Origin of the sequence: Prauserella endophytica (assembly GCF_005146945.1) — a bacterium.
Classification (GTDB): domain Bacteria; phylum Actinomycetota; class Actinomycetes; order Mycobacteriales; family Pseudonocardiaceae; genus Prauserella_A; species Prauserella_A endophytica.
This window is the reverse complement of sequence record NZ_SWMS01000030.1, coordinates 1-54,254: the sequence shown is the minus strand read 5'-3', so window position 1 is coordinate 54,254 and position 54,254 is coordinate 1. Positions and strand designations below refer to the sequence as shown.

At 68.3% G+C, this 54,254-nt stretch carries 60 protein-coding genes (1 of these 60 running past the window's edge); 21 read left to right on the top strand and 39 right to left on the bottom strand.

Going from position 1 to position 54,254, the window contains the following annotated elements:
• Window positions 1–2,154 carry the start of a helicase-related protein gene (locus tag FCN18_RS33455; RefSeq protein WP_137097023.1) on the bottom strand. It extends 3,039 nt beyond the left edge of the window, so 2,154 of the gene's 5,193 nt are visible here — the first part of the coding sequence; it begins with the start codon at window positions 2,152–2,154; its stop codon lies off the left edge, out of view.
• Window positions 2,124–2,516, bottom strand: a complete 393-nt coding sequence (locus FCN18_RS33450; protein WP_137097022.1) for a hypothetical protein — start codon at window positions 2,514–2,516, stop codon at window positions 2,124–2,126. Before FCN18_RS33450 ends, FCN18_RS33455 begins: the two co-directional genes overlap by 31 nt.
• Window positions 2,517–2,905: 389 nt before the next feature.
• On the opposite strand from FCN18_RS33450, the gene FCN18_RS33445 reads away from it, so the two are divergent.
• From FCN18_RS33445 to FCN18_RS33430, 4 genes are all read left to right on the top strand, one after another.
• Window positions 2,906–3,172, top strand: a complete 267-nt coding sequence (locus FCN18_RS33445) for a hypothetical protein (protein ID WP_137097021.1) — start codon at window positions 2,906–2,908, stop codon at window positions 3,170–3,172.
• A gap of 95 nt (window positions 3,173–3,267) precedes the next feature.
• A complete protein-coding gene (locus FCN18_RS33440; protein ID WP_137097020.1) occupies window positions 3,268–4,761 on the top strand; it encodes a DNA cytosine methyltransferase in 1,494 nt (497 codons plus the stop codon).
• Window positions 4,762–4,969: 208 nt separating this feature from the next.
• Window positions 4,970–5,212 carry a hypothetical protein gene (locus FCN18_RS33435; protein ID WP_137097019.1) on the top strand — a complete coding sequence of 81 codons (243 nt, stop codon included), beginning with the start codon at window positions 4,970–4,972 and terminating at the stop codon, window positions 5,210–5,212.
• 91 nt (window positions 5,213–5,303) lie between these two features.
• The gene (locus FCN18_RS33430) at window positions 5,304–5,918 is read left to right on the top strand and encodes a hypothetical protein (RefSeq protein ID WP_137097018.1); all 615 of its coding nucleotides are present in this window, start codon (window positions 5,304–5,306) and stop codon (window positions 5,916–5,918) included.
• 18 nt (window positions 5,919–5,936) lie between these two features.
• Here the strand turns inward: FCN18_RS33430 and FCN18_RS33425 are convergent, their stop codons facing one another.
• The 4 genes from FCN18_RS33425 to FCN18_RS33415 all read right to left on the bottom strand — a co-directional run bounded on the left by FCN18_RS33425 (window position 5,937) and on the right by FCN18_RS33415 (window position 9,229).
• Window positions 5,937–8,090 (bottom strand): toprim domain-containing protein, encoded by a 2,154-nt coding sequence (locus FCN18_RS33425; RefSeq protein ID WP_137097017.1) that lies wholly within the window; start codon window positions 8,088–8,090, stop codon window positions 5,937–5,939.
• 10 nt (window positions 8,091–8,100) lie between these two features.
• Window positions 8,101–8,271 carry a hypothetical protein gene (locus FCN18_RS39305; protein WP_158303223.1) on the bottom strand — a complete coding sequence of 57 codons (171 nt, stop codon included), beginning with the start codon at window positions 8,269–8,271 and terminating at the stop codon, window positions 8,101–8,103.
• 3 nt (window positions 8,272–8,274) lie between these two features.
• A complete protein-coding gene (locus FCN18_RS33420; RefSeq protein WP_137097016.1) occupies window positions 8,275–8,670 on the bottom strand; it encodes an ANIS5 family metal-binding protein in 396 nt (131 codons plus the stop codon).
• 106 nt (window positions 8,671–8,776) lie between these two features.
• Window positions 8,777–9,229, bottom strand: coding sequence for a hypothetical protein (locus tag FCN18_RS33415; protein ID WP_137097015.1), 453 nt, complete (start codon window positions 9,227–9,229; stop codon window positions 8,777–8,779).
• A gap of 406 nt (window positions 9,230–9,635) precedes the next feature.
• On the opposite strand from FCN18_RS33415, the gene FCN18_RS33410 reads away from it, so the two are divergent.
• From FCN18_RS33410 to FCN18_RS33390, 5 genes are all read left to right on the top strand, one after another.
• Window positions 9,636–10,043 (top strand): plasmid mobilization protein, encoded by a 408-nt coding sequence (locus FCN18_RS33410; protein ID WP_407675807.1) that lies wholly within the window; start codon window positions 9,636–9,638, stop codon window positions 10,041–10,043.
• Window positions 10,040–11,569 carry a relaxase/mobilization nuclease domain-containing protein gene (locus FCN18_RS33405; protein WP_137097013.1) on the top strand — a complete coding sequence of 510 codons (1,530 nt, stop codon included), beginning with the start codon at window positions 10,040–10,042 and terminating at the stop codon, window positions 11,567–11,569. Before FCN18_RS33410 ends, FCN18_RS33405 begins: the two co-directional genes overlap by 4 nt.
• Window positions 11,570–11,643: 74 nt before the next feature.
• Window positions 11,644–12,429 (top strand): hypothetical protein, encoded by a 786-nt coding sequence (locus FCN18_RS33400; RefSeq protein ID WP_137097012.1) that lies wholly within the window; start codon window positions 11,644–11,646, stop codon window positions 12,427–12,429.
• 48 nt (window positions 12,430–12,477) lie between these two features.
• On the top strand, window positions 12,478–12,762 hold the full coding sequence (locus FCN18_RS33395; RefSeq protein ID WP_137097011.1) for a hypothetical protein: 285 nt from the start codon (window positions 12,478–12,480) through the stop codon (window positions 12,760–12,762).
• Between the two features lie 224 nt (window positions 12,763–12,986).
• Window positions 12,987–13,520: a DUF3800 domain-containing protein gene (locus FCN18_RS33390; RefSeq protein ID WP_137097010.1), complete on the top strand. Its 534-nt coding sequence runs from the start codon at window positions 12,987–12,989 to the stop codon at window positions 13,518–13,520.
• Window positions 13,521–13,763: 243 nt separating this feature from the next.
• Here the strand turns inward: FCN18_RS33390 and FCN18_RS33385 are convergent, their stop codons facing one another.
• From FCN18_RS33385 to FCN18_RS33375, 3 genes are read right to left on the bottom strand one after another with little or no spacing between them, the layout of a single operon-like run.
• Window positions 13,764–14,486: a hypothetical protein gene (locus FCN18_RS33385; RefSeq protein ID WP_137097009.1), complete on the bottom strand. Its 723-nt coding sequence runs from the start codon at window positions 14,484–14,486 to the stop codon at window positions 13,764–13,766.
• A gap of 27 nt (window positions 14,487–14,513) precedes the next feature.
• On the bottom strand, window positions 14,514–14,822 hold the full coding sequence (locus tag FCN18_RS33380) for a hypothetical protein (protein WP_137097008.1): 309 nt from the start codon (window positions 14,820–14,822) through the stop codon (window positions 14,514–14,516).
• Complete coding sequence (locus tag FCN18_RS33375) at window positions 14,819–15,142, bottom strand: hypothetical protein (protein WP_137097007.1); 324 nt, start codon at window positions 15,140–15,142, stop codon at window positions 14,819–14,821. The genes FCN18_RS33380 and FCN18_RS33375 overlap by 4 nt, the downstream gene beginning before the upstream one ends.
• Before the next feature lie 439 nt (window positions 15,143–15,581).
• Here FCN18_RS33375 and FCN18_RS33370 point away from each other — a divergent pair, with 439 nt between their 5' ends.
• The 3 genes from FCN18_RS33370 to FCN18_RS33360 all read left to right on the top strand — a co-directional run bounded on the left by FCN18_RS33370 (window position 15,582) and on the right by FCN18_RS33360 (window position 17,890).
• Window positions 15,582–16,511, top strand: a complete 930-nt coding sequence (locus tag FCN18_RS33370) for a helix-turn-helix domain-containing protein (protein ID WP_228714254.1) — start codon at window positions 15,582–15,584, stop codon at window positions 16,509–16,511.
• Window positions 16,508–16,744 (top strand): DUF397 domain-containing protein, encoded by a 237-nt coding sequence (locus FCN18_RS33365; RefSeq protein WP_137097006.1) that lies wholly within the window; start codon window positions 16,508–16,510, stop codon window positions 16,742–16,744. The genes FCN18_RS33370 and FCN18_RS33365 overlap by 4 nt, the downstream gene beginning before the upstream one ends.
• Before the next feature lie 537 nt (window positions 16,745–17,281).
• On the top strand, window positions 17,282–17,890 hold the full coding sequence (locus tag FCN18_RS33360) for a hypothetical protein (RefSeq protein WP_137097005.1): 609 nt from the start codon (window positions 17,282–17,284) through the stop codon (window positions 17,888–17,890).
• Window positions 17,891–18,345: 455 nt separating this feature from the next.
• Here FCN18_RS33360 and FCN18_RS33355 read toward each other — a convergent pair whose 3' ends face one another.
• The 3 genes from FCN18_RS33355 to FCN18_RS33345 form a co-directional block, all read right to left on the bottom strand.
• Entirely contained in the window at window positions 18,346–18,756 is a 411-nt protein-coding gene (locus tag FCN18_RS33355) for a hypothetical protein (protein WP_137097004.1), read from the bottom strand.
• A 168-nt stretch (window positions 18,757–18,924) separates the two neighbouring features.
• On the bottom strand, window positions 18,925–19,383 hold the full coding sequence (locus tag FCN18_RS40935; RefSeq protein WP_137097003.1) for a DUF2786 domain-containing protein: 459 nt from the start codon (window positions 19,381–19,383) through the stop codon (window positions 18,925–18,927).
• Window positions 19,380–20,171: a hypothetical protein gene (locus FCN18_RS33345; protein WP_137097002.1), complete on the bottom strand. Its 792-nt coding sequence runs from the start codon at window positions 20,169–20,171 to the stop codon at window positions 19,380–19,382. Before FCN18_RS33345 ends, FCN18_RS40935 begins: the two co-directional genes overlap by 4 nt.
• Before the next feature lie 212 nt (window positions 20,172–20,383).
• Between FCN18_RS33345 and FCN18_RS33340 the strand changes: the two genes are divergently transcribed.
• The 4 genes from FCN18_RS33340 (at window position 20,384) to FCN18_RS33325 (ending at window position 22,839) form a co-directional block, all read left to right on the top strand.
• Window positions 20,384–20,872 (top strand): GntR family transcriptional regulator, encoded by a 489-nt coding sequence (locus FCN18_RS33340; protein WP_158303222.1) that lies wholly within the window; start codon window positions 20,384–20,386, stop codon window positions 20,870–20,872.
• Between the two features lie 30 nt (window positions 20,873–20,902).
• Window positions 20,903–21,124, top strand: a complete 222-nt coding sequence (locus tag FCN18_RS33335; RefSeq protein ID WP_137097000.1) for a hypothetical protein — start codon at window positions 20,903–20,905, stop codon at window positions 21,122–21,124.
• An 11-nt stretch (window positions 21,125–21,135) separates the two neighbouring features.
• Entirely contained in the window at window positions 21,136–21,489 is a 354-nt protein-coding gene (locus tag FCN18_RS33330) for a hypothetical protein (RefSeq protein ID WP_137096999.1), read from the top strand.
• Between the two features lie 153 nt (window positions 21,490–21,642).
• The gene (locus FCN18_RS33325; protein ID WP_137096998.1) at window positions 21,643–22,839 is read left to right on the top strand and encodes a tyrosine-type recombinase/integrase; all 1,197 of its coding nucleotides are present in this window, start codon (window positions 21,643–21,645) and stop codon (window positions 22,837–22,839) included.
• A gap of 78 nt (window positions 22,840–22,917) precedes the next feature.
• Here the strand turns inward: FCN18_RS33325 and FCN18_RS33320 are convergent, their stop codons facing one another.
• The 11 genes from FCN18_RS33320 to FCN18_RS33270 form a co-directional block, all read right to left on the bottom strand.
• Entirely contained in the window at window positions 22,918–24,285 is a 1,368-nt protein-coding gene (locus tag FCN18_RS33320) for a helix-turn-helix transcriptional regulator (protein ID WP_137096997.1), read from the bottom strand.
• Window positions 24,286–24,518: 233 nt separating this feature from the next.
• Window positions 24,519–25,952: a pentapeptide repeat-containing protein gene (locus FCN18_RS33315; protein WP_137096996.1), complete on the bottom strand. Its 1,434-nt coding sequence runs from the start codon at window positions 25,950–25,952 to the stop codon at window positions 24,519–24,521.
• A 538-nt stretch (window positions 25,953–26,490) separates the two neighbouring features.
• Window positions 26,491–27,345: a hypothetical protein gene (locus FCN18_RS33310; RefSeq protein WP_137096995.1), complete on the bottom strand. Its 855-nt coding sequence runs from the start codon at window positions 27,343–27,345 to the stop codon at window positions 26,491–26,493.
• A gap of 15 nt (window positions 27,346–27,360) precedes the next feature.
• Window positions 27,361–27,744 (bottom strand): DUF4913 domain-containing protein, encoded by a 384-nt coding sequence (locus tag FCN18_RS33305; protein WP_137096994.1) that lies wholly within the window; start codon window positions 27,742–27,744, stop codon window positions 27,361–27,363.
• Window positions 27,741–29,492, bottom strand: coding sequence for a type IV secretory system conjugative DNA transfer family protein (locus FCN18_RS33300; protein ID WP_137096993.1), 1,752 nt, complete (start codon window positions 29,490–29,492; stop codon window positions 27,741–27,743). The genes FCN18_RS33305 and FCN18_RS33300 overlap by 4 nt, the downstream gene beginning before the upstream one ends.
• On the bottom strand, window positions 29,489–31,057 hold the full coding sequence (locus FCN18_RS33295; RefSeq protein WP_228714253.1) for a hypothetical protein: 1,569 nt from the start codon (window positions 31,055–31,057) through the stop codon (window positions 29,489–29,491). The genes FCN18_RS33300 and FCN18_RS33295 overlap by 4 nt, the downstream gene beginning before the upstream one ends.
• Window positions 31,058–31,077: 20 nt before the next feature.
• On the bottom strand, window positions 31,078–32,556 hold the full coding sequence (locus tag FCN18_RS33290; RefSeq protein WP_137096992.1) for an SCO6880 family protein: 1,479 nt from the start codon (window positions 32,554–32,556) through the stop codon (window positions 31,078–31,080).
• Window positions 32,553–33,983, bottom strand: a complete 1,431-nt coding sequence (locus FCN18_RS33285) for a hypothetical protein (RefSeq protein WP_137096991.1) — start codon at window positions 33,981–33,983, stop codon at window positions 32,553–32,555. The genes FCN18_RS33290 and FCN18_RS33285 overlap by 4 nt, the downstream gene beginning before the upstream one ends.
• The gene (locus tag FCN18_RS33280) at window positions 33,984–34,673 is read right to left on the bottom strand and encodes a hypothetical protein (protein ID WP_137096990.1); all 690 of its coding nucleotides are present in this window, start codon (window positions 34,671–34,673) and stop codon (window positions 33,984–33,986) included.
• A 22-nt stretch (window positions 34,674–34,695) separates the two neighbouring features.
• Complete coding sequence (locus tag FCN18_RS33275) at window positions 34,696–34,995, bottom strand: hypothetical protein (protein ID WP_137096989.1); 300 nt, start codon at window positions 34,993–34,995, stop codon at window positions 34,696–34,698.
• Window positions 34,995–35,549, bottom strand: a complete 555-nt coding sequence (locus FCN18_RS33270) for a hypothetical protein (protein WP_137096988.1) — start codon at window positions 35,547–35,549, stop codon at window positions 34,995–34,997. The genes FCN18_RS33275 and FCN18_RS33270 overlap by 1 nt, the downstream gene beginning before the upstream one ends.
• 137 nt (window positions 35,550–35,686) lie before the next feature.
• On the opposite strand from FCN18_RS33270, the gene FCN18_RS33265 reads away from it, so the two are divergent.
• Complete coding sequence (locus FCN18_RS33265; RefSeq protein ID WP_137096987.1) at window positions 35,687–36,280, top strand: hypothetical protein; 594 nt, start codon at window positions 35,687–35,689, stop codon at window positions 36,278–36,280.
• Between the two features lie 23 nt (window positions 36,281–36,303).
• Here the strand turns inward: FCN18_RS33265 and FCN18_RS33260 are convergent, their stop codons facing one another.
• Window positions 36,304–37,260 (bottom strand): NlpC/P60 family protein, encoded by a 957-nt coding sequence (locus FCN18_RS33260; protein ID WP_137096986.1) that lies wholly within the window; start codon window positions 37,258–37,260, stop codon window positions 36,304–36,306.
• Between the two features lie 155 nt (window positions 37,261–37,415).
• The gene (locus tag FCN18_RS33255) at window positions 37,416–37,661 is read right to left on the bottom strand and encodes a hypothetical protein (RefSeq protein ID WP_137096985.1); all 246 of its coding nucleotides are present in this window, start codon (window positions 37,659–37,661) and stop codon (window positions 37,416–37,418) included.
• Window positions 37,662–37,803: 142 nt separating this feature from the next.
• On the opposite strand from FCN18_RS33255, the gene FCN18_RS33250 reads away from it, so the two are divergent.
• Complete coding sequence (locus FCN18_RS33250) at window positions 37,804–39,159, top strand: hypothetical protein (protein ID WP_137096984.1); 1,356 nt, start codon at window positions 37,804–37,806, stop codon at window positions 39,157–39,159.
• 325 nt (window positions 39,160–39,484) lie between these two features.
• On the opposite strand, the gene FCN18_RS33245 is transcribed toward FCN18_RS33250, so the two are convergent.
• The 4 genes from FCN18_RS33245 to FCN18_RS33235 all read right to left on the bottom strand — a co-directional run bounded on the left by FCN18_RS33245 (window position 39,485) and on the right by FCN18_RS33235 (window position 42,647).
• The gene (locus tag FCN18_RS33245) at window positions 39,485–40,396 is read right to left on the bottom strand and encodes a nucleoside hydrolase (protein WP_158303221.1); all 912 of its coding nucleotides are present in this window, start codon (window positions 40,394–40,396) and stop codon (window positions 39,485–39,487) included.
• Complete coding sequence (locus tag FCN18_RS39300; protein WP_158303220.1) at window positions 40,389–41,579, bottom strand: MAB_1171c family putative transporter; 1,191 nt, start codon at window positions 41,577–41,579, stop codon at window positions 40,389–40,391. Before FCN18_RS39300 ends, FCN18_RS33245 begins: the two co-directional genes overlap by 8 nt.
• Window positions 41,576–42,076 (bottom strand): hypothetical protein, encoded by a 501-nt coding sequence (locus FCN18_RS33240; protein WP_137096982.1) that lies wholly within the window; start codon window positions 42,074–42,076, stop codon window positions 41,576–41,578. Before FCN18_RS33240 ends, FCN18_RS39300 begins: the two co-directional genes overlap by 4 nt.
• A 97-nt stretch (window positions 42,077–42,173) precedes the next feature.
• A complete protein-coding gene (locus tag FCN18_RS33235; RefSeq protein WP_137096981.1) occupies window positions 42,174–42,647 on the bottom strand; it encodes a helix-turn-helix domain-containing protein in 474 nt (157 codons plus the stop codon).
• A gap of 159 nt (window positions 42,648–42,806) precedes the next feature.
• Between FCN18_RS33235 and FCN18_RS33230 the strand changes: the two genes are divergently transcribed.
• On the top strand, window positions 42,807–43,442 hold the full coding sequence (locus FCN18_RS33230) for a GNAT family N-acetyltransferase (RefSeq protein WP_137096980.1): 636 nt from the start codon (window positions 42,807–42,809) through the stop codon (window positions 43,440–43,442).
• A gap of 76 nt (window positions 43,443–43,518) precedes the next feature.
• Here FCN18_RS33230 and FCN18_RS33225 read toward each other — a convergent pair whose 3' ends face one another.
• The 8 genes from FCN18_RS33225 to FCN18_RS33190 form a co-directional block, all read right to left on the bottom strand.
• Window positions 43,519–43,998: a hypothetical protein gene (locus FCN18_RS33225; protein WP_137096979.1), complete on the bottom strand. Its 480-nt coding sequence runs from the start codon at window positions 43,996–43,998 to the stop codon at window positions 43,519–43,521.
• A 57-nt stretch (window positions 43,999–44,055) separates the two neighbouring features.
• Window positions 44,056–44,424, bottom strand: coding sequence for a hypothetical protein (locus FCN18_RS33220; RefSeq protein WP_137096978.1), 369 nt, complete (start codon window positions 44,422–44,424; stop codon window positions 44,056–44,058).
• Between the two features lie 115 nt (window positions 44,425–44,539).
• Window positions 44,540–45,007: a hypothetical protein gene (locus FCN18_RS33215; RefSeq protein WP_137096977.1), complete on the bottom strand. Its 468-nt coding sequence runs from the start codon at window positions 45,005–45,007 to the stop codon at window positions 44,540–44,542.
• The gene (locus FCN18_RS33210) at window positions 45,004–45,393 is read right to left on the bottom strand and encodes a hypothetical protein (RefSeq protein ID WP_137096976.1); all 390 of its coding nucleotides are present in this window, start codon (window positions 45,391–45,393) and stop codon (window positions 45,004–45,006) included. Before FCN18_RS33210 ends, FCN18_RS33215 begins: the two co-directional genes overlap by 4 nt.
• On the bottom strand, window positions 45,390–46,004 hold the full coding sequence (locus FCN18_RS33205; RefSeq protein ID WP_137097049.1) for an HNH endonuclease family protein: 615 nt from the start codon (window positions 46,002–46,004) through the stop codon (window positions 45,390–45,392). Before FCN18_RS33205 ends, FCN18_RS33210 begins: the two co-directional genes overlap by 4 nt.
• 257 nt (window positions 46,005–46,261) lie before the next feature.
• Window positions 46,262–46,669, bottom strand: a complete 408-nt coding sequence (locus FCN18_RS33200; protein ID WP_137096975.1) for a hypothetical protein — start codon at window positions 46,667–46,669, stop codon at window positions 46,262–46,264.
• A 221-nt stretch (window positions 46,670–46,890) separates the two neighbouring features.
• A complete protein-coding gene (locus FCN18_RS33195; RefSeq protein ID WP_137096974.1) occupies window positions 46,891–47,154 on the bottom strand; it encodes a hypothetical protein in 264 nt (87 codons plus the stop codon).
• A 218-nt stretch (window positions 47,155–47,372) separates the two neighbouring features.
• Window positions 47,373–47,585 carry a hypothetical protein gene (locus FCN18_RS33190; RefSeq protein WP_137096973.1) on the bottom strand — a complete coding sequence of 71 codons (213 nt, stop codon included), beginning with the start codon at window positions 47,583–47,585 and terminating at the stop codon, window positions 47,373–47,375.
• 695 nt (window positions 47,586–48,280) lie between these two features.
• On the opposite strand from FCN18_RS33190, the gene FCN18_RS33185 reads away from it, so the two are divergent.
• Both FCN18_RS33185 and FCN18_RS33180 read left to right on the top strand, forming a co-directional pair.
• Window positions 48,281–49,384, top strand: a complete 1,104-nt coding sequence (locus FCN18_RS33185; RefSeq protein ID WP_137096972.1) for a ParA family protein — start codon at window positions 48,281–48,283, stop codon at window positions 49,382–49,384.
• A 173-nt stretch (window positions 49,385–49,557) separates the two neighbouring features.
• Window positions 49,558–50,274: a hypothetical protein gene (locus tag FCN18_RS33180; protein ID WP_137096971.1), complete on the top strand. Its 717-nt coding sequence runs from the start codon at window positions 49,558–49,560 to the stop codon at window positions 50,272–50,274.
• A 1,040-nt stretch (window positions 50,275–51,314) separates the two neighbouring features.
• Here FCN18_RS33180 and dnaB read toward each other — a convergent pair.
• Window positions 51,315–52,685, bottom strand: a complete 1,371-nt coding sequence (gene dnaB, locus FCN18_RS33175) for a replicative DNA helicase (RefSeq protein ID WP_137096970.1) — start codon at window positions 52,683–52,685, stop codon at window positions 51,315–51,317.
• 88 nt (window positions 52,686–52,773) lie between these two features.
• A complete protein-coding gene (locus tag FCN18_RS33170) occupies window positions 52,774–54,081 on the bottom strand; it encodes a hypothetical protein (RefSeq protein ID WP_137096969.1) in 1,308 nt (435 codons plus the stop codon).
• Between the last annotated feature and the right edge of the window lie 173 nt (window positions 54,082–54,254).

The following is a 54,254-nucleotide window of genomic DNA, read 5'->3' as shown; positions in this document are numbered from 1 at the left end:
CACACCGAGCTTGCGTCCGCTGACCTGCCAGTTCGACGCCCCGGCGTGCTGCACGACCAGCGACCCGTCCTGCAGCGTGTCGCGCAGGAACGTCTGCACGTCGTCCTCGCCGATCCAGATCGACCCCAGTTGCGCGGCGATCTCTTCCGGCGGGATGTCGGCCGGGATGACTTCGCGCAGCGCGCTGATGTTCGGCGCGTAGCGGGTATCGGTGGCGGCGGCCTGCTCGGCGGCGGCGAGTTTGCGGCGCACGTTGCCGGAGAGGTATTCGGCGGCGGGGACGAGCCGATCGGTGCCCGGCTCGTCGAACACCAGCGTCCCCAGCTGGGCGCGGGCGTCGTCGGTGCTGGCGCCGAGCAGCCGCGCCACGTCGTCCAGGCGCACCTCGGCGTGGGTGTCCAGGCAGATCGCCAGCGCGTCGGAGGGGGAGTCCGCACCCAGGCGCGGGGCGCGGGGCGCGACGACCCGGCGGGCGAAGATGTCGTCCTTGGTCGCGGTCTGGCTGGCGCTGTCGAACCGTTCCAGCGCCTGCACCGTGGGGGCGTAGGGGTCGAGGCGGAATCCGCCCTGCTGGGGCCGGATCCGGGCGTACTTGTCTTCCCCGGTCTCCGGATCGGTGCGGCCGGTGCGGCGCAGGGAGAACCGGTTGATCGGCCCGTACCGGGCTGCGTAGTCGTCGTAGCGGGTGTTGAGCTCACCGCGCAGCGCGTCCAGCTCGGTGGTGTCGTTGAGGTCGGCCGCCTCGGTGCGCAGCAGGGTGACCACGGTGTCGCGCAGCCCGAGCAGCGCCCGCAGTTCGCCGGCCTGCGAGGCGGGCACCGCGTGCGGCTGTTCGCGCCCGCCGACCACGACGGTGAACGTCCCGTCGTCCACGGCGGTGATGTGCCCTTCGGGGCGCTGGTCGGCGGCGGCCACCAGCGCGGCCGGGCGCCGCTGCGGGTCCGCCTCGACCGGCGCGAGGTCCAGCCCGCTGTCGCGGGCGGTGCGGGTGAGCACGCCGAGGGCGTCGCGCAGCGCCGGGACGAGTGGCCGGTCGGCGGCGACGTGCAGGTCGTCGGCCCGGTACATGCCGTGCCCGTCGCCGGTGCTCATCCGCCCGAGCACCATCTCCGGGTGGGTGCGGAAGTAGGTGTTGATCGGGATTTCGGTGTCGTTCTCGCCGAGTCGGACCTTCTCGGCGCGTTCCCACGCCACCGGCTGTGGGTCGCGATCGGGTTCGCGGCGGCGCAGGATCAGCAGGTCGGTCACAGCTTGGGTGCCGGCCGCGCGCTGATGCGCCCCCGAGGGCAGCCGCACCGCGCCGAGGAGGTCGGCCAGCTGCGCCATTTCCCGGCGTGCCGCGGGGTTGACCGAGTCCATTGTGTAGCGCGACGTCAGGACCGCGACCACACCACCGGGTTTGGTCAGGTGCAGCGACTTGAGCAGGAAGTGGTTGTGGATCGAGTGCCCGGACGGGTTGTGCCGCCGGTCGGTCAGTGCGGCGTCGCCGAACGGGACGTTGCCGATCGCCAGATCGAACGTGGCGTCTTCGGCGCGGGTGTCGGCGAAGGATTCGGTGAGGATCTGCGTGCCGGGATAGAGCCGTTCGGCGATGCCTGCGCTGATCGGGTCCAGCTCGACCCCGACCACGTCGGCACCCTCGGGTGCGGTGCCGATGAAGTGCCCGATGCCGCACCCGGGCTCCAGCACCCGCCCATCGGAGAACCCCAGGTCCTCCACGGCCGTCCAGATCTCGCGGACCAGGCCAAGGTCGGTGTAGTGAGCGTTGAGGACGTTGCGTTCAGCGGCCGCCCGCTCGGTAGAGCCGAGCAGTTCGTCCAGTTCGGCGCGGGCCCAGGCGAATTCGTCGCGGCGGGTGTCGAACACCTGCGCCGCCGCGCCCCATCCGCTCCACCGCGCGAGCACGGCCTGCTCGTCGGCGGTGGCGGGGCGGCGCTCGACCTGCAGCTGACGTAGGTAGGTCAACGCTTTCAGGTTCGCCCGCACCCGTGACACCGTCCCGGACGGGGCCAGGTCGTCCTGACTGGACGGCCGCCACACCGCCGGACCTGCTCGACGCCGCCCACCGCCGTCGTCGACAGCCGCGGGGATGGTGTCCGGGGTGAGCTCCGGCGCGTCGCGCGCTACGGGCTGCTGCTGTCCTGCTCCTGCCACCACAGGTTGGTCGGATCCTCGGTCATCGGGATCCAGTCGGTGTTCCGCTCGCCCGCCGGCGTCGGATTCGCCTCGGTCGAGTCCTCGTCCATCAGCGAGCCCGGTTCCGCCGGGAGCAGCACCCGCTCGGCCAGCACTTTCTCCCGCGCCTGCTGGCGTGCCGCGTTCAACCGGCCCACCTTGCCCAGGTAGTCCTCGTTCGGCGGGTCCTCGCCCGCCAACTGCTCGGTCAGCTGGTCGATCTCGGTCTCCACTTCCTGCCCCAGTGTCGAGAAGAAGCTGTCCGGATCGGTGATCGCGCTGTACCTGCTCGGCAGGAACCGCTGCCAATGGCTCCGGGCCATCGCTGCGTACTGGTTCATCGGCTGTTACCTCCGCCCACAGTGTCTCCAACGACAGTTGGCCGTCGGCCGGGCGATCACGCCTGCGTCGTGCCACTCCCATCACCCCGGCAGTTGACGCTACCCGTTAACACCCGTTGACGTCACGAGCTTGCATGAGCGGGATGTCCCGAGTTCGGGGCACTACCGGAGTGGGTGACCGATCGCGGGGCCCCAACCCCGCGCCAGGGCTGGCCGCCCCGGACCCCGCAGCCGGGAGGAACGGCGGTGGCCAGTGCGCAGTCCTCGAATCCGAGAGCGGGCCGCGCGTCACAGAAAACCGCGATGAGCAGCGAAAACGCCTTGCAATTAAACTCTTAAGAGTTTAAGATTGAGGTATGGCAAGGGAGGAAGACAGGAGGGAGAAGGACATGAAATCCACGAAGCGGGAGTCGGACGAGCACTTCCTGGAGGAGTCCGTGCAGGTGTATCTGCGGTTCTCCGACGGCCGGTGGGTGCTCGACCGTCCGACGCTAGACGGGGCGCCGCTGGACTCGGTTTTGACCGGCGGGGCGAGCAACAGCGAATGCGAGTGTGGCGACCCGGCCGGGTGCGAGAGGGCCCGCGCGGTGGCCGATCAGGCGCCGTTGCCGAACGCCGAAGACCTGTACGCCCTGCTCCTCGAAGCGCTGGCGTAGTCGCCAACAGAAAGCACCGGCCGGGGTGGCCTCACCTTCCACAGATCACCCACCCCGGCCGGGTTCCCCGAACACATGGAACGGAGAAACCCATTATGTCTCTGACGTTTACCGACATCTTCTGCGGTGCGGGTGGCAGCAGTATCGGCCTGACCGGCGCCGGGTTCGAGCTCAAGCTCGCCGCGAACCATTGGCCACGGGCGATCGAGACGCACGCGAAGAACTTCCGCGACGCCGAGCACCTGTGCGCCGACGTGTCCAACTACGACATGCGCCGCCTGCCGTCCACCGACATCTTGTGGGCGTCGCCGATCTGCACCGAAATCAGCCCCGCCGGGGGCCGCAAGCGCAGCCGCGCACAGCTGGACCTGCTGGAGCAGGGGCCGATCGCGCAGGCCGGGTTCGAGAAAACCCGGGCGACGTTCATGGACGTCATCCGCGCCGCCGAGGTCCACCGCTACAAGGCGGTGCTGGTCGAGAACGTCACCGACGTCGCGTCCGACTGGGAACTGTTCGACTGGTGGGTCAACGGAATGAAGATCCTGGGCTACAACGTCCAGTTCACGTCGGTGTCCTCCGCCCACGTCGGTGACGAGACCAACCCGCACGCCCCGCAGTGGCGCGACCGGCTCTACATGACCTTCACCCTCGAAAGCATCCCGCTGCCCGACGTCACCCCGCGCCCGCTGGCCTGGTGTCAGGACTGCGACGAGCAGGTCAACGCCGTGCAGTCCTGGCGCAACGACCGCCGCCGCAAGATCGGCAAGTACCGCCAGCAGTACGACTACCGGTGCCCGAACCGCGCCTGCCGTCACAGCATTGTCGAGCCCTACGTCCTGCCCGCTGCCGCTGCGGTCGACTGGTCCGACATCGGCGAGCGCATCGGCGACAAGCGCAGGCCGCTGCGGCCGAGCACGCTGAAGCGCATCGCGGCCGGACTGGAAATGTTCTGCGCGCCCACGATGGTCACCGTGACCCACGGCAAGGACAGCGACGGCCGGGCCTACCCCGCTCACGGAGCCCCGCTGCCGACGCGCACGGTGAAAATCGGCGATGGCTTGGCCGTCCCCGGTTACCTCGTGCCGTCCGGGGGCACCTGGCGCAACGACCCCACGACCCTGCACAACCCGATGCCCGCCCGCACCACACGGGAAAACGACGCCCTCGTCTGCCCGCCGTTCGTGACCGTGCTGCGCAACCACGGCACCGCCACCCGGATCGACGCACCCCTGACCACGGTGTCGGCCGGAGGCAACCACCACGGCCTGACGGTGCCACCCGGTGCCACGATCCCCTGGGATCCCAACACCCTGGTCATCCCGTACCGCAAGGGCGCCACCGCCCACCGCACCGACCGCCCGCTGTCGACCCTCGCCACCCGGGAGCAGCACGGCGTCCTGCGGTCCGCGATCGAGGTCGAGGACTGCTTCTACCGGATGATGCGCCCGCGCGAGCAGCTGCGCGCCCAGCGCTTCCACGACACCTACGAGGTCACCGGCAACATCGGTGAACAGACCATGCAGGCCGGAAACGCCGTCTCCGCCAACGTGCCCCAGTGGCTCGGCAGGCAGGTCGCGAAAGTTCTCTAACCAGCGGGGCAGAGGTGAGCCGCCCGGCCAACAGGGCGGCTCACCTCACATCCCGTACAACCAAAAATCACAGCACCCCACCTTGAATCTTACACTCTTAAGAGTGTAAGATTGGGGTACAACAGAACACCGGCCGAGGTGGTCTCACCTTCCACAGATCACACCACCGGAGCGGGTCCAGTCCCCGAACAGTGTTGAGGAGAAACCCATGTTGGACATCGCGAAGCTGACCGAGGACCGCAACCGGCTGGGCGCCACGGAGTTCCTGCGCCGGGCCTGCACCGGCGAGTACGGCGCCGAGGTCGAGCAGATCGGCAGCGACCAGTTCGGCGAGCCCGACCTGGCCGACATCCTCGGTGACGAGGCCCTCGCCGACTCGCTCCTGACGGACGCGAGCGCGCGGCAGTCGCTGTACGAGCAGGAGGCCGCCGAGGGCCGCAGCCAGCCGTGATCGACACCGCCCGGTGGGGTGGGACCGTGGTTTGCAGCCCGGTCCCACCCCACCGGCATCTGTCCGCTTCGACCAGTGAGGATCAGCCCCCATGACCCGCCCCAGCGCACCTCAGGCACCGGACGTCGAGCAGCGGCTCGACGCGGCGCTGGAACAGATGTGGCGCACCATCCGGGAGCACCACAGCGAGCTTCCCGCGAGCCCACCGCTGGCCGAGCGCACCCACCTCGAGTCCGGCGGTGCGCTTCTCGACCCGCTCACGAACCGGTACCCGCGTCGCAACGAGCTGCGGGACGGGGCCGAGCAGACGTTGACCGCGCTGCTGCACGAGGCCGCGCACCAGCTCGCCGAGACCCGAGGCCTCACCGACACCAGCAACCGCGGCTACTACCACAACCGAGTGTTCGCCGACCTTGCCGACGAGGTCGGTCTCGACGTCGCCAAGGACGACCCCGCCAAGCCGGGGGGAGGTCCCGGAGGCTGGTCGAGGATCACCCTTCCCGAGGCCTGCGCCGCCCGCTACGCCGAGCAGCTCACGGTCCTCTCCGACGCACTCGCCGACTACCCGCGCCCGACACCGCCGCCCAGCCGCAACAACGTCGTGGCCACCTGCGCCTGCCCTCGCCGGATCCGTCTCGCCCCCAGCGAACTGGCCAAAGGCGCCATCCACTGCGGATTGTGCGACACCGACTTCACCACCGGCTGAGGTTGGCGGCCCTCGGGCTCAGCGACCACGTTCGTCACCCGCTCGTGCCGAGAGCTCTCGCTGATCAGCCCGCCGAGGTGGTGATCCCGCCGCCGGAGTCACCGTCCCGGCGGGCACAGTGGGAGATGCCATGTGGGCCAGCGCCGCCGGATGCGGGCGAGCGCCGTGGCGGTCCGGTCGCGGGTCGTTCTCACTCAACTGGCGTGCCCGCTCGGTGACGGCTCGCTGCGCGGCCCGGTCACTTTTGGGCACCTCACCCAGTTCCTCGGCGACGGTGACCGGATCCAGATCGAGGCGCTGCGCGATCCGCAGTGCCTGCTCGGCGACCACCTGCGGCGGCTGCCCGTCCAGCACGCGCACCGCGTGCCGCATCGCGTCCACCCGCCCGTCCACGAACTGCAGATGGTCGGCGAACGCCTCGATCCGGGCGTCGACCACCAAGTCCAGTCCACGGCGGGTGCGCGTCTGGTCCAGATATGGCGCCAGCGCCGCCCCCGGGTGTGCCCGGGCCCACGACGCCGGATCGTGCCCCTCGGGCAGCACCGCCGCCCGCACGTCCCGCTGCAGCGGCAGCGTCATCTCCACCGCCCGCACCGTCGCGGCCCGGCCCGCCGCGTCCCCGTCGTGCGCGAAGACCAGCGTGCCCGACCGCGACGCCGTGGCGATCGCCGCGATCTGCTCCGGCGACACCGCCGTGCCCGACGTCGCGACCGGCGCGACCCGGCCACCGTTGCCGGTCGCGGCCGCGACCGCGAGCACGTCGAACGGTCCCTCCATCACCACCGGCACCGAGCCCTCGGCGAGCGCCTGACGCTGCTCGTGCAGCCCCAGCAGCGCCTTGCCCTTGTCGAACAACTCAGTGGAATTGGTGTTGAGGTACTTCGGGACCGACTCCGATGGATTCGGGTCGAGCGTGCGCCCGATGAACCCCGCCAGCCGACCCTGCTCATCGCGCAGCCCCACCAGCACCCGGTCCCGGAACCGGTCGATCAACGTGCCGCGCCCGGTCTGCTGCACCACGCCCGCGTCGAGCAGATCCTTGTCGGCGAACCCAGCAGCCCGCAGGTGATCCAGCAGCGCGGTCCACCCAGGCGAGGCGTAGCCGACGACGAACCCCGGTGGCAACGCCCGCCCGTCACCCACGCGGTCGCGCATGTACTGCTGCGCGTGCGGTGTCACGGCGAGCTGGTCGCGGTAGAACGCCGCCGCCGCGACGTTGACCTGTTCCAGTCGCGCGAGCCGGTCGGTGGCCGGGAACAGGTCTCGTTCGCCGACCTGCTCGAGCGAGCGAGCCCGGGGACCCACGGGGCGGTCGGCGAGCGCGGCCGCTACTTCGGAACGCTCGGCGAGCGCACTGGCCTCGGTCTGAGCACGGTGCCCACGCTCGAGCAACGCCCGTAGCGACCGCTGCTGCTGCGGATCGTGCAGCGTGGGCTGCAGGCACACCTGCGCGGCCGCCAGCACCCGCCGCGCGGCGGCGTAGGCCTGACGCGGATCTGCCGACGGTGCGGGCCCGTCGTAGCCGGGGGGAGTGAGGTTGTGCGCGCGCAGCACCAGATACCGCACGGCCGCCGCCTGCGCGTCCAGGCCCGCCGTGCCCTGCTGGCCTGGTTGTGTAGGCGCCAGGACCTGCCGTGCCAGCTGCTCCGCCAGATCACCAGTGGAGAGCTGCTCGACGCCGGCGAGGACCCCGTCGATGGGCCGCAGCCCCGGCTGGGCGGCGACGTCGAGCAGCGCGGTGTGCAACTGCTGCTGCGACAACGACACCCGCTGGCCGGACATACCAGGGTGATCGGGAAGGGGATGGGTCTGTGCCCGGTCGAAGACGTACGCCGGGCGCACGTTCTCGACGCGCCCGTCCAGGGGGAGCGGACGGTCCAGGATCGCGATCCCGTGCTCGCCCTTGCTGACTTGCCTGCCCAGGTCCTGCCACCCCTGATACGGCGCGACCGCCGTGGCGTCCGGTCGTTGCGTCATCAGCAGCATCAGGTTGTCGACACTGAACTCCCCCTGCGGGAAGCGGCCGGACATCTCTACCCACGCCTGCCATCCCGTGTCAGTGCCCAGCTGCGGCACCATCCGATCCAGATGCCCGCGCAACTCCGCGAGCGTGTGCTGCTCCCGCCGCTGCCGTTCCTCGCTGCGGGCGCGCGGCCGATCGGTCCCCGCCATGACGCCCCCCTCAGCGCTGGCCGTGCTCCGTGCCTTGCTGTAGCTGCCGTACCTCGTCGCGCAGCGAATCCAGCTGCCGCTGCTGCGCGGTCAGCGTGCGCATCAGGTCCTCGATCTGGCGCTGATGCCCGGCCAGAACCTCAGCCCAGCCCACATCGTCGGTCGTCCCGTCGTGATCCATCAGCTACCCCTTCACCTCGCCGCCAGGCGCCGACGGCGCCTCGCCCGCGCCGGACGACGCCGACACTCCTGCGGAGACCGCAGAACCGTTGCCGGACGGTGGCGGTGTGCTCGACCGAGAGGGGCGAGACCCAGAACTGCCCGACGGCCGCCGCTTACGCGGCGCGGTGAACCCCAGCCGCCGCAGTTCGGCGGGATCCCACCCAGTACGCACCGCAGCCTCGTACTGTTCGCGAACCTCGTCTTCCCCCTTGCGCCGTGCCGTGCGCGCCTGAGCTTCCCGTTCCTGCAGCGTCTCCAGCTTGCGGGCAGCCTCGGCCAGCGACTCGATGACCGGCAGACGCTCCTGCAGCAGCAGCTCACGCGCCGCCCGCGCGGCTGACTTCTTGTCGTGTGCCATACCGGGAGGGTAACCGGATTTCGTAAACATGTGTAGACGTAGTTAGTAAACAAGTCGGGAGGAGAGGGGTGGTGTGTACCCGTCGTGTCCAGCGCACCCGGCGGGGTCAGGAGTTCGTGGCGTCCCCGGATCCACGCAGCTGTTTCCATTTCGCGTCGTAGTCCTGCTGCTGTTCCACGACCCGCTCCAGAATCCGCTCAGCGGCTCGCGGGGAGTGGCCTTTGATGTCGATCTCAACGCCTCCGCCGACGACGTGGACACGCTTGTCCTTGTTTCGATCGAGGAACGTTGTGACGACTGGATTCAGTTGCTTGGCGAGGTACGCACTCGTGAGCGCGATCGTGGTGGGTAGTGCACCTTCGCGGATGTACACCTCGAGGATCCCGAGGACGGACCCCTCGGAGAACTCCATGACGTTGCTGGAAAGCAGACCAGCCTCGTGCAGGAGCCCCCGCAGCTCATCGACGTACTGGGGGCTCACACGGATCGTGAAGGAGCCATTTCCGGGGTGCCCAGCCTCGATCTTCAACGTCAGCTCCGGCTCAGCGTTAGCGACCATGCGCACCATCATCCGCCACTCAGATTCCGCCGTGCGGCACTTCGTCTGACATCGAGCCGCCCCAAGGCCTGCCCTTCGCTGTTCCCTGCGGTCCCGTGCGCCGCCACAGCGGCGCCGGCGCGCGGTAGCGCGACGTCCTTGTGGCGCGCACTCCGTTCGCAAGCGCGACGCGGAAGCTCGCGTCACTCGCTGCTGCGTCGAGGGCGTGTGCTCGCAGGCTGCGCGCACGCTGTGCAGCCGCCACGGCGGAGCAAGATATGCGATCAGCCGTGCTGATCGCGACGAAGGGCTTGCCGGTCGGGGCCGGTTCGACCCACACTCATTGTGGGTCGAGCGCTGCGCTGGGCCAGAACAGACCGGCCGCGGGCGGCCGAGCAGGGACGACACCCTCGGGGGAGGGGGAGCGATGCGGATCAGCCGACGGGGATCGGGGACGCGCCGGGTCCGGCATCCGGGCGGCCGGAGGCATCGCCGTGAGGTCAAGATGACCGACGAGGAGCTGCTCTACATCGAAGCGGCCGCCACGGCGGCGGGGCTGAGCGTGCCATCGTTCCTGGTGGCCTCGGCGATGACCGCACGGGCCGCGCCGGGTATGAGCGTGGCGCAGCGGGAAGGGCTGGCAGCGGAGATCCTGGGAGTGTCCCGGCTGCTGCGTCGGACAGCGGACAACCTGAACCGGCTGACCCGGATCGCGCAGAGCCAGGACAGCCTGCCGCACGAGGTACCCGCCGCGGCAGCTGCGGTGCGCCGCTATGTGGAGACGTTCGCCGGGATCGTGGCCGAGCTCGACCCGCGCCGGAACGGGACGCGATGATCGTCAAACACGCCGCGCGCAAACCCGGCACCCGCGACCGGCTGGTGGGGCTGATGGCGTACCTGGCCGGCCCTGGCACCCGGGAGGAGCACAGCGACCAACGCATCATCGCGGCGTGGGATCCGACCGTGACCGACATCGAGATCCGTGAGCCGAGCGAGCAGATGGACCTGGCGCACGAGATGGAGTTCCCCGCCCGGATCCGGGAGATGGAGCCACCGAAGAACGGGTTCGTCTACCACGTGCCGATCTCCCTGCACGCCGACGACCCGCGCTTGTCCGATGAGCAGTGGGGCTACGTCGCCCGCAAGGCGATCGACAAACTCGGGTTCGGCGACTGCCGCTGGATCGCGGTGCATCACGGCCTGGCCCGCAGTGAGCAGGGCCCCCGCGACCATATCCACCTGGTGGTGCACCTGGCGCAGGAGAACGGCACGATCGCCAGTACCTGGGGCGACTACAAGAAGATGGCCGAGCTGCGGGCCGAGATGGAGGACGACCCCACTCTCGGACTGCGGGTGAAGACCCAGCGCGGGGGCGGCGGCCGCGAAGGCTGGCGACAGGGCGAGCGCTACCGCGCCGAGCGCGCCGGACGCGGCGAGACCGACCGCGAACAGCTGGAACGCCTCGTGCGGGCTGCGGCCGGCCCCGCCGAGTCGGAAGCCGACTGGGTTGGGCTGATGCGCTCCAGCGGAGTGCTTGTCCGGGCCCGGTACGCCCCGGGCGGTCGCAGCGAAGTCGTGGGCTACTCGGTGGCGCTGGCACCGGAGGCCGGTGCGCAACCGGTCTGGTACGGCGGTGGCCGACTGGCGCGGGACCTGTCGTTGACCGCGATACGACGACGCTGGGACGGCCACGATCCCGCCGCGTCACTGGGTGCGTGGTCGAAGAACGCCACCCTCGACGCCCGCCGCCCCTTGGTGGCCAGCAGCTGGTCACAAGCTCACCGGGCCGTTGCCGACTTCGAGCGGCTGGCGCTGGCCACGCCGCTGTCGGACACCGTGAGCTGGCGGGCCTACGCCCGCGAAACCGCCGAAGCACTGGCTGGGTTGTCCACCCGCGCCCCACAATCGGAGCGGATCGTGCTGCAGCGCGCCGCCACGCAGTTGTCCCGGGTCGCCGAGATGCCACACGGGCAGTTGCGTGGTGTCCCCAGCCGGGGTGCGACCGCCATGCGCGCTGCATGCCGGGTCATCACCAGCGCCGCCATCGCCGAGCGGGGCGGCATGACCGCGGTCATCCAGCTCACCGTCCAGCTGGCCCGGCTCTCTGCCGCCGTGCGCCGCGCCAACGAAGCCAGCCAGGCCGCCGCCGCTGCGCGGATGAGCGCCGACGCGGAAGCGAACCTGCTCGCGATGCACCACCGACTCCAGGCGTCGACAGTCGAGCGCCGCGGCGGCCGGGCGGCGCAGCTTGCCGCAGATGCTTCCCCGGCTGTGGCTCCCTCGACTCCGTTTCCGGCACCGTCCTCGCCAGGCCGGTCCACCAGTACCGGGCATGGCCACGAGAACGTGCCCGGCCGTTGACAGGAGATTGTTCCGAAGAGAGCGAGCTGGCGTAGTCATGATGTCTCGCCGCTGCGGTTGGCAAGATGGGCGAGATGACGAGCACGAGCACGACCGCCCAGCTCCTCTATCTTGAGGTCGATTTCGGTGATCGCCCCGCACTCGCGACACTCAGGACAGGTGTGCTGGCAGTCGAAAGGCTTGCCGCCCTGGCCTACGACCTGCACGATCCACCCCCGCACTCGGCGGACGAGCCGTGGCCCTGGCGGCGCCGGATCACCGTGCCGCACTCCTCGTCCAGGAACACCCCGGAGGGCGTGAACACCTGGGTGCAACCCGTCGTCATCGAGCGCACGTCGCTGGCAAGTCCGTGGGTGACGGTCCTGGCCGAGGCCGCCAAGTCAGCGCAACCGCTGTACTACACATGTGGAACGCTGCTGGTGTTGCACCGTCTGCTGAACATGACCATGAGCTGGCAGCGCCACCGCATGGACATGCGCGAGCGCCAGGAGCAGATGGGGTCACCCCCGCGCGGGGTGCGCGGCGAGGAGGGCCTCGTCGACGACGAGGCACCGGTTTTCCGGGCGGTGCGCGAGACCACACCACAGATGCCGGAATCGGAGATGACGCCGTACACGGAGAGGTGGCCGGGTTTGGACGAGATGCCGCCCACCCCGGAGATGGTGGCCACCAAGCGGCTCCAGCGGCAAGGCCGAAAGCTTCTCCGTAGCGACCTCGTGGATCACGAAGGAGTCTCCCGGAGAGAGCTGGAGAAAGGTGTCGTCGAACTGCAGCGCAGTGTGGAACGTGCGGCCAAGATCCTGGGCCAGATTCAGGCGAACGAGATGATCGCTGAGGACGATCCCCGCGCTACTGGATAACGCCAGTTTCTCGTCAGAGGAACAGGGTTCAGGAGGTGGCTGGAACTAGTGGTGTTCGGCGCTGTTGTTCTCGCGGGACTCGCCCTCTTTGGCGGCCTCGTCGCCTGGTTCTGGAGGAGGAACGCCGGCCATCCCTCGCCGCAGCAGCGAGCTGCCGAACTAGAGCTGCTGGCTCGCTCTGGGGTGACACGCCAAGCAGTCGAGCAGCCTGAAAGTCCCACGCGCCCGCCTTGGTGGCGCATCGCATTGACAGTGCTGTTCCTGCTGGCGATCGTCGCCTTCATCGTCGTGATGCTCAACAACGGAGCCACGATCCCGGTCTGGTCCCCATAGGGACAGAAGGTCAGGAAGCGGATCCCTGTAGACGATCCTCGTTCGACATTATGATCGCTGGGGCGTCGTGTTTGTAGAGAATCCGGCTGGTGACACTGGGGTCGCACAGTTCCTGGCATGTGTTTTCTCGAGAGAAGGGCGTGTGACGCTAGCTGGTGTGTCGGCGCCGCTGTCTACCCTTGCCTGATGCCTCAGCTCCCCGCCCCAGTTCGCGAGGTGCGCTCGTGACAATCCACGCGTTCATCGACGAATCCGGGCGCGACCGCAGCTACCTGGTGTGCGTGAGTGTGGTCGCGCCGGCGCAGCTGACCTCGCTGCGTCAACAGATGCGGGGACTGCTGCTGCCCCGGCAGCGGGAGCTGCACTTCAAGAAGGAGAAGGACCCCCGTCGCCGTCAGCTCGCCGACGCGATCGCCAAGCTGGACGTCGCCGCCCGGGTCTACAGCACCGACTGCACCCCGAAGACCGATGAGCTGGCACGACAACGATGCCTGCGCCGCGCCGTGGAAGACCTGCTCGCCGACGGTTGTCATCGCCTGGTCCTCGACACCCGCGAGCACCGCAACGTGCACGACAAGAACACACTGCAAGCGGCGTTGGGTGCACGGCCGTCGAAGACGGAACTGACCTATGAACACCTCGACTCCACCCTGGAACCGCTGCTGTGGATCTCCGACGCGGTGGCCTGGTGTTATGGCGCCGGCGGGGACTGGAAGCGGCGGGTGACACCAGTCGTGGAGAGGGTCATCCCGCTGTAGAAAGCGAGAAACCCATGAGACGACCGTCCGGACGCGTCATGGGTTTCCATACGGCGACCCCACCGGGGTTCCGCACTGCCAAGAATCCTCAGAACGTGCGATTTTGTCAACTTCTGTGACCACGCTGCACAACTCGGGCGGGTTGTCGTCAGGGCGCAAAGGGTCGGAGGGCCCTGTCTGAGCATCGGCGGCGGTCACTCGGCCACCGTAGTCGGCCTGGTCACCGTCGCCGCCTTGCCACTATCAGCCTGCGGAGATGACCAGCGCGAGCCGGGGACGGCGGGGGCTGCGGGTGACGTCGGCAGGGTGGGGCCAGTCGTCGCGGCAGAGCCCGGCCGCTGGGGTCGTCCATGTCGGGAGAACGCTTGTGTAGGCGTGGATCAGGCCGACGTGATTGAAGTAGCGGCCCAGATAGCCGCCCACATTCGGCAGGGCAGTGGGTGGGGTACCGCGGTCGTCGATCTGATTTCGGACGCGGTCGGCATGCTCGGCGTGACGTCGGCAGAACCAGTACACCTCGGACACCTGGCCGGTGTGCATGTCGTGTTCGGTGACGTTGAGCCGGGCGGTGGCGCCGCACACCAGGTCACGGTCGCTGCGCTCACGGGGCGTGGGAGCTGCTGCAGCGGTACGGGCCCGGTAGGGGCGCAGGCGAGGTCCGACGCAGGTGCCGGGGACGCGGAAATGGCGAGGTATCTCGTAGCGCGGTGCGTCCTCGGCGAGGGCCTGTTTGTGCCGCCAGCGTCCGTTCTCGTCACGGCCCAGCAGCGTGGCGGCCCGGTGCAGCGAGGGCCCGGCGTCGGGTTTGTGCCGGTCCGGGTCGCGGGTGCAGACCCAGGCCAAGGCCAGGGCCAGCTCTCGTGTCGCGGCCGGGAGCTGGTCGGCGTAGATCCGGGCGACGAGATCGTCGAAGGCCTGCACGTCGGCGAGTTCGTTTCCGGCGTCCGGGGGGTGCGCGCTGTTCATCGGCGCCTTCTCCTTCGCGGGTGGGGGTCAGGGGCGGAAGTGGTGCCGCGGTTCTGGCCAGGCGAGCACCACCGCGACGACCTCGGTCACGGTCCCGACGACTTCGGCGTGCAGCCCGGGGTGTGAGGCCAGGGCGAGCGGGGCGTAGTCGTCGACGGTGTCATCGGCGCGGTACCCCTCGGCGTCGTACTCGCCGTACACGAGCACCACGTCGCTGATCGAGTTCCAGGTCCGCCGGTAGTGCAGCACCACCACGGTCCCGTGCTCACCAAAGATTTTGCGTCCGCCGAATCCATGGTGACGCAGCAGCTGCAGTGCCACGGTCGCCTCGCTCACGTCGATGCTCCCCACCGGGCGAACGGCCCGCGCAAAACCGTGCGCAGCCAACCGGGTTGGCGATGCCGTGCGCCCCGCTGGGCAGGAGCGTCGAGGTAGATCGGCTCCGGCGGCAGTCCGCGCGAAGCCAGCAGCGCATCCAGACACCGCTGGCACGGCTGCCCGACCGGGGTGATGGCTGGGGTTACGTGCACCTCGTGCCCGCACAGGGCGGGGCAACGCCCGGTGGTGCGTGCCGACGAGAAAGCTTCGTCGGTGACTTCGTGCGACTGCCCGTCGACGCCGCAGGTGACGGGCAGGGTGTAGACCCGCTCAGCCATGGTCATCACCCCGCACGCCGTGGCTCCGATGACCGGAGCGGGCGATGTCCAGGGTGGTGATGGCGGTGAGGGCGAGGGCAATCACCAAGACCGGTGCCAGGTCGAGCAATGTGTGCCACATCGTGTGCGTCCCCTCGGTGGGAAGCGGCGGTCCGCCCGGCGTGGGGGATGGGAGTGCCGCTCAGGCGGACCGCCGCTGGTGTGCGCCCGGTTCGCACCTCGCGCCGTGACGCGGGGGTCTGCTCGCCAGGAATCAGTACCGGGACCTGGCGGTGCGGTGCGGGGGAGAGGGAGGAGCGCTTCCCGTCGGGTCAGGCTCCGGCCTCTGGGGAAACCCGTGCCTGCTCACCGCACCGCCAGGAGCTACCGTTGTAACTGGTTTGGTTGGTAGCTGGCTTCAAATGTAGAGGTTCACATTGTGAACGTCTACATTTGAGGTATGGCCTATCCGGGTGAACCGCTGGCTCAGTACGTCGAGGAGACCGGAGTGGGAGGTAGCCCTGTGGTCACGCTGAACCCGACCGCGATCAGACGCTGGATCGCGATCGAGATGCAGCGCCTGCGCCAGGCGGCCGACCACAAGCCTGAGGACGCGGCGAAGCGGATCGGCAAGGCGAAAACAGTCATTCACCACATCGAGACCGGGCGGAACCTCCCGGCACCGGCAGACCTGGAAGTGCTGCTCAACCTCTACGGTGTCGCCGAACGAGTGCCCTTTTTCCGCGAGCTGGTCAAGAGCGCGAAGCGCGGCACCGACTGGTGGATCGGCTTCACCAGCACCGTGCCCGAGTGGTTCAACCTCTACCTGGGGCTCGAATCGGCCGCGGCGCGGATCAGCAGCTACGACAGCCAGTGGATACCCGGGTTGTTCCAGACTCGCGAGTACGCCGAAGCGCTCTACCGGGCCGGTGAGCAGCGGATGACCGATGACGAGGTCGCCTCCGCCGTCGAGTTGCGGATGGCCCGGCAAGAGATCATCACCCGCCACGACGATCCACCCCAGATTTGGTGTGTACTCGATGAAAACGCGCTGCGCCGCCAGGTCGGCGGGCCCGACGTCATGCGGGCCCAGCTCGACCGGCTGGTCAAGCTCGCCGAGCTGCCGAACGTCGACATCCAGATCGTGCCCCACGCGATCGGCGCTCACGCCGGTGCTGAAGGCACCTTCACGATCCTGGACTATCCACCGGACTTCGAGGGCGACCCCGGCACCGTCTATGTCGAGACCCGCCAGCAGGGCATCTACTACGAACGCCCGGAACAGGTAACCGACTACCGGCGCGTTTTCGAACGCCTGCAGGTGCAGGCCGAGAAACCAGAGAAGTCACCCGCACTAATCAGCAAGGCACAGACAAAGGACACGCGATGAACGCGGACGCGGCACGAGCCGCCCTCAGCAACACCTCCACCGGGTGGAGCAAATCCAGCTTCAGCAACGGCGGACAGAACGGGTGCGTCGAGTTCAACTTCGACCTGCCCGGATGGGCCGGGGTCCGCGACTCCAAGCTCGGCGACGCCAGCCCGGTCCTAGTGTTCAACGCCCGCGAGATCGACGCCCTGATCGCAGGCATGAAAGCCGGAGAGTTCGACGGCCGGATGTAGCCGGAGGTAGCAGTCCGCCGCGCGCAACGAGAATCAATCAGGGCGTGGCATCGCTGTTCCGGCCCCACGTGCTTCTACGGTGACGCCACACGCCGCGTCGGTGAGGCAGGAACCGGAGGTCAATCCCGTGGTTCGACCACAGCGCAAACGCGGATTCAAGGGGCTGATCGGCACGCCGATGACTCGATCTCCCCGGCAGGGTTCGCAGCGGCGGCCCCAGTACAACGACGAGATGTGCCCCCGGTGTTACTCCGTCGCCCGGCAACCCTGCCGAATTGTCACCTCCAAGCTTGGCGCATCCGTTCTCCGGCTGGGCAAGGCCATGACCACGATGCATCCGGAACGGGTGCGCAAGGCATCGCCACCACGTCCGGCCGAAGACTGAATCACCTCTCCTCTCTGATCTCGCACTGCACCATCTGCGGCGGAGCGAGCGTGCGGGCCGGGTGACACCGGGCCCGCACAGTGCCCACCATGTCTACATTTCACGAGCTTGGGTCCGGCCGGTCTGTCACCACCGCTGTCTACTCTTGCTGGATGTCTTCACCCACCGTCCCGGTTCCGGCGACTCGTCGCGCGTTCGCTGACGAGTCGTTCCGCGAGGCCGACGGGGCGGGCGGGTTCTACGTGGTGGCGGCTGCGGTGTTCGAGCCCGATGGGCACGAGGTGGCCCGGGAGGTGCTGCGGGAGCTGTACGGCCGCAAGCGCCAGGGCGGGAAGCTGCACTGGAACCAGATGGAGCGGCCCGAACAACGGGCCGTGGTCAAGACGTTGGCGGAGCTGGACGCGCTGCACGTGGTGGCGGTCGGCGGCCCGGTGCCACCTCGACGGCAGGAACGAGCGCGCGCGAAGTGCCTGCACCGCCTGGTGGTGGAGCTGCACGGCTACGGCGTCGAGCACCTGCTGATGGAAGGGCGAACCGAGCGGCTCAACACCCGCGACGTACGCACCGTGCAGGGAGCGCGATACACCCTGCCAAAAGGGACCCAGTTCGCCATCGAGCACCGGCCGGGACCGAAAGAGCCGCTGCTGTGGGCGGCTGACGTCGTGGCCGGCGCGGTACGTCAGCACCGCGAGGGCGATCCCGAGTGCCGAGCGGTGCTGGAGCAGTGTCTCTACGAGGTCGAGGTAATTACCGGCTGCTGACATGGCCCCGTTCGGTGGCGATCACACCCACGATGCCCAAATGTGCCCAGTAATGCCCTACACTCGTGGATGAGTCCGCCGCCGTGGGTGGCTGGGCGAGTCGCAAGGCCAGGTGCTACTCGGGGCAGACCGGGACCCTGGCCTTACGCATATCCACAGCAGCCGGACCCCCGCACGGCCCTGGAACGGTGGCGCGCGCATAGCGGAGAAGAACGCTGGGCCAGCTGGGAACTCGTCCAGCGCGCTCGCTGCCGCTGCGGAACCTTGTATGGGCCGGAACCCGCAAACGCGCCCACGCGCTACTGCTCGAACCGCTGCCGCACTGCCGCCTGGCGTGCCCGCCGCAATATCCGTTGATCATGACGTTGAACCGTCACATCCGGCCCCACGCGGGTGGCGTGGTGACACTTCGACGTCATGATCAGCATCGATCGCTGGAGTTCGAAGGCAGCTTGCTAACCGCCGGGCAACGTGAGGCGGTAGTCAAACGAGTCACCGTTGCCGCGATGGGCAAGCAGGCCGTCATCGAGGACAAAAGCGTGCAGGTGCTCGGTGAGTGTCACTGCAGTGAAGCGGTCATAGACCAGCGGCGGTTCCTCGCCGTCTTCTTCGGTATCCCGGTTCATCACCCCGCTGACGTACGACCGATAGAAGTCGGGTGTCAAGAAGTTCAAGATCACTCCGTCCTGATCAGCGGCGTCGGCCAGTGCCTCCACCAGGACGCTCTTCACCATGCTCATGCTGATCTCGTCTGGGATACCCTGCCGGTATTCGTCGGGCGTGACGAATCTGGTGCCTGCGACAGCAGCATCGGTAGTGATGTCCCAAGGGCGTCGCTCGGACAGTTCACCGGTGTTTTTGGTCATTTCAAAGAACTCCATGATCAAGCGACGGACGCGGGCCTGTCTGGCCAATGGGAGCAACTTTGCCACGCCCCTCCGCCCGGCGACGGTTCAGGCGGTGGCCCCCTGGATTGCCCTTCGGGAATGAAGTATGCGGCGGGCAGCGTCGGAAACCGGATGGGGCTGGCTTTCTCAGATGCGAGCGCGACATGTGGAAGGGTTGATGCACATGGCGTACTCATCGCCGGTCATGGGATCTGTGAGTACCTGAAGGAAACGGCGGAAGTTGATCCAGTCGGTGTCGGCGTAGATCACTCCGCACAGCATGCACTCGGCGCCGTCGAGTCTGTGCGAGTCGGCCAGGGCTCGATGTGCTCGGTCGCGGTTGGCCCGGGGAGTGGTTCCGAATCCGCAGCGGCACCAGGCTCGGTACCGGGTCCCGGCGGGCGTGAGTCCACTCATCCAGTGCACGACCACAGGCTCGATCGACCGTGGCGAGGGGCGCCACGAGTCGAGGTCGTGCAGGCCGTAGCGGAGTGTCAGCTCATTGGCTTTGGCGAGGGCGGCGTCAGCTTCGGGAGTCGGAGTGCCGGGATGGCTGGCGCGAGCGGTGAGCGCACGCACTTTCCGGGCGATCGTGGCGTGGTTCATGCGCTGCCGGGTTCGTCGTCGGACTTCACGAGCCGGAGTGCGGGCGGCCCGGTCGGGGCAGCGGGCTGCTGGTCCGCCTGGGCGCGCAGTTCGTCGCGGACGAGGCGGGCATGGGACAGCCACTGCTGTGTGGTGCGGGAGCGGGGACGTTCGGCGGCAAACTGTTCCCACAGCTGCACCTCCCGCTCGGCCAGCGCCAGGCGCTCACCCACCGGAGGCAGACCGTCGTGGGCCTGCCAGAGCTGGTGGCGCCGGTCGGACAGTGAGGCCAGCTCGGCATCCGCGTCCATCCGCGCCAGTCCACCGGAGACGGGATTGGGGGCGTGCTCGGGCTCGTCCGGGTCGCGCCGGCGCGCAACCCACTCGTCCAGCTCGCGCGCGTGCTCCTCCGGATCGCGGGCCGCGGGGTGCAGGCGATAGCGGACCTGGCCAATTTCCCCGGTGTAGTCCGGATTCTGGGGGGCGCGCAGCTCGTCACGAAAACGCGTCTCGGCCTGGCTGAACTTTTCGTGTGCCGCCTGCTTGGACATGCCCAGGATGTCGCCGATGCGTTCCCAGCTGGTGCCACCCAGGCGCTCGAAGACCACGACCGCCTCGAAAACCCGCTGCGCGGCCCCGACTAGACGAGCGGCGTCCCCGATCCACATGCCATCCGAGAGTGCACGGCCGTTATCGCCGAGCTCGTACTGATCGATGGGCACGAACGACCGCGCGAAGTCGGAGAGTTCGTGCGCTTCGGCCGCCATCACCATCCGCGCCCGGGACGCGTCGGTGAACGGCGGAACCACACCCTCAGCTTCAGTGCACATTCCGTCAAGCTACGCCTGACGCGGGTGGTTTGTCAGGCATAGCTTGACGAACCACCCGAATGGCGGCGGCGATCTCGGCCTACTACCTATATCTTGTGTTATAGGTAGTGATTCGCGAGACAGGAGGAGCCATGCCAAGCGGGGGCAACTTATCGCTACTTATCACGATCAGTGGTGATAGCCTTCTCGGCATGAGCCGATACCGCGAGATCGCCGACGACCTACGCGAACGCATCCAAGCCGGGGAGTGGTCCGTGGGCAGCCAACTGCCCGGCATCACCACGTTGCAGGACCACTACGGCGTGCGCGGCTTGAACACCATCCGCGCAGCCCAGCAGGTGCTGGTGGCCGAGGGGATGCTGGAGACGCGCCAAGGTGCCGGCGCCTTCGTTACGAGCGCGACCTCCTTACGGCAGGTGAACGTGGTGGACACCATCACCGAGGCCCGCGACGCGCTGACCACCGCTCTCACGGCACTGACCGCGCAGCGCCGTGTCCTTGTTATCGACTTCGACGCTGAGGACGACGAGACCCACTTCGTCCTCACCAGCGCACTGGGCGACTGGGCGGTCCAGAAGCGGTTCGAGCTCCAGGACGAGACCCACGAGCCGACCCGTCAGCAATGGCTCCGGTGGGCCAAAGTAGCCGAGGCCCTGATGACTCGCGCCAACGACACGTGATCCGACCCGCCACTGACGAGAGGACCGGGCATGACACTCAATGAACACGGCATCGACATTGACCGGATCGCCGCGGGCAGCGTGGTGCGTTGCCTTCAGGGCGGCAACCCACTCGACGGCGGCGGGAGAGTGCGCACCGTCCACATTGACCACCGCGAGGGCGGGCGGCTCACCGCGCACACCGTGGATCAGCTGACACCACAAGGTTCCACCGACTTGCTGCACGTCAACGACATCACCGGCATCGAGTGAAGGAGTGAACGATGAGCACACCGGAGCCGACCCCCGCCGGCGCGGCCACCGCCGCGCAGCGACACCTGCACCGTCACCGGGCGGCCGTTGAGCAGGCCACGCATGCGCTGCTTGATGCATCCCTGGCCAACCTCGATGACGATTACGCCGAGCCGGGTGTCGTGCCCGACGACGACGCCCGGCAGCTGGCCGAGTCGCTGCGGCTGCTCGTCCAGGAGCTACCCGAGGCCTTCGCTGTTCTGCGCGCGGGGATCGGCACTGGGCCCGCCCTCGAGTTCGTCACCGCCGCGCAGCGACACCTCCACGCCCTGTCCGCCGACACCGGCCGGCTGGTGTGCGCCCTGACCGGGCGATCGGATCGATGAGCGCGCCGCTGCGTCCGCCGTTCGTCTACTACGGCGGTAAACAACGCACCCGCCACATCGAGGACTACCGCCAGCTCTACCCCGATCTGGCAGAACTGCAGCAGTAGCCCGCCGCGACACTCCACCCAGCCCGAGGAAAGGTCCCAGGACCCGATGCCCACGCACACCCCACCCACGGCGGAACTCACCGATCCCGCCGACAGCGACGGGGCACCGGAGTGGGCGCGGGAAACAGTGATTGCCGCCGCTCGGTGGCTGCACACCGCCTACACCTCGGACAACAGCAAAACCACCTACGCCACCGCGCTCGGCATCCCGCGTGCCGAGCAGGCGCTGTGGCGGAGGGAGCCGACTCACCGCAACGTCCGTGAGCTGCCGCCACCGACGGCGTTCTTCCCGTGGTGCGCCCGAGCCGACCTGAACCCCTACACCGATATGGACCGGGAGCGGCTGCGGGTCTGGATCACCGTGCAGGAGCAGGCCGGACTGTCGAAAACCACGCAGAGAACCCGCCTCGGGGCCGTGTCCGCGTGGTACTCCGAGCAGCGCTACCACGGGCGTACGACATTCGAGGTGCCCGCCGCACTACCGAGGGCCGAGCGAGACCGGCTCGGGGTGTCCACCCCCGACCCGCAAAGAGCCACCGTGCCGCTGACGCTGCCGCAGGTCCGCGCGCTGCGGGTGGCAGCCGAGTTATATCCGGGTGCCCCGCGGTTGCGGTACCGGGCGATGGTGGCGGTGCTGTCCACCACCGGCATCCGAGCGGAAGAACTGTGCACCCTGCGCCGCGGGGACCTGCACCGAGCCGGGCCCGGGGGCGAGCCTGCGCTGTGGATCCGAGGCAAGGGCCGCAAAGCCCGGTGGGTGCGCCTTCCCGGTATGGCACTGCAGGCCGTGGAGGACTACCTCGTCACCCGCGACGCCGACGAGGCGTCTCGGGAGATCGCGCGACCGGGGCAGGTGTCGGCGAAACCGGTCGAGCAGCCGTTGTTTGTGGCGGTCACCGGCGCCCGGTTGCGGGCCCGGCAGGTCACCGACGCACTGCGCTACCTGTGCCGCTTCCTGGTCCGGATGAAGTCACCGTCGAGCACTGTGCGGGCGCACGCTGCGCAGCTGCGCGGCATCCGCGACAGCATCCACCCGCACGCCATCCGCCACTTCTACGCCATCACCGCCGAAACCCACGGCATCCCGGTCCGCCAGATCAGCCGCGACCTCGGCCACTCCTCTGTCGCGGTCACCGAGGGATACCTCGAACAAGGACGCCGCCTCGCCGGATCCGCCGCCGGAGTCGTCGCCGACCTCATCACCGCCGGAGAAGACCTCGTCCTGCTGCCCAGGAATGCGTGACTGTCCGGGCAAATGCCCACGCGCACTGGCATCGGCGGGCACGTAAGTGGTCTACGTGCCCGCCGATAGTCGTGTTGTTCAGTTCACCGAGCGGGGCTTTTGCATGGATGGCGGCAATGCGAGGTGCAGATAGTCGTCGACATCGCCCTCCTCGAATCCAGCGATGGCAAGGCCGCTACGAGTGGCGCGTCGGAGGCTGTTCGCAGTGACTGCCTCACCAACGTTGAAGTCGTGCTTGGCGACTTGGATGATCGAGCCGAACAGTTGTGGCGTGCTGCCGGGGTGGCGCTGGACGAACCAGCCCAGCAGCTGCTCGATCTGAGGGGGGAAGCCGCAGTAGTCGCCGGGCCAGCGCTCCTCTCGAAGTCCGTCACGCAGGTTGTACAACACCGCGTACTCGACGGTCATCCGTAGCGTGTCCGCGCTGAGCTGGGGCTTGTCCGCGACCAGCGCGGCGGTCCACCCCAGCTCACGCGCGACACGATGCGGGTCCTCCCGTCGCTTCAACGGCGTGGGAGATCTGCGTAACCCGTTCTCGAGATTCTTGGACATCAGATCCCACATGGCCTGCAAGTGAGGCGACAAGTCCTCAGAGCCCCGAGACAGGACGCGTCCGACGTCATCGCGCCGGCGCCGCTCGACCCAATCGTTGATAACCGGTTTCGCCCACCGCATCCGCCCGCCAGAGGTGTCCTGCGGTGTGGGCACGTCGGCCTCGTCGCGGGTGATGTAGGCCCGTAGCGTCGAGGCCTCGATACCGACAGTTTCGGCGACCTCGTCGAGCGTCAGCAGGTGGTCGAACTCGGGGGCTTCCACCGTGACAATGCACTGGTCAAGTGGACGGCTGTCGATGGCACGGCTGCGCGCCCAGCGCGCAAGGTCGTGTCGCCACTGACCGGTGTCCACTGCGTGCGGTTCGAGGGTGAGTACTTGGTACACCTTGCCGCGAGCGGGGTCGGCGGTGCTGTCCAGTAGATCCGCCGCCAGGATCGTGGTGGACTTGCGCACCTGGCGGGCGTCGTACGTCTCGGTGGACCAGTCGATCACCTGCCGAGGGCGGTACCAGTCCGACCCGTTCCACCAGTAGCCGCCACGACGGCGCAGGAACGTGCGCGGGCGCTCAAACCAGTAGTCATCGTGGATGCTGCCGACGGCGGCATGGAACAAGAGCACGGAGCGGCCATAGTCCGCGTCGTTGAGCACGCACCACACGTACTTCGGGTTCTTCTCGTCATTGGTGGTCGCGGCCCAAGCGCCGTAGCGCTCGCCGTTGATGCTGGCGCCAGTGTCGCTCCGGCCCCAGCGACCGTCGCCGACGCCGCGGCCCATCGCCTCGATGGCATCTGGGTCGTCGAGGGGCAGGTGTGTGTCGTCCACGAACGGAATGTTCGGGTAGGGATGATCGGTCGAGGTGCCGTTCGCGATGGGGATGTACTCGCGGGACAAAGAAGCCCTCCAGTGATCCGCCGCTGTACCATCCATACAGCGTGCTGCACCGACAGTACAGCACGCTGTATGGATGGTACAGCGCGCAGCTATCAATGACTGTTGAGGCGGGGCCGCACTCACCGAGGGGCACCTCGAACAAGGACGCCGCCTCGCCGGATCCGCCGCCGACCTCGACTTGGCCACCCCGGACCTCGCGCAGCGCCCGGTGACAACGTGAACGATCCCCAGAATTAGGGTGAGTTCTCCGATTCCTCGCGTGGTTTCGCAAGCTTCAGGGTGTCCCAGTCCCTGAAGGGATAGTCGGGATCTTCGTTTTGCAGATCGAAGGGCCCTCGAACCCATGTTGCAGGTAGTAGGGTTTGACTCGCGCCTATGCCGCCTATGCCGCCTATGCCGCCTGTTCGAATGTGCACCCTGTCCAGTTTGGCTTCGGTCTCGAACTTCGCGTCTCGGAAGTCGATGGCGCCCTCGAAGGCCACGTTGCGGAAGGTTGCGGCGTCGAACACTGCGTCAGTGAATCCGACCTCGCCACGGAACGTGACTTTTTCAAAAGTGACCGATCTGAACTCTGCGTCTCTAAAACTGACTGTGCCCGCAAAGTCGACCCCTACCATCCGCACGTAGTCGAAGTCGACAAGCTCAAAGCTAGCGTCCGACTGGAACCTGGCGTCCTCGAACAGAACGAAGTCGTAAAATTCCGCCTGCCTGAAGTGAACGTCCTCTTCGAATGTCGTACCTATGAACGAGACGGCACTGTAGAAGACGGCATCGTCAAAGCCGACACCTCCGGTGAATGTTGCTCTTGTAAAGTTCGCGAAACCGTCGAATTCCATTCCCCGAAAGCTCGATTGTCGAATCGTCGCGTTACTGAAGTCGGCGCTTCTCACCTGGCACTGTGAAAAGTTAAACTCGCTAACTGAGGCGCCGGCCATGTTGATGTCGATGTCTGGCCAGAAGTCTCCAGGGGGCGCAGCGCCGAGCACGTTCTCTGCGTCTGGAGATTGCAGATGGGACAACAGGATGTGCCCTGCGGTCATCCGGACTTCCCGTTCTTGTGAACGGGCTATCCGGTGGCCCGTTGTTTCCAAGCGGTCCGCCCCCGCAAGCCTGTTAGGTCGCCGGGATGGTGCATTTCTTCGCTGACTGCCGGAGGAGGCGGGAAAGTGGAGCGACGTGGTGGAAGACATGCGGATGTAGGCGCAGAGAACGTTCACGATGGTTTGACGGTGGTCAGGGTTGTCTTGCGCCAGGCGTTCGAGTGCGTACAGCCCGCCCAGACGTACGGGGGCCTGCTCGGAGCCAAGTTGTTCGACTGCCTTGGTGTACAACTCGGTGACCCGTCGTTCGGCAGCATCGCTGATGCTGTGAGCTGCGGCGATCTCGGTGGAGCGCTGGCGGCGGAACGCCAGCAGCAGCGCCAGCCCACCGCCGGTCCCCGCAGCCGCAGTCAGCGCGATCCGGATGACGTCCACCCGCACGGTTGCTGATGGATCCGACCTGGCGACATCGCCCAGCGCAAACAGGACCACCACGGTGACGAGGGCGACCAGCACCACACTGGGGATCAACATCCACGCTGAGATCGGACGCAGCCGCTCGACCTCTCGATCCAACTGATGCCGCGACGCGAGCTTTCGAAGGACAGGAAGCGGATTAAGGGTCACCGACGAATGATCGTGGTGGAACCTGTGTCGCGTATAGGCCCCACGATTCGAGATGCTGCCAAGCCGTGACCCGTGCGCTCCGGATCCATACTCTTCAGGCCGTCAGCTGTACTTCCCTTTGCCTTTATGCGCGGATCCCCGGCCACCCCGGGCCGCTCCAGCGGAACTGTGGGCGCCGAGCTGGCCGGGGAGTGCGGCGTCGCTGTCGAGTCCGAGGGCGCGGCGGTAGGCCTGGTCGTGCTCGCTGCGGGCCTGCACCAGACGGGGTGTTTTCAGGGGCTTTCGCGGGGTGGCGTTTCGCCGGGCCTGGTGCAGTGTCGGCAGGGGGAGGCCGTTCTCCACGCACACGGCACCGGCGACGGCGGCACAGTCGTCGCACGGGTTGACCAGCGCTTCGGGGTAGCGACAGAACGGCACTGGAGTGCTGGCTGTTTGCTTCCTGCGCTTCCTCGCCATGATCCAGCCTCCCGCTTCGAGATCCTGCGGACAGTACAGCGAACGGCCAGGACGGTGCGGGAGGTCGCGGTGTTTCCGGGGGTCAGCGGCCGCGTCCGTGGTCGCGTTCTCGTGGTGGTGAGGCCTTGCGGGGCTGGGCTCGGCTGCGGGTGCGGGTGACGGCGGTCGCGGCGGGTTCGGGGTAGGACTCTCCGGCGAGGCGTGCGCTGGGCGCGCCGTGGGCGTAGACGTTCCCGGCAGGATCCGGCACGTCGGTGTTGGCCTCGGTGGCGGTGGCGTCGCTGTCGTGTGCGGCGGCGAGGGTGCGTTCGGTGTCGGCGGTGTGCTCGTGGTGGGCCTGCTCGGCAGTGCCGTCGTGGTCGACCTCGCCGTCCGTTGTCTGTTCTGTGGTGCTGGCGCGGGTGTCCGCTGCGGCGGCGGTGGCGCGGTGCTGGGCTGCGTCGGTGCGTTCCTGCGCGGCTTCGGTGAGCATCAGCCCCGTCGTCTTCTCCTGGCCGGTGTGGTTCGCGCGGTGTTCGGAGAGGTGGGCGGTGAGGGTGTCGGCGGCGCCGGTGAAGGTTTTCTCGGTGCGGATCCGGTCGAGTTCGCCGCGGTCGATACCGGCGTGCACGAGCCGGTCCTCGAGGGCCGCGCGAGCCGCGGCGGCGCGGGTGTCGTGGGGTTCCCAGGCGGCGGCGGTGACCCATTGTTCGGCGAGGGTGGCGTCATCGAGCGGGGTGCGGGGGTTGTGGCGCAGTGTGTTCCACAGTCCGGCGTGGGCGGCGCGGTCGGCCTGCAGGCGCTGGGTGATCTCGTCGCGCTGGCCCTGGTGGATTTGCTGCTCCTGCCGGGCGGTGGCGTCGCGGCGGGCGTGGAGTTGCTGGGCGAGGTTGAGGGCGACGCTGGCGAGCTGCGCGGCCCGCTGGGTCACCTCACGGCCGACGTCGTCAAGCTCCATCAGTGTTTCCCCCTTCTACTGCCAGGCGGTGGTGGTGGCGGGTTCGGTGTAGGCGTCGAACCATCCGGCGGGTGGGGGATCGGCGCGCAGGAACAACGTGTCGTCGTCGGTGTGGCTGTTGCGGCAGGCGGCAAATGGGCCGTGGCTGTCGAGTAGCTGCTGCATCTGGTAGTCGGCGATGTCGCGCCACCACAGGGCCAGGCCCATCGCGCCGTCGAGGCGGGAGGCTTCCCAGGAGCGCCACATCGCTTCCAGCCGGCTGATCGCCTCGGCGTGCTGCCACCACTGGGTGCACCACACCTGCGCGGGTCCGAGGCGGTGCTGCCAGGTGGGCAGAAACCATTGGGTGACCCAGTCGGTGAGGGTGGCGAACCGGGTGGCGGGGGTGTCCTCGCTCATCGCGGTCCGGTCCCAGTGGTGTCGAGGTTGGGGTCCCACAACTGACGGGAGGCCTCGATCGCCTCGGCGTGGGGTCCGTCCATCCATGGGCGTGCCTGCAGCAGCAGCGGGCGGTGCCCGGCGATCAGCCCGATCGCGCGGCCGCGGGGCAGGCTGGCCAGGTCGGCGGGGGAGTAGATCCGTTCGCGGCGCGAGGCGACGGAGCGGGAACGGCTGCCGCGCCCGTCGTAGGAGTAGGAGGTGGTGTCGCGGTCGTACTCGCCGATGAGCTGTGACAGCGACTCCAGCCACTGTGCTTCGGCCGCACCGCCGCCGTAGAGGCGGACGGTGGAGGCGCCCCAGAGCGCTTTCATCCCGGCCTCGCCCCACACTTCGGTGCCCTGCGACCACGACTGCAGCACCGTCATCACCGGCAGCCCCTGGGACCCGAAGTGGCTGTACTGGGACGGCAACTTCCGCAGGCGGACGACGTTGGCGGCCTCGTCGAGCACCGACACCAGGGGCGGGTCGAGACGCCCGCCGGGGGATTGCGTGGCCTGGCGGCGTCCGGCGTTGAAGATGGACTGTGTCAGTGCGGCGACCAGCGGCCCGGCGCTGCCCTCGCCCTCTTCGGACAGGGAGTAGACGGTGTCGCGGGAGGACGCGAACGTGGCCGGGTCGAACTGTGACAGTGGCCGTGCCGGTGGGGTGACCCAGCGGGTGATGTCGGGGTTTTCCAGGCACCGCACGAACGAGCGGGCCGTGCCGTACACGCCGTCGCGTTGTTTGTCGGCGAGCTGGCTGGTCGCCTCCAGCGCGTCGGCGGACGCGACGTCGGCGGCGTGGCGCAACTGCAGCACGGGGGTGGTGTCGTAAGGGTTTTGCAGCCACCGGTACGCGTCGAGCAGGGTGCCGCGGCCCCGGGCGGCGGCGAGGAACAGCCGCGCCAGCAGGCTTTCGCCCTCCGGGTCGAAGTAGGCGTCGCTGCGGGCGCTGGCCGAGCGCACGCCCATCGCGAAATGGGAGGCGAGTTCGCGGGCGTGGTCGATGGTGCGCACCTCGGCCAGGGGGTTGAACCAGAAGTCGGGTTCGACCCCGACGATCTGCTGCGGGTCGAAACACCAGATGCGGCCGTGGTGGGCGCGGACCTCGCGGGTGGCGTCGTGAACGTCGCGTTTGTTGCTGGTCGCGACCGCCGGGCCGGGGGCGTTGACCACGGCCGGAATGACGTAGCAGGTGGATTTCATCCGGCGGGGACCGGCGATGAGGATGAGGGTGTCCTCCCAGGAAGCCAGCACGTCCTTGCCGCCGTTGACGAGGCTGCCCAGGTCGATGCCGTGGTCGGCGCGATCGTCGCCGACGCCGCCCGGTCGCAGCCGCGCGGCGGTGGCGGCCGCCGCTTTCGGTGCCAGGTCCCGCACTTCGCTGCGTCCGGCGAGGTGGCGGGCGCGGCCGTCGATGCTGCGGTCCCGGCTCTGCCAGCGCTGCACCCCGGCCCCGATGAGGGTTGCCAGGGCGGTGAGCAGCACGAGCAGGACCGCGGCGGACACGGTCGCCGCCACGCCGGGCCAGGCAGCTTTGCCGACGACGAGCTGGATGACGTAGGTCAGCGGGTTGGCGGGCACGTCGGTGGGCGGGTCACCGAACGCGACCCCGAGTTTCGCGGCCAGCCAGGTCCCGCCGACCAGCGCGAGGACGGCGCCGATGCTGCCGAAGAGGACGGCGGGCCCGGGATCGGTCGCGCCGGCGGCGCGAGAGGTGGCCATCATCGTGGCTCCTTCTTCTTCTGCCAGGCGGTGTCGGTGTTGTAGAGCTGCAGCTCGCTCGCGGTCAGAGTCATCTCCACCGGCAGGCCGATGCGCTGCCCGGACTTGATCAGGTAGCGGCCCCGGCCAGGGTGCTTGCCTCCGGCGACCCAGGTCGGTGGGGCGGCCCAGCTGGACACGAGGCTGGATTCGCGGCTGGTGACGTTGACGATGTTGCCGAGGGAGTCCATCTCCCCGGCGGGCATCCCGCCGAGGATCATGATGTTGTTGCGCCCGGCCATGCCACGGGCTTTGGCGCGGTCGGCTTCGGTGGGCAGCGCTTCGAGGTCGTCGAGGGAGTGGGTGACCTGGATCTGCACGACGCCTTTGTGCCGGTTCATCCGGGTCAGGGCGTCGGAGCGCTCGACCAGTCCGGGCGCGACGCGCAGCGCCCGCCACAGCTCGTCCTGGATTTGCACCACGTTGCGGTGCGCGCCGCTGGAGCGGGCGGCGTCGATCATCGCCGCCGACCAGGACCAGGAGCACAGCATCGCGGCGGCGATCACGTCATCGTCGTCGTCTTCCAGCGCCGACAGATCCAGCGACATCGCCGGGGTGGACAGGTCGGCGTGCACAGTGGATTCCCGGTCGAACAGGCCCCGGATCGCGCCATTGACGAGCAGCCGCAACGAGTTCCGCAGCTCGCGCTGGTCGCGGCGGAACTGGGCGGGCGTGTCGCACGCCGACACCGACAGCAGGTCGTCGGGCGGGTCGTCCAGCCCGCGCAGCACATCCGGGATCGTCGGTTCGCCCGGGGAGGCCTGACGGGCGGCGGCGTCGAGCGCGGTGCCGAGCACGACCCGTTCGGTGACGGTCATCCCCGCCCGGCGCACGATCACGATCAGCGCTTCCAGTAGCGAGATCTGCCGGGCCCGCAGCGTTTCGGCGAGCCGGTCGCGTTCGACACCGCTGGCGTGGCGCAGCGCGTCGCGCAGCGGGCCGCCGTCGAGCGGGTTGAGCGAATGCAGGCCTCGCCCAATGCGCCACACCCGCCCGCCGAGGGAGTCCACCAGCGCGGAGTACTCGCCTTTCACGTCCCCGGGGATGGCGAGGTAGAACCCGAACGCGGACAGCCCGGTGGCGAGGCGTTTGACGATGGTGGACTTGCCGATGCCGGGCTGGCCCTGCACCCACACGCCGGTGTTGGAGATCAGACCGGAGGTGACCCACTCACCGGGGTCGAGCCCGATCGGTTCGGCGGTGTACATGTGCCGCCCGATCGGCACCCCGCGCGGCGCGGCCCCGGAACCGGACGCGAACGGATACAGCCCGCAGACCTGCGCGGTGGTGCCCTGATACAGCGCCCCTTCCTCCACGTTCGCGGCGCGGCCGCCACCAGAGGTGGCCCAGCCCCACCAGCGGGGCTGCGGGCGGTGGCGGTAGATCTCCCACGCCCGCTCCGGCGACACGATCCCCGGAGCGGTGGCCAGTTCCAGGTGAGTCGCGTGTGGACGGGCCTTGCGCCCTGCGGTGGCGGGAGTCTGCGGTGCGGTGCCCGCATCGATTGTGGTGTCGGTGTGCATGACCATGTGTGGTGCCCTCCCCGAGATCAGCGGTGTGCTTTGGTGGCCAGCACGGTCGGGTTGATGCCCATCCCGAGGGCAGCGGCGAATCCGGCGGCATGCGCCCCACGCAGGCGGCGCAGCCGGATCTTGGCCTGCCCCGCGCGCTGTTCGACGTCGGCGATCGCGGCGGGCAGCTGGTCGACGCTGGGCACGGAGGTCGACGCGTAGAGGGTGAAGCGCCCGACCCCGGCGCCGGCGGATTCCTCGCGGGTGGCCTGCATCGCGCGGGCTTCGTCGTCGCGGTCGCGCTGGGTTTCGTCGCGTTTGGTCTTGGACCGCCACAGCCTGCGCACGGCGGTGTTGGTGACCTCGGCTTCCAGGCGGGCGGCGGCTTCCTCGGCCGGGAACGGTTCGTAGAGCAGCGTGACGCGCCGGGCGTAGGGGCCGGGGGCGACCAGCGGCAGCAGGACCCGGGACATGACGGCCTGGCGCGGGGCTTCCGACAGCGCCCACGCCACCGACACCGCCGAGTCATGGCGCCAGTAGTCCCATTCCTCGCCCGCCCGCACCGGTCCGGCTTCTTCCCAGCGCACCAGTTCCCCGGCCTGCGGGGTGCTGCTGGCGCGGGACACGTCGGCGCGGGAAGCCGGGTCGTAGGCGGTGCGCAGTGACGCGACGAGCTGCTGCGCGGTCAGCCGCCCGGTCAGCGCGATCCCGCACGGGCCGAGCATCTGCTCGATCCCGGGCAGCCAGCGGGTCACCTCCGCGACCGCGTCCAGGAGGTTCTGCGGTTTCGGGTTCGCCGCCGCGGGGTCGAAGGTGATGGAAATGCGGGTGTCGACGTCGGCGATGCTGGCCGGGGTCATCTGGATCAGTTCCCGCATGACCGCCTGCGCGGCCGGGGGCGAGTCCGGCTGGATGCGTTCGGCGATGTAGTCACGGCTGGTCGCGCCGCCGGAGGGATAAGTGTCGACGGTGACCGCGACGTGGCGCACCATCGGCCGGTAGCCGAGATCGGCGAGGAAGCCGCCCCAGTTGGCGACCCACTGCTCGGCCTCGCGTGGATCGGCCAGCTCGATGCCCAGCGGGCTCACCGGCAGCACCACCGTCAGGTAGCCGGAGCGGCGGTGCCACAGCAGCCCTTGTTTGCCGCCGCGCCCGTCGTCGGCCGACAGCGGCACCATCGGGGCCATCACCCCAGGCAGGTCGTGGCGGCGTGGGTGGTCGGTCAGGACTCCACCGGAAAGATCGGACCAGCGTTTGCTGCGTGCCAGGCCGAACCGGGCGGCGCGCATGATGACGTCGGCCGGGGTGGTGCCCCGAACGCGCACCACCAGCAGCAGCGTGGTCACCGTGGCCACGCCGACTGCCGGGAGTGCGGAGACGATCCCGAACAGATAAATCCACAGCAGCGGCACGAGGATGCAGCCGAACAGTGTCAGCGTCTGCCCCATGCTCAGCTGCCCGATCCCCAGCCCTCGCGCCCGCCGCCAGTGCCCGTAGGTCACGGTCTGCGTGCTCATCGCTGGCCCCCTTCATCGTCCTGACTGCTAGTCATCTCGTTCGCGGCGGCCTGGGTGGCCTGATAGCCCTGCTGACCCGCGGTGACGGCCGCGCCGGCCGGGCCCGCTGCGGCAGCCCCACCGGCGGCCGCGCCCGAGGCACCGGACGTGGCGGCGGGGCTGGCCCCGGGGCTCCCAGTGGCGCTGGCGGCCGGGGCGCCACTGGGAGCGGGGGAGGGAGTGGACAGCGGGGTGGTGGCGCCGCCGCTCCCGGGCTGGCCACTGCCCTGGGCGCCGGACTCCCCGGCGGCGCCGGGCGTCGATCCGCCCGTGGCAGAGCTGTGGCTGGGACTGGTGGAAGTGCCCCCGCCGGCGGGACCGCTGCCCGGTCCGCCTCCAGGGGAGCTGGCGGCCCCGGACGCCCCGGACGATCCGGAGGAACCGCTGGGGGCGCCGGGGATCGCGCCGAACGCGCCCGCACTGCCGCCCTGCGATCCGGGACCGGTGGCCTGCATCGCGCTGGCCATCGCCGGGGCCGAGGACGAACCACCACCGCCGCCGGAGGCGGCCATCGCGACCGCGCCCGCCGCCCCGGCGAACGCGGCGCCACCGCCACCGCCGCCGGAGACGCGGGTTTCGGCCCAGGAGAAGAATTTCAGCAGCGCGGGCAGCGCGAACAGCGCGAGGAACAGCACCATGACGCCGACCATCACCGTGGCGAGATCCTGGCCCTCACCCATGAACGTGAACCCGATCATGTAGATGAACGCGGCCATCGGCTTGTAGGCCACCAGCGCCAGCGAGGCCGTCGCCAGCTTCGGCCACCACGTCTTGGTGGAGTCGTTGAGTGAGCCGGACGCGGCCAGCGGGATCATCGCCGCCAGGATCAGGATCCCGGCTTGGCGCAGGAATCCGATGATCCACTGCACCAGGGCGATCAGCCCCAACAGCAGACCGAGGACCAGCAGCCCGAACGGGTTCTGGATGATCTCGCGGGTCATCAGCCCTTTCATCCGGTTGCCGAAGTTCTCGGCGGCGTTGTTCATCATCGCCGAAGCGAGCGCGTCTCCGGCCTGGATCGCCCCGGCCAGCACCACCAGCCCGATGGTGACGATGACGGTGTAGCGCACGAGGCCGATGCCGATGTTGAGCAGCGGGTCTTTCTTGCGGCTGACGATCAGCCGGGCGCACTGCCACAGCACCGAGCCGACCAGCATGAACCCGACGATCGGCAGGGTCCACTGCTGCGCGGTGCGCACGGCGTCGGTGTTGGGGTCGACGCTGGGGGTCTGTACCCACCAGGTCATCGCGTGCACGACCATTTCCCCGGCCCAGGTGCCGGCGGACTCGGCCATCGAAGTGAACGCCGACGCCGCGACGTTGCTGGCGGCGTCGCCTGCCGCGTCGCAGACCAGGTTGACGCCGGGAATGTCACACGGGCTGGGCATCTACTTCACCCCACTCCAGGGAACGAAGCCGGACAGGTCCGGCGACACGCGGGCGGTGGAGTGCTCGGCGTCGCTCATGTGCAGCCGCCAGTCGCCGTTCTCCCACCGCATGACCTGGGTGCCGACGGTGTACTTGCCGACCGAGCCGCTGGCGGTCTCGATCACTGCGGTCTGCGCGTCGTAGCTGACGATCCGGAACCCGGCGATCTGCTGGATCCGGGGATCGGTCTGCCCGCGGTCGACCTCGGCGAGTTGCGCGAGGAACTTCGCCTTGTCCGGGCCGGTCACCTGCTGCTCAGCGACCGCGCGCCACTGATCGGCCGGAGCCAGGGCCAGGCGGTAGACGATCTGCACGCTCGCGATGAGCGCGCCGGTCGGGGTGTGGGCGTAGCCGCTGGCCACCGCACCGTCGGTGGACGAAGGCCCGTGCGTGTCCGACATGGGCACCGCCACTCCCTGATACAGCTCCCACCGCACGTCCTGCGGCGCGGTGGTGGGCACAGCGGTGTCCGGTGAGGACGGCAGCGTCCCCGGCTGGGGCGAGGCCTCGCCAGGCGGGGGCGCGGCGACGGTGCCGCTGTCGCGGCCCCAGAAGAACGCGGCGACCCCGAGCACCACGATCACCACGACGGCGACAGCCAGCAGGACCGGCCGACGCCGGGACGGAGTGGGGTTGTCCAGACTGGCCACGGCAGTGGCCTCCTCTCGTGAGTTACAGCGCGAACGCGCCGACCAGAACGGCGGCGACACTGGCGATAGCGAGACCGACGAGGCCGTAGCCCACGCCCATGAATCCCTGCACGGCCACCTCATTGCGGCCCCGGCGGCCGACGATGACCATGATCGCGGAGGCGAGGATGCCGACCATTCCCGCGACCAGGACGCCCCACTTGATCCAGGAGATCAGCGAGTTACCGAAGTTCTCCAACCCCGGCGGCGGCTGTGGTCCCGGGTTCGGCGGCTGCGCGAGGAACGCCGTGGCGTAGTCGGCGGCGACAGTGAGCATGGACATCAGTGACCTCCTGCGGTCGTGATCGAGTGGAAAGGCAGCGCGATGTGCTGCACCTGAGGTGGGGCCTGGCGGGGTTCGCTGGCGCGGGGATTAGGGGGCGGGCGCAGTCCCGGAGGCGCCGACACCGCCACCAGTGGGCGCACCAGCCGCACGAGCGACACCATCGCGGCGTGGTAGTCCCGCAGGTGCTTGGGCACGGTGTCGGCCGGGCGGAACGCCAGCTGGGACGCTTCGGCGTAGGGGTTGCTGACCTCGCGCCAGCGCGGCACCCACGGCACCTTGACCATGCCTTCGGTGTGCGGGGCGAGCATTTTCAGCTTCGCCCGCACCGCCCGGGGCACCCCTTCGGCCTCCACCACCACCGCCAGGACCGGGGAGCCCGCGACCGCGGCGATGTGCCGCTCGGCCAGTCCCACCGAGTACACCGTCGCCCGGCACACCAGCAGGTCGCAGGGCCGGTGCATGCCCGGTGGATACGCGCCCACGCCCAGCGCGACCGCCACGCTGCGGGTGCCGACCCCGCCGGCGACACCGCTGACGATGGGTTCTCTCATGCCAGCTCCTTCCCGACTCGCGCGTCCGCGCCACGGCGCGGTGAGAAACTCCTGGTAGAAACGGCGCAGGGGAGCGCCACGCTCAGCGATCGCGCACACACACCGCTGCGCTGGCAGCGCAGCGGGAAGGGGGAGCCATGAATCGTCGTCTCGTCGTCACCATCACCGCGCTGGTGGTGCTCGCCGTGGCCGTGGTCGCCGGGGCGTTCTGGCTCGGCCGGGCCAGCGGCGGCGACAGTGCGGCCCCGCCCCCGCCGACCGTCACCGTGCAGCACACCGCTGCGCCCGCGACCACGAGCAGCAGTCAGAGCGTGGACTATCCCGAGCCGGTCATCGTTGCCCGCCAGTTCCTCGCCGCCCAGCACACGCTGCACGCCACAGACCCCGGCCCCGATGCCTGGCTCACCCGGGTGGCGCCACTGGTCACCCCGACGATGAACACCGCTCTGCAAAAGCAGTACCGCGGTGGTGGTGGCGGCGCGTCCTGGCCGCAGTTCCAGCAGCAGCGCTGCGAGCGCACCGTGCGCGACCTGCAGGCCCAGCCCTCGCAGGAAGCCCCGAGCACCGACATCAGCAAGTGGCTGGTGGTCAACGGCATCGCTGTCACCACCTGCGAGATCAACCCCACGCAGCCGCCGTTTCCCGCCGAGGAACCGGTCAGCACCGTGCTGGAAATGACCCGGCAACCCTCGGGGCAGTGGCTGGTGAACTCCGAAGTCGAAGCCGGATAGCCGCATCGTCATCTGCCGTCCCCCTACAGAACCCGCGTCGCGCGGAAGAAGTCGCCGCCGAGGCGGACCCGGGTGACGCGCACGGTCATGCCCGACTGCGGAGCCTCGACCATCTGCTCGCCGCCCACGTACATCGCCACGTGGTGGATCCCCCCGGGAGAGGGGCCGTAGAACAACAAGTCCCCAGGCGCGAGCTGGTCGGGGGGAACCTCCCGGGCGCTGGTCGCCGAGTACTGCTGACGCGACGTGCGCGGCAAGGTGACCTGCCCGCCGGTGCCCTGGTGATAGGCGAAACGCACCAGCGAGCTGCAATCGAAGCCGACCACGCCCGCGTCCTGCCCGGTGCCCGGCCCTGGACCTTGCAGAGTGCCGCCGCCCCAGGCGTAGGGGACACCGACCTGCTCCAGCGCCATCGACAACACACCGCCGGTCGCGACCGGGTCGGCGGCCTGGCACTGCACGCCCTCGACCGCGCCCAGGACTTGCAGCGCCGCCTGCTCAAACCCGTGATACCGCTCGGGATACGCGCTGCGCTCCACCGCCTGCGCCGCCTCGCCGGGGCGCATCTGTTCCCAGCCCTCGACATCGAGCAGCACGTCGTAGAACTTGTTGACCTGGTACTCGACGTTGAGCAGCTGCTCCGGGCTGCCCCAGCCCATCGACGGGCGCATCTGGAACACACCCAGGGAATCGGCGTGCCCGTGCGGCAGGTTCCGCAGCCCGGATTCCGCCATCCCCGCCTGCACCGCGACCTGCCACGCCCGCGGCGGCAACTGCCGCTGCTTGCCGATCGCCACGATCGCGCCCGCGATCTGCAGCGACTCCGGGCCGTACCCGGCGACCGTCCCGTCGCCCGCCAACCCAGGCGAGCACATCATGCCCGCACCCAACGCCGGTGGCTGCTGCGATCCGGTCACCGCGACCAGCAGGAACAGCAGCAACATCACGGCGAACGCGCCGAACCGTAGTGCCGCCTTCATCGCCTACCCCCCGGTAGTGCCAGTGCTGTTGCTCCTCCACCCGCACTAACTGTAAACATGTGTAGACAGAATCAGTCAACACTTTTCTGTACGGGGAGTCGCTAAGCGGTCACTAAGTGAAGGCAGGGTGAAGCCCTGACGGGTCGTCGGCGAGGTCAGTAACCGAGGTGGCCCTGCTCCAGATCGTCGATGACTCCCTGCGCGAGATCGCAGGGCCAGACCTTCTCGCACCGAGCGCAGGCCGCCGGGGAGGTGCCGTTCGGTGCGTGCTGCGCCAGCATCCGATGGGCGACGTCCCACCAGACAGTCTTATCGCGGCTATTGAGTGGGTGATCCCGCAAGGCAGCGATGCGCGCCAGCGCGCTGCGGTGGGTGCTGTGCGTGATGTTGTCGTGTGGCATGCCCGGGAGCATGAGCTCCGAGTGTCACCCGGGGAGTTTGTGTACCTGACCAGGGCACCGTCAGGTACAACAGATCTCCCGGGACGACACAGTCGCGCCACGGCAAACCCCGGCGCTGCCGCGTACACAGGAGGAATCAGCCATGAGCGCGATCGACTCGTCCCGGCTACCACGAGGCCAGATGGAGTGGGCGGCGCTCATCGCCGCATTGGCTGCTACCGACGACCGGGCGGAGCGGCACTACCTGGAACTGAAGTCGGAGCTGGACCTCAACCAAGAATCCGGGCGCGCCAAGGTAGCCAAGTTCATCCTCGGAGCCGCCAACCGGCCTCCTGACCTCGCTGCTCGCGCCTTCGAGGGCCACGCCGTGATGATCCTCGGTGTGGGCCATGGTGAGGCGTCGGGAATCGCGCCGTTCGAGGCGCACGAGCTCGCGAAGACGGTCCGGAAGTTCGCCAGCGCTGAGGCGCCTGGCTGGGATTATCAGCGGATACCGGTGGATGCCAACCGAGATGTGATCGCGATCGTCGTGGATCGGCCGGTACCGGGAAAAATGTGGACCTGCTACAAGGACGGCCCGGAAGGGCTCACCGACGGCGGCATCTACATCCGGGCGGACGGTGAAACTCGCCCTGTGAAGGGCGACGAGATGCGCGCCCTCATCGCCCGCCGGAACTCGGCCCCGTCTGCCAAGTTCGATGTGACCGTCGGAGGCTCAGCGTTCTGGTGCGCTTCCGGCGGCATCCTCGAGAACTACATCGACGCCACAACGCGACGTTTGCGCAGGGCGTACCGGGCACAGACGACGGACCCGTCGGTTGCGGCGGCAGCCGCGCTTCAGCTCACTGCGGCTGCCGCCGTGGGCTTCGAGCGGGTCGCAGAGGACCGGAGCCCGGGCGAGTACTGGCAAGAGATCGAGGACTGGGCTGAGGAGACACGGGCGTCGTGGCCACGCATGCTCGACAACATCACCGCCGTGCGCGGGCAGTCATTCGTGCGCGTCGAGAATCTGAGTCAGGTCTTCGTTGAAGATGTCGAGGTAACCCTTCACCTGGAGGGCGAGGTGAAGGCGCTCAAGCCCGTCTCCCCTGACGACTTCAACGTTTCGGAACAGTTGCCCGAACCTCCTCGACGGTGGGGGCCTTCGACGCAGATTCCCCGGTGGAGGCGGGGGCTGACCGGCGGCAGCGGATTGAGTCTGCGGAAGGCGCTGAACCTCGCTAGAGGCATGGACGTGACGTTCAAAGAAGGCTCCACCACACTCACGCTGAGGATCGACGCCGTGCGGCCGGAAGCCACCTACGAGACCCACGGCGGTGAGTTCGTTCTCGCCGTCGAAAATCCCGGTATGGGAGAGATCCGGGGCACCTGGCGCCTCACCGCGAGGGGACATCACGGCGTGTACGAAGGGGAGCTCAGCGTTCCCGTGCGAGGGCTTGACGTGGAAGCGGCACTGCGGCGCCAGTTGCTGCCGACCGCCGCCGAATCCGACGGCTAGCGCCGCTACAACGAGACAGTGCCGGGCTTCTGCGAGCCCGGCACTGTTGTTCGTTGGTTCAGGTTAGGAGTGGCGAACCTGCCAGCACCGACACACCGAGCGCCCACGTCGTCTCGAACACAGCTGCTGTCACTGTCTTGAGTTTCGCCATAGGGCCCACCTGTCCTTCCCTTGTGTCCACATCGTTGATCGGACCTCTAGCAGCGGTCGTTGCGATGTAATTGATGGCGCAGAGAACGACGAAGGCCGCAAGGATGAGCGGTAGCCCTCCGAGAATCGAACTCGGAGCTCCCACCACTAGCCTCAGCCAACGAACCCGCTGAGCTTACTGCCCGGCCAGCAGGCCCGACAACAGCAATCGCAGGGATGCGGGGACATCGACAGTGACGGCAGCCCGCGCCGCGGGGCCGGCGGTTGCCTCCTCATCCCGGCGAGTTCGGCCCCTGGTGTTGTCCTGTGTGGTGTCCACGTGGACGACGCCACTGCGGCAGGTGACTAGTGCGGGTTCGAGCAGTACTGCGGCGGCGAGCGGGTCGTGCAGGGGCAGTGGTGGCCGCTGCTCGCGCGGGGTGTCGGCGAGGAGTTGCGCATAGGCGGCCCAGGGCATGGAGTGGTCAGCGGCGAGCGCACGCAGCCAGGACGTGGTGGGGGTGACCTGCCGGGTGACGTCCAGCCCGACGAGGGTGAGGTCAAAACCGGCCGTGCAGATCCGCGCCGCCGCGTCGGGATCGTGGTGGACGTTGCTTTCCGCGTGCTCGGTGATGTTGCCGGGACCGGTGAACACTCCGCCCATGGCCACGACCGCGCGCAGCAGGCGCGGCAGGTCAGGGTCGACGTCGAGGGCGTGGGCAAGGTTGGTCATCGGACCGAGGGCCAGCACGGACACCTCGCCGGGGTGGGCTCGCGTGAGCCGCACGAGCTGCTCGGCGGCGGATTCCCCGGCCGGTTGTCGCGTGGGTGGCCCGACCAGGTGCCCGAGCGGGTCGTCGGGGTGACGGAAGTGCACGTCCTGCTTCAGCGGAGCGTCCGCGCCGAGCGCGACGGGCGTGTGGTCGTCCCCGGCCAGTTCCAGCACCCGCAGCGCGTTCGCTGCGGCCGCGGGGGCGGGCACGTTGCCGTGCACGGAGCCGACACCGAGCAGGCGCACCGCCGGGTGGCGGGCGAGGAACAGCAACGCCAGCGCGTCATCCAGTCCGCCGTCGGTATCCACGACCACGAGATGGGGGGCGCTACGCACGCGCCACCACTCCTTTCCCCTGCAGGTTGGTGAATTCGCGGGCGACACGTTCCAGCCAGGCGGTGTCGGTGGCGCGGTCGAGGTCGACGGTGCTGTCGTGGTGGGCCAGCGGCGCCGCTGGGCTGTCGTGCACGGGTTCGTGTCCCGCGCGTTTGGCCTCGATGGCAGAGCGAATCGCCGCAGCTTCAGCGTGAGCGTCCCCGGGCGACGGGGCCGGGATCCGGTACGGGCTCAGCAGCAGCAACCCGTCACGGATCTCCACATAGCGGCGGTTCAGGCGCACCCGAATATCGCGCGGATCCTCGAGGTCATCGGCCGGGAGTCCGCTGCGATGCACCTCGGGCACCGCCGTGGTCACCGCCCGCCACAACGGCTCCAACCGGCGATACGTGCGAATGCTGGCTGTCCACTGCGCGAGGTTCTCCAGGCGGGCGGAGTAGGCACACGCGACCACGCCGGCGATGAGCAGCAGGGCGACCAGGCCGGGGCCGCCGACCGCGACCGTGCACCCGACTGAGGAGAACGCCGCGTGGCACACCCCGTCCTCGTTGCCGGTCCCGGCTCGGGACCCGGTGACCAGGCGGTGCACGACGATGGCGATCTTCGACGCCGCATAGGTCACCCCCAGGGCCCCGGCGGTGGCCAGCAGCCGCAAACCCCACCGCAGCACCGGCGGTGCTTGCCCGATGAACTGCAGCGACAGCCGCACGAAGTCGATCAGGGCGATACCGAGGTAGCTGGCGTAGGCCACGGTGTAGATGGCCAGGCTGGGATCGAGGGCGTAAAGGCCGTCGAACGACCCGGTCAGCACGACCGGGTGCGGCCAGAAGAACGTCACCAGCAGCACGGCCGCCGTCACGGCCAGCCAGAGAGCCCGCCGGCGCACCTTCGGTCCGGCCTGCTCGACCGGCCAGCGGGTGTACAGGCTCAGCGCCACCACGCCGAAGGCCGCGACCAGGGTCGAGGTGTTGCCCAGCAGCTTGCCGCCGTCCGGCACGGACTGGTTGATCCAGGCCTGCGTCGGTGTGGCCATCGCGGTGAACGTGACCGCCATGGCCACCAGAATCAGCCCGTAGGCCTGCGCGCCACGCGGGTTCGGGTTCGTCCGGACCCGACTCAGCCGCAGGAGCGCCGCCGCGAACGACGCCGCCGCACAGACGTAGAACAAAAGCGCGGCCGTCACAGCCCGAACGTCGCTTCCACTCGCCGCCCCAGCTCTGTCGCCGGCCGCGACGCGTCGGCGTGGGCGTAAGTCAGCAGCAGCGTCGCGAACCGTTCGGCGTCGCGTTCCTCCTGCGCCTGGTCGGCACGCTGCAGCAGGTGCCCGAGGGCGGTGAGGCTGAGACTGGGCGCGATGGCGCGGGCCTCGGCGACCGAGAGGACGCACTGGCCCTCGTGCTGCTGCAGCATGTGCCCGAGCTCGTGACAGATGATGTGATCCTGATGCGCCCCGGTGGTGTTCTCCGGGTAGGCGATCACGTCATGGTCCCCGCGCCGTTGCCACCCCCCGGTGCTCTCCCCCACCGCCCAGCGCACCGCACACAGATCGATCTCCCGGCCATGCCAGGGCTCCAGCCGGTCGAGGAAGGCGTTGATGGACCACGGGCGAGGCAGGCCGACTTCTGTCACCACCGCCTCGACCAGACCTTCACACTCGTCTCGTAAACGCTGCAACTCCATGACCGTCCCCCTACTCTGCAAACCCCCCGTAAACAGGAGCCGCACGCAGCTGAACTGGTCTTTCGGCGCCGCGGCCCCCACGACGATCTTGACACAATCAGGACGAAGACGGCCCTGGTTTGCGCCGAGAGCGGGTACTGCGTGACTGTTTTCCGTAGGCGTCCAGGCTGTCGATCAGACTCGACACCGCCGCGCGTCCCTCCGGCCCCAGGGACAGATACCGCTGCGCGAGCCGTCGCGCCTCCACACCCTCGCGCGGGTCGTCGGCGGCGGCACTGGCATCCCGACGGTTCACCAGCGCCGTGATCTCGTCGTCCACCGTCTGCGCCACGTCGTCGTCGGAGAAGTAGGTGTCGGGGACGCCGAAGAACTTCGTGATCTCATGGACGATCGACTGGCGGGGCTCACCCCGCTCCCCCCTGCGCAGCTGCCACACATACTGCCGTGACGTATGGAGTTGCTCGGCGATCTCCTGATCGGTGTAGGGCCCCCGATCAGCTGGGTGAATCGTCGCGATGAGGTGCGAAAACTTCTCGGCGAACGATCGAGTCGCGGGGGTGGGCTCGCTCATCGCGGTCTCCATAGCGTGTGAGGGGAGGCAGGCACGCCAGACCCTATCTGCTGACGAAACACGTCTACATCTGTTTACAACAGCGCCCCCTCGTGATGTCAACCTCAGGTCGAGTGACGGCGCTCGGATCTACCGGATCCGCCTGCGATACTCGTACGTATGTTCGATAGTGCGGGCCAATTTGGTCGGGCGGTGCCGGTGCTGCCCCAGCTGCGGTACGAACTGACCGCACGAGGCGGGCTGCGCGAACACCACCCCGCGCACTGTCCGCGCCAGCACCCCGTCGGCAGCGGCACCGTGTGGGTCGGCTGGAACGCGCGCCTGCGGCTGCGGCAGCTGACCTGCCGTGCCTGCCACGCGCACGACCCGGCCATCTCCACCTGGTGCATCGTGGACCCCGGCTACCAGCAGCGGCGCGCCGAGCAGACCGACGGCCTGGGCGTCGAGATCGTCGCGATCCCACCCGAACACCACCCCGCCGGCGTGGGGCGCATCGAGATCCGCCTGAACGGGCGGGCTGTCGGCGACATCGACCTCGCCCTGTGCGCCCAGTGCCAGGCCGGGATCATCGAACACATTCGCGTGGACCCGCCGCCGCACCGGCGCCGCGGGTTCGGTCGCGTGCTTCTGGCAGCAGCCCTAAGCCGTGGCCGGGGCTACCGCTGGTCCACCACCGCGATCGAGGACACCGACTCGGCCCACCAGTTCTGGAAGGCCGTCAGCGATCCGGCGCTGCGTCTCGGCCTGCCCGAGCGCTGTCCCGACATGCGCGCCGCCGCCAGCCTGCAGGAATAGCCAGTAAGCCACGCACGACAGCAGCCCCCGACCAGGTGGTCGAGGGCTGCTGTTCGTGAGCTGTCGGCGGGGGTGGTCAGTCGTCGCTGCGCTCGTTGCCCAGTCGGGCCGACAGGCTGTGTGCCCGCTCCAGCTCGGCCGCCATTCCGCCGACCACGCGAAACCCCTGCCACACCGCCAGGTGCTGCCGCACCCCGTTCAGCGTCTCCGCCAACTCCCGTGCGACCCGCGCACCATCCGGATGCCGGTCTTCCCGCTGCGCCGCTCTCGCGTCGTACACCGTCGGGTCCTCGGCCGCCGCTGCTGCTGCCGCGCTCAGCTGCTCGAACAGCTGGTCCATGCCGTACAACGCGCCCTTCATCGTGCCCAGCACGGAGTCGATCGTGCTCGCCCATTCCAGGGTGTACCGCGCCGTGCCTGGTTGGGTGGCGTTGTTCAGGTAGCGGACCAGGTGCGCGACACCCTGCGCCGCCCCGATCACCGACTCTCGGCTATGCGGGCCGTCGTAGGGCACCTGCTCCTCGATCACGTCGACCAGGTCATCGTCGCTGCTCATAGCTCTTTCCTTCGCGTGTTGGTGGGTTGGGCTAGATGTTCAGAGGTGATGCTGTGGTCAGGAATCGAGGGCGGTGTCCACCGCTCGGCGCAGCATTGCCTGATGGCTGGTTCCCATCGCCGACCACGAGAATTCATCGAGGGCGAGAGCGCAGGCGAAGCGCAGGATCGCGAGTTCGCTCGTTGAGGCCCGCGGCTCCTCGGCGAGCAGGTCCTGGACGGCCAACCAGTCGAATCGGGCCATCTGCTCATCGGGGAAGTAGTGGATGCAGGTCCTGCGGAAATCGGCCCGCCACAACCAGCCCTCGTGCTCCAGGAGCAGGTTGGTGGCGGCCAGGATCAGCGGGGACGGGCCCGTGGACGTCCACCGGCGGATCAGGTCCGCCAGCTCATCGGTGGCGATCGTGGGGTTCAACTGCTCGGGCATGAGAGTCCTTAGGGTTGAGGGGAGGGACGGGGCAGTCACGAGCTGCCCCGTCCCGTCGTGCGGGCGGAGATGACGGTCCCATGACCCACTGACGAGCGGGCAGGATCCGACCAGGTCAGGGCTGCCATATGGTGACCGGGAAAGCACCGGGATCGGTGGCGGGGCACTGCGCGGCGACCCAGCCGATCGGATCGGACAACGCCAAGCAGTGAAGACAGGGGTCGTCGTAGTCGTCGCTGCCCCGATGCCCCGGCCTTTCCTCATCGGGGCAGGAGTCGATCAGCCGCCACCACCGGTACTCCAGCTCAGCGGCGACACTGGGATAGCAGGGCCGCGACGGCCAGCCTCCCGGCAGCGACGCGCCCCACCGGGGATGCAGCGGTGGGTGCGAGTCCCAACGCAGGCACGCCCGGCGATAGAGCGCGTTGAACACGGCGATAGCGCGGCGCGGGTGGTGATGACCGAACGCGACCATCCACTCGTCGTCCTCGAACGCCCGGACTCCGTGCACCAGCGGCAACGTGCGGAGGACTTTGTCGGGGTCGAGGAGCAGCGGTTCGCCATTGATCCCGATCACGGTCATGACTGCACTCCCCTCTGCTCGAAGGCCAGCAGCTGAACGAGTCCAGCCAGGCGCGACCGCGCCTGGGCCTTGGTGTGGCCGTCCCACACCGCCTTAGGGTCTCCGTCGGCGGCCCACGGCACGTGCTCGAACAACTCGGCGTCCTCATCGGCGATGTGGAAGGTGACCTGCCCCGTCGGCCCGTGCAGGACCAGCACCCTGCTCAGGCCGGGCAGACCGTGCGGATCGTGGGTCAGGCGGGCCGACACCGCGGGATGAGTGGCGGCCAGCGCCGCCAGGTGCGCCCGGTCTACATACGCCTCCCGGCCCGGGTCGGTGTCCAGCTGCGGCGACTCTCCCCCGTGCCGGGTGTTTCGCCTGCTCAGCGGATCAGAAGTCGTCGTCATGATCGTCCGCCTTTCGGGCACTTATCGAGCATCAGCAGCAGCGCGGATTTCTCCCCGCTGGTGATGGTGAGGGCGTAGTGATGCTTCACGGTGACCCAATCCGAGGCGTAGGTACACCAGTAGCCGACGAGCGGCGGTTTCCACTCGTCCGGCGCCTTGCGGCCCTTCTCCTGGTTCACGTTGTCGGTGACCGCGAGCAGCTGCGGGCGGGTCAGGTCGTTGGCGAACGCCTCCCGCTGGGCCTGAGTCCACGACCGCGCCCCGGACACCCAGCTCTGCGCGAGCGGCACCACATGATCGATATCGACGTCCGAGGGATCGGTCCAAGTCTGCCCGTCATACGGCGAAACCCACGTGCCCGACGTCGACTTGCAGCCTGGACCGGTCATCACGTCTGTCCCGTCGCGTTCGAGCACGACCTCCCGGGTGTTGCACCCGTCGCCCTGGCTCGACCAGTGCGGGAAGTCCTCGTCCCGGTCATAGCCAGCGAGGCTGCCCCGGGGCCCGACCGGCAGCTGCTCCAACTGCTCACGCACGTCCACCACGGCATACGGCTCCGACGCCGAGGTTGCCGCGCTGGTGAGGGTGAGCGGGTGGCAGCCGGTCAGCATCACCGTCGCGCCGATGAGCAGCATCAACGCCTTTATGGGGTCGCTGCTCACCGCCCACCTCCAGCAACATCGCTCAGGTGCGAGGTCAGATCGCGACTCGCCGCCGTGTCGTGGACCTTGTTCGCAGCGGCGGTGAGCCGAATGGTCTCGTTGGTCATAGGGGTTCCCTCTCTTTCGCGAAGAGGTTGGCTGGACCCGGGCGGTCCCCGTCCCGCACGCGCGGATGACTTGCGGGGCGGGCACTGCGCCCGGGCCGATCACAGCAGGTCGACGACCTGTTTGCCGGTGAGGTAGCCACCTGCGCCACGGAGGGCTTTCGCTACCCGCACGATGCGCGACCAGTTCCTATCCACCATCTGCTCGCCGATCTTGCGCGCCTTGCGATGGTCGATCGAGGCATACCTGCTGAACATCGACGCAATGTGCATGTCGGATTCGCTGGCGCGGTTGACGCATCCCCGCACTGCCGATGCTCGATAACCCAGTTCGGTGAACGCACGAAGCTCCGCGACAGGTCCTACGTACGAGACGACCATCCCCTTGTCCGGGCGGTCTGAGTAGTCCACGACCTCCGGCTTCCTGGGATCGCTGTACCTGGTCAGGCCGGGGAACAGTGGCAGGCCGAACAGACGGTTGCGTCGTTCGATCTCCACGGAGAACGGCACGATTCCGTAGACGATCGCGGTGACGGCGTGCGCGGCTTCGTGTATCGAAGCCGCAGTGTGTAGGTCCTCGACGGTTACTGTGCGGCGGCCTTTCCTGGTGAGGACCGGCCGGTCCTCACCAGGCCGCCGGGTCGGCTCGTCGACGTGGCGTACCGGCGGTGGCACGGACAGGCCGAGGCCGAGTTGCCGACGCCGCTGGTGGCTTCGTTTCCGCCGGCCAGTCACGACGCGACCAGGGCGGCGATGTCGGCTTCTGCGGCCCAGCGGCGACGCATCCGGCCGATCAGCCGAAGCTTGTCGGCCTGCTCAGGTTCGACAGATTCGACCTCGGCGGCGAGAGCGTCAGCAAGGTCGGCGGCCAGCTCGATGAACTCGGCAGCCGCCGCGTAGTCGTGGCGATCGATGCAGCGTTGTCCGGAGCGCATGGCGCGCACGGCCAGCAGGCGCAGCGCGTGGACGTAGTGGGACACTGGGGTCGCTCCCATCTGGTGACGGTTGGGTGTGAAAACCAGGTGCGGCGCGGGCGCTGTGAGAGGTGTCTTCCGCGCCGCACCTGGCGGTCTATCGGTGTTCGTCGCGGCCGAGGTCGTCGAGGAACTGGCTCGACTTGTTCACCGCGGTGATGCTGGTCTCGGTGTCGTCTGGCAGGGCCACCCGCGCGGCATAGCCCTCGTGGTCGAACTGCCTCGGTGGGTGGTGCCCATCAGTCTCCGTACCTTTCTCGCTGTGCGCGGCGGATCTGGTGAATACGGGAAACGGAGATCCCAATTCGGTGGGCGATCTCCTCAGGTCGATATCCGGCCGCGTAGCCCTCGTCGATCGCGCGCGGGGTGAGTTCGGTGATGCGATGGTCCAACTGGCGGCGCTGTCGGCGGAGGTCAGCGACCTCCCTGAGTGCTGGCGTCTGGTCGTTCATACGCAACACTGTAGCGGGTGGTGTAACTCCTACACAAGTAGCTATTTTTCACTGGTGATGACGTCCTGTACTGCCCTCGCACACCCGTTGACGCCCCGGCGATCCCATGGGTGAACGATGGACTGAATCGCTATCAGTGCACGTCAACGGACTGAGTTAGTCTCTTGCCAAGACTCTTGGCTAGTCTCTGTACTAGCGGTCAAATAGGCTGCACGCCAGGCAACATGTCAGTTCTATGCTGCGAACTGTTGTCGGAGCTAGATACAAGCTTTTGAGCCAACTAGGCCTAGTGCTGGATACAGGCCGCTTACAAGACTGATGAAAGTTCCATCGCCAGCCAGTACCTCTGGTCTGCCTGACAACCAGACGTAGTACTGCGTATAGGGCATCTCTATAGATGCACCTAACGGTTCAGCGTTAGGCAGTGCTCTGGGACTGACGCAAGTCCTCTCGTACAGACGTACTTATAGCCCGCCTATAGAGCTGCCAAGAAGCGGCGAGGTAGGCCAGCCACAGGTAGCTAAGGTCGGACTTGTATCAGTCCTATCTGACGTTTGCACTTCAAGATCACGACACGCGTTGCCGTATGGTCTGACGAGCTGGTGCACTCACGGCGATAATCTCGTCAGCGCGAGCGGCCGCGTGCTCGGTCAGACAACGCACCTGCCGCACGCGCAGGCAGATAGTCCACCGAATTGGCAGAAGGGGAGCCGGATGTGGTTGCTACCCAACTACCCGACCTGAGTCAGCTCAACCTCAAGAGATTCAGCGAAGGCACATCGCAGGAGGAACTCGACGCGTTCATCGACACGATCCGGCCGCTGCTGGAGCGAGTTATCGCGGTGTTCCAAGGAAAAGGCGGCCAGGGCAAGACATCGCTCGCCACCCACAAAGCTGCGCTACTGGCCGAGGCCGAAGCAGCCAAGGCTGAGGTGGGCGAGCCACACGGTCGAGTCTTGATCGTGGAGATGGACTCGCAGGGGAACACGCACGAGGACCTTGGCACAGGCGGGGATCCTCTCAACGATCATGGCGAGTCGCTGGCCATGGCCGTCCTACATGGCCAGGACCCGACGATCATCCGTGATGTGCGGCCGTGCCTCGACATGATCCCCAGCGGCGACGAGCTGGAGAACCTGGCAGCGATGCTCACCGGCATTCAGCAGAAGCGCGGTGCAGCGGCCTGGCTCGGGCTGGCGGTCGCGCTGGCGAAACTAGTGCATTCGGAGGGGTACGCCTGGATTGTGCTCGACTGTCCGCCGGTGAGCCCCGAGCCGCAGAAGCTTGCCTTGGTGGCTGCACGGTGGGTACTGGTACCTGTCTCGGTCGCTGACTCTGGCTCGATCAACGGCCTAGGTGGAGTGAGCAAGCGGTTTGCCGATGCCGGGCGCCTGAACCCGGACCTCGAGCTGCTGGGCGTGGTGCTGTTCGGGTTCGATCATCGGTTCCACAGCAACCGTAAGACGGGGGAGCGGCGACCCGTCGGGCGATGGGTGGAAGCCCGCAAGAAGGTGCAGACACTGCTGAGCGAGGCTGGCGCGGACGCCCCGGTTTTCAACACGGTGATCCGTAAGGCGGAGTCCGTGGCCATCACCTGCCGGGAGCGCGGTCAGCTGTCCCACGAGGTCGCTGAGTCCACCGACGGTGTCAAATGGTGGGAAAGGCGTCGCGGCGGCGGAGGAACGGTGCTGCCGACCGAGCGAGCCGAGCAGGTCGGCCAGGACTATGTCGATCTGACTTTGGAGGTAGTTGAGCGCATCTTCGTGCTTGAGGAGCAGGAGGCGGTGATGCCCGTATGAGCGACCAGACAACCAGCACTGCACACGGCCGGGGACCGGTCGCACCACCCAAGCCGGATGTCTCTGCCTTCGGCAAGCGCGGCGAGCGAGGGCGCCGCTTGGCGGCCGCCCAGCGGGGAAGCGGGCGCTCTGGCACTACCGATTCGGCTGCCACTCAGGGCGCCACTAGCAACATGAGTAGCGGTGTTCCGACGCCTACACAAGAGCAGACCACCACCGCATCAGTCTCGGAAAAACTAGCCGGGGAAGATACTTCCGTTCCCGCTCCAGTCGAGACCGCCACAGCACCGGCCGAGCAACTGGCCTCCGGCACCGTTCCCGTCGCTACAAAGGACTCTGAACGAGCCCCCGGATCTGACGCAGCCCACACCCCATCCGAGTCGGAGCAGCCTGACACCAGATCACCCGACGGCAGCGAAGGGGCCACCCCCGACGAGCGTCCCGGGGGACCTGACGAGACCGGGGTCGACGAAACGCAGGACGACGAGGACGAGGAATTCTGGGTCGGCAAGGCCACCAAGCAGAGCTGGGTTCCGGACGCAATCGCGGCGAAGTTCCACAGGATGCAGGACAGCGGCAAGACCGCGGAAACCATCGTGCTCACAGCCATCGGGAACTGTTCGGGCCGACTGCCGGAGCTGATAAAGGCTGCTCGCGGTCCCGTTCATGAAGACGGCCTCTTCCCCGGCCTTCCGGTCATCGAGCGGGGGCCGGGCCGCAAGAAGAACGACCGCCGAAACAGCGCACGCATCCAGTATCAGGTATCCCCGAAGTTCAGGCCGGCATTGGAACGCGTTGCCAAGCAGCACCGACTGAAGCTGTCCGTCCTCGTTCGTCTCGCACTCGGTGACTACTTCGGCATCCCCGTGCGGATCGACCGCGTCAAGTAGCGGCGCGATCGATCCCGCACGGGCGCGCCACACAAGCCCCCGACGTAGGCGAGGCCCCGGAGCCCCCCAGCCAACCCCCACTGGAACGCGATGTCCAGGCGTCGGGTTGGGGGAGTCTCGGGGTCCTCGACGGGTCCACGCGGCTATCCCAAACCCACCCCAGATGTGCAGTTCAGCCGCGAAGTGGGGTGCGAGTAACCAGCACCCCAGTCATCCGAATTTGGGGCTTGTTGGGGTACCTCAGTCGGCGAGAGTTGGGGTGGGGCTGTTGGGGTGCTCCGCCACCCCAACAGAGTGGGGCTTGGGGTATCCCAAAGGGCTCCGCTCGCCCACCAACACAACTGCCCCCATGTCAACCCAGATTGGGGAGTCACTGGCAACCTCGCTGAGGGGGTCTCCGAGTTCAGCCAGAGCCGCCACCGTCGACCTTGGAGGAGTGGGGGAGCGGGACAGTTGGCCGCACTGCGGCGACCGCTCCCGGGGGGTTGGGGACCCCAACCCATCACCCTGGGCCCCACCCGGATCCGGCACATCCCTCGACGAAGGCCCTCCTCGATGCTCACAACGAGTGAGCGAACAAACGCGGCGAATATTCGCCGCTCAGCCGCGAACAATGACGCCAAAACCCGTCCCTCGTGGCGCGCGCGCCTACCACGTAGACCCCCCTCCTTGTCAACTCGCAGCGCGCATGCGGCGAACAACGGGGCCCACACGCCACGCGTAACGGCCTGCAGTCAGACCTGACTCGTCCACGATCGGCAGCCCAGGCGCCTCCCTCGGATTCTGGTCAGGTCAGACATCCCAGAGCCCCCAGGCTCCCGGCCAATCCAGGTCGAGGCCGCCACCTATGGAGCAGCTGTATAACTAGTTATACAGCTGCTCCATAGGTGGCGAAGTCCCGCCCGGAGAAAGCCCGCAATGCCGCCTGAGTGCCCCTGTAGCGTCCGCGCCTCCCTCTCCGGTGTGTGTTACCGAAGATGGGCCGAGGGAGCGGGAGCGGTTCTCGTGGGCGGCAACCCGGGCGAGTGCGGCTACCATGGTCAACTCGCTTCCTCGGTGGCGAGGTCGCAGAAGCGGCTGTAGTGCAACTGGTGGGCAACGGTGACGGTGGCCTGCTGACCATCCCGGTGCTTGGCGAGGATCAGATCGGCCTCGCCAGCGCGCGGGCAGTCGCGCTCGTAGGCGTCGGGTCGGTGGATGAGGATCACCACGTCGCTGTCCTGCTCGATGGAGCCTGACTCGCGCAGGTCGGAGAGCATCGGCCGCTTGTCGGTGCGTTGTTCGGGGCCGCGGTTGAGCTGGCTGATGGCCACGACCGGCACCTCCAGCTCCTTGGCGAGAAGCTTGAGTTGGCGACTGAAGTCGGACACTTCCTGCTGCCGGTTCTCCGTTCGCTGTCCGGATGTCATGAGCTGGAGGTAGTCGACCACGATCAGCCGGAGGTCGCGGTCCTGTCGCTTCAGCTGCTGCTTGAGTCGCCGCGCTTTGGCGCGGATGTCGGCGACGGTCGCGGACGGTGAGTCGTCGATGTACAGCGGAGCTTCGCTTACCGTGGCCATCGAGCGAGCCAGGTGCGTCCAGTCGTCGTCGGTGAGCCCACCTGTGGATCGCAGCGAGGACAGGCGGATCTTGGCGTGCGCGGCCGCGAGTCGAAACATGATCTCGGTCTTGGACATCTCCAAAGAGAAGATCACGCTGGCCATGTCCTGCTCGACCGAGCAGGCGCGGGCGAAGTTCAGCCCGAGAACGCTCTTGCCCATGCCAGGGCGGGCGGCGAGGGTGATCAGCTGGCCAGGGTGCAGACCGTTGGTGAGGGCGTCCAGGTCGAGGATGCCGGTGCGGATGCCGCGTTGCCTGGCACCGGTCTGGAAGTCGTCCACCGCGTCGTACATGGCTTGGAGCAGGTTGCCAACAGAGTCGATCTCGGCGGTCTCGCGAGCATCGGCGACGTTGTCCAGTTCGGCCTGGGCCCGCGCGAGTGCTTCACCAGCATCGGCTCCAGTGGCGTAGACCGCGATGCGGGTTGCCGCTTCCTGGAGGCGACGCCGCCTTGCCCGGTCGGTCACGATTCCGGCGTGGTAGGCCGCGCTCGCAGGCGCGGCCTCCGACATCAGAGTGTGCAGGTACGGGGCGCCCCCGATACGGGTGAGGTCGCCCTTGCGGTCGAGCGCGTCCGCCACGGCGATCGGATCGTGCGGTTCACCGAGGCCGTACAGCTCGAGAATCTGCTGGTAGATGGCTTGGTGCACGGGCCGGTAGAAGTCGCTGGCCCGTTCGGCGGCGGCACCGATCACGCCAATCACGTCGGCGACCGCGACGGTGGACGTCATCATCGCGCCGAGAACGGCCCGTTCAGCGGCGAGATCGCACATCGGCTGGTGGTCTGCATCGGCAGGCTGGGTCATGGTCATGGAAATGTGAGTTCCTTCCCGTGTCCGGCCCGAACGGATGACTTTGGGCGGCGTGCCCGATCGGGCTTATGGATTCGAGGGGTGAGGGTCAGTCGGCGTCGACGGTGCGCTTCGGACGGCAGTCCGGGCAGGGGCGTTCGCGGCCGTCGACGGTGATGGTTCGCCAGGGCAGCGGATCGCCTTCGTGGGACCGGCACGCCGAACAGGCCGGGAGAGCAGGCGCGGCCGCAGGCGGCGGGTCGTCATGCTGCTGCGGACCCTGGGGCAGATCCGTGTCTTCGGGCTGCGGTAGCTCGATGGCATCGGAGGGCGTCGGAATCGGCAGCATGTCCGGCGCGAGTGCGTTGGCGACGTAGCCGGCTGGGTTAGCTTTCTGGCCCGGCTTCCGACGCTGTTCGTCCTTGGCGCGGCGCTGGAGCGTCGCGATCACGTAGTCCTGGACGTCAGCCTCTGACAGGCCGTGGTCCTGCAGTGCGGAATCGACCAGGAGTGCCAGCTCGACATGCTGGCGACGATTCGGACGTTGCCCAGATGGCCATGGCGAGCGAGCCACAACGGCCATGGCGGTATTGGAGGGCGCGCCGCCTGGCCCGGCATCGCCGGGCGGCGTCGCCCTTCGATCGATCGAGGGAGGGAACTCCCGAGAGGGAGTTCCCTCCCTCTCTCTATCTAGCACACCCTTCGTCGAGGGTGTGGGCCTGACCTGGGGAAATGCCTCCACACCCTTCGTGGGGGGTGTGGCCACACCCTTCGTCGAGGGTGTGGGCCTGACCTGGGGAAATGCCTCCACACCCTTCGTGGGGGGTGTGGCCACACCCTTCGTCGAGGGTGTGGGCCTGACCTGGGAATCCTCGATCCGGCCGTGCTTGGTGCGAGTGATCGACACAGCCCCCTTGCGGCCCGCTTCGTGGTGGGCTCGATAGGCCGCATCGCGATCGTCGGCGAACCAAGCAGCCGCCTCAGCGAGGTTGCGCGGCCCGACGTAGCCGGGTGGAGAGTCCATCCGGACGGCATAGGTGTCGGGGATCTGCTGCCCGGTCAACGGGTCCCGGCGCTTGCGGCGGCGGCCGGTCTTTGGGTCGACACCGCCGTCGAAGATGACCAGGAACCCGATCTGCGCCAGCTCGTCCAGAGGCTTCTGGAGGCCCTTGTCGTACCGCTTAACGCCGAGCCACCAGGCCAGGAATTCCCGGTTCAGGGTCGGGGCGTGGTCGCCATGCACTGTCATGGCTCCGGCCAGGAGGGCGTCGGCCAGGTGGGTGGCCGCGTGCGATACGCCGGATGCCTTGACCCACAGCGGCACACTGATGCTGCTGGGAGCTTCCAGGAAAGCGCCGGTGATGGGCGCGGTTCCGTTGTCCTGTTCTGTGGGGTAGTCGGTTGCCGTGTTGCTCAACCGCTCGTCCTTTCGGAACGAGCCTGGTCGTGAGTCGACTCACCGCGCCACGTGTATTTGCTAGGTAGCAACAGTCCGGTATGCTGCGTAGCACGGGTCGAATCACAGACCAAGCGATTCGAGAAACGCTCCGCGCGATAGGCGGCCAAACCAATCCGCGCGGGGCGTTTTTT

What these genes read in the sequence shown, in the direction of transcription:
- FCN18_RS33300 (WP_137096993.1), bottom strand. Translation starts at nt 29,492, where the DNA reads ATGATGGCCACCTCTCGCGCCGCCGGCGCGACCGATCCCGGGCCCGCC.
- FCN18_RS33415 (WP_137097015.1), bottom strand. Translation starts at nt 9,229, where the DNA reads ATGGTCGCTAACGCTGAGCCGGAGCTGACGTTGAAGATCGAGGCTGGG.
- FCN18_RS33265 (WP_137096987.1), top strand. Translation starts at nt 35,687, where the DNA reads ATGAATCGTCGTCTCGTCGTCACCATCACCGCGCTGGTGGTGCTCGCC.
- FCN18_RS33230 (WP_137096980.1), top strand. Translation starts at nt 42,807, where the DNA reads ATGTTCGATAGTGCGGGCCAATTTGGTCGGGCGGTGCCGGTGCTGCCC.
- FCN18_RS33360 (WP_137097005.1), top strand. Translation starts at nt 17,282, where the DNA reads ATGTCTTCACCCACCGTCCCGGTTCCGGCGACTCGTCGCGCGTTCGCT.
- FCN18_RS33435 (WP_137097019.1), top strand. Translation starts at nt 4,970, where the DNA reads ATGTTGGACATCGCGAAGCTGACCGAGGACCGCAACCGGCTGGGCGCC.
- FCN18_RS33215 (WP_137096977.1), bottom strand. Translation starts at nt 45,007, where the DNA reads ATGACCGTGATCGGGATCAATGGCGAACCGCTGCTCCTCGACCCCGAC.
- FCN18_RS33275 (WP_137096989.1), bottom strand. Translation starts at nt 34,995, where the DNA reads ATGTCCATGCTCACTGTCGCCGCCGACTACGCCACGGCGTTCCTCGCG.
- FCN18_RS33195 (WP_137096974.1), bottom strand. Translation starts at nt 47,154, where the DNA reads ATGGGAGCGACCCCAGTGTCCCACTACGTCCACGCGCTGCGCCTGCTG.
- FCN18_RS33295 (WP_228714253.1), bottom strand. Translation starts at nt 31,057, where the DNA reads ATGGTCATGCACACCGACACCACAATCGATGCGGGCACCGCACCGCAG.
- FCN18_RS33225 (WP_137096979.1), bottom strand. Translation starts at nt 43,998, where the DNA reads ATGAGCAGCGACGATGACCTGGTCGACGTGATCGAGGAGCAGGTGCCC.
- FCN18_RS33190 (WP_137096973.1), bottom strand. Translation starts at nt 47,585, where the DNA reads ATGAACGACCAGACGCCAGCACTCAGGGAGGTCGCTGACCTCCGCCGA.
- FCN18_RS33340 (WP_158303222.1), top strand. Translation starts at nt 20,384, where the DNA reads ATGAGCCGATACCGCGAGATCGCCGACGACCTACGCGAACGCATCCAA.
- FCN18_RS33425 (WP_137097017.1), bottom strand. Translation starts at nt 8,090, where the DNA reads ATGGCGGGGACCGATCGGCCGCGCGCCCGCAGCGAGGAACGGCAGCGG.
- FCN18_RS33205 (WP_137097049.1), bottom strand. Translation starts at nt 46,004, where the DNA reads ATGCTGACCGGCTGCCACCCGCTCACCCTCACCAGCGCGGCAACCTCG.
- FCN18_RS39305 (WP_158303223.1), bottom strand. Translation starts at nt 8,271, where the DNA reads ATGGATCACGACGGGACGACCGACGATGTGGGCTGGGCTGAGGTTCTG.
- FCN18_RS33440 (WP_137097020.1), top strand. Translation starts at nt 3,268, where the DNA reads ATGTCTCTGACGTTTACCGACATCTTCTGCGGTGCGGGTGGCAGCAGT.
- FCN18_RS33410 (WP_407675807.1), top strand. Translation starts at nt 9,636, where the DNA reads ATGCGGATCAGCCGACGGGGATCGGGGACGCGCCGGGTCCGGCATCCG.
- FCN18_RS33235 (WP_137096981.1), bottom strand. Translation starts at nt 42,647, where the DNA reads ATGAGCGAGCCCACCCCCGCGACTCGATCGTTCGCCGAGAAGTTTTCG.
- FCN18_RS33250 (WP_137096984.1), top strand. Translation starts at nt 37,804, where the DNA reads ATGAGCGCGATCGACTCGTCCCGGCTACCACGAGGCCAGATGGAGTGG.
- FCN18_RS33210 (WP_137096976.1), bottom strand. Translation starts at nt 45,393, where the DNA reads ATGACGACGACTTCTGATCCGCTGAGCAGGCGAAACACCCGGCACGGG.
- FCN18_RS33270 (WP_137096988.1), bottom strand. Translation starts at nt 35,549, where the DNA reads ATGAGAGAACCCATCGTCAGCGGTGTCGCCGGCGGGGTCGGCACCCGC.
- FCN18_RS33420 (WP_137097016.1), bottom strand. Translation starts at nt 8,670, where the DNA reads ATGGCACACGACAAGAAGTCAGCCGCGCGGGCGGCGCGTGAGCTGCTG.
- FCN18_RS33375 (WP_137097007.1), bottom strand. Translation starts at nt 15,142, where the DNA reads ATGGCTGAGCGGGTCTACACCCTGCCCGTCACCTGCGGCGTCGACGGG.
- FCN18_RS33445 (WP_137097021.1), top strand. Translation starts at nt 2,906, where the DNA reads ATGAAATCCACGAAGCGGGAGTCGGACGAGCACTTCCTGGAGGAGTCC.
- FCN18_RS33355 (WP_137097004.1), bottom strand. Translation starts at nt 18,756, where the DNA reads ATGACCAAAAACACCGGTGAACTGTCCGAGCGACGCCCTTGGGACATC.
- FCN18_RS33310 (WP_137096995.1), bottom strand. Translation starts at nt 27,345, where the DNA reads ATGGAGCTTGACGACGTCGGCCGTGAGGTGACCCAGCGGGCCGCGCAG.
- FCN18_RS33220 (WP_137096978.1), bottom strand. Translation starts at nt 44,424, where the DNA reads ATGCCCGAGCAGTTGAACCCCACGATCGCCACCGATGAGCTGGCGGAC.
- FCN18_RS33405 (WP_137097013.1), top strand. Translation starts at nt 10,040, where the DNA reads ATGATCGTCAAACACGCCGCGCGCAAACCCGGCACCCGCGACCGGCTG.
- FCN18_RS33290 (WP_137096992.1), bottom strand. Translation starts at nt 32,556, where the DNA reads ATGAGCACGCAGACCGTGACCTACGGGCACTGGCGGCGGGCGCGAGGG.
- FCN18_RS33260 (WP_137096986.1), bottom strand. Translation starts at nt 37,260, where the DNA reads ATGAAGGCGGCACTACGGTTCGGCGCGTTCGCCGTGATGTTGCTGCTG.
- FCN18_RS33335 (WP_137097000.1), top strand. Translation starts at nt 20,903, where the DNA reads ATGACACTCAATGAACACGGCATCGACATTGACCGGATCGCCGCGGGC.
- FCN18_RS33305 (WP_137096994.1), bottom strand. Translation starts at nt 27,744, where the DNA reads ATGAGCGAGGACACCCCCGCCACCCGGTTCGCCACCCTCACCGACTGG.
- FCN18_RS33285 (WP_137096991.1), bottom strand. Translation starts at nt 33,983, where the DNA reads ATGCCCAGCCCGTGTGACATTCCCGGCGTCAACCTGGTCTGCGACGCG.
- dnaB (WP_137096970.1), bottom strand. Translation starts at nt 52,685, where the DNA reads ATGACCATGACCCAGCCTGCCGATGCAGACCACCAGCCGATGTGCGAT.
- FCN18_RS33255 (WP_137096985.1), bottom strand. Translation starts at nt 37,661, where the DNA reads ATGCCACACGACAACATCACGCACAGCACCCACCGCAGCGCGCTGGCG.
- FCN18_RS33330 (WP_137096999.1), top strand. Translation starts at nt 21,136, where the DNA reads ATGAGCACACCGGAGCCGACCCCCGCCGGCGCGGCCACCGCCGCGCAG.
- FCN18_RS33180 (WP_137096971.1), top strand. Translation starts at nt 49,558, where the DNA reads ATGAGTAGCGGTGTTCCGACGCCTACACAAGAGCAGACCACCACCGCA.
- FCN18_RS33400 (WP_137097012.1), top strand. Translation starts at nt 11,644, where the DNA reads ATGACGAGCACGAGCACGACCGCCCAGCTCCTCTATCTTGAGGTCGAT.
- FCN18_RS33385 (WP_137097009.1), bottom strand. Translation starts at nt 14,486, where the DNA reads ATGAACAGCGCGCACCCCCCGGACGCCGGAAACGAACTCGCCGACGTG.
- FCN18_RS33365 (WP_137097006.1), top strand. Translation starts at nt 16,508, where the DNA reads ATGAACGCGGACGCGGCACGAGCCGCCCTCAGCAACACCTCCACCGGG.
- FCN18_RS33430 (WP_137097018.1), top strand. Translation starts at nt 5,304, where the DNA reads ATGACCCGCCCCAGCGCACCTCAGGCACCGGACGTCGAGCAGCGGCTC.
- FCN18_RS33450 (WP_137097022.1), bottom strand. Translation starts at nt 2,516, where the DNA reads ATGAACCAGTACGCAGCGATGGCCCGGAGCCATTGGCAGCGGTTCCTG.
- FCN18_RS33370 (WP_228714254.1), top strand. Translation starts at nt 15,582, where the DNA reads ATGGCCTATCCGGGTGAACCGCTGGCTCAGTACGTCGAGGAGACCGGA.
- FCN18_RS33240 (WP_137096982.1), bottom strand. Translation starts at nt 42,076, where the DNA reads ATGGAGTTGCAGCGTTTACGAGACGAGTGTGAAGGTCTGGTCGAGGCG.
- FCN18_RS33325 (WP_137096998.1), top strand. Translation starts at nt 21,643, where the DNA reads ATGCCCACGCACACCCCACCCACGGCGGAACTCACCGATCCCGCCGAC.
- FCN18_RS40935 (WP_137097003.1), bottom strand. Translation starts at nt 19,383, where the DNA reads ATGAACCACGCCACGATCGCCCGGAAAGTGCGTGCGCTCACCGCTCGC.